Annotated in this window: 39 protein-coding genes (1 of these 39 running past the window's edge); 13 read left to right on the forward strand and 26 right to left on the reverse strand. The window is 67.6% G+C overall.

Annotated features, from left to right (window positions below):
- From ASE30_RS09030 to ASE30_RS09050, 5 genes are all read left to right on the forward strand, one after another.
- Positions 1-172 carry the 3' portion of a MarR family winged helix-turn-helix transcriptional regulator gene (locus ASE30_RS09030; protein ID WP_057283956.1) on the forward strand. Its footprint begins 281 nt before the window's first position, so only the last 172 of its 453 coding nucleotides appear in the window; its start codon lies beyond the left edge, outside the window; it ends in the stop codon at positions 170-172.
- Between the two features lie 132 nt (positions 173-304).
- Positions 305-1468, forward strand: a complete 1164-nt coding sequence (locus tag ASE30_RS09035; RefSeq protein WP_057283957.1) for an HPP family protein — start codon at positions 305-307, stop codon at positions 1466-1468.
- A 56-nt stretch (positions 1469-1524) separates the two neighbouring features.
- Positions 1525-2964, forward strand: coding sequence for a sensor histidine kinase (locus ASE30_RS09040; protein WP_057283958.1), 1440 nt, complete (start codon positions 1525-1527; stop codon positions 2962-2964).
- Positions 2961-3575: a response regulator transcription factor gene (locus ASE30_RS09045; protein ID WP_057283959.1), complete on the forward strand. Its 615-nt coding sequence runs from the start codon at positions 2961-2963 to the stop codon at positions 3573-3575. The genes ASE30_RS09040 and ASE30_RS09045 overlap by 4 nt, the downstream gene beginning before the upstream one ends.
- Before the next feature lie 113 nt (positions 3576-3688).
- On the forward strand, positions 3689-4177 hold the full coding sequence (locus ASE30_RS09050) for a heme-binding protein (protein WP_057284008.1): 489 nt from the start codon (positions 3689-3691) through the stop codon (positions 4175-4177).
- Between the two features lie 50 nt (positions 4178-4227).
- Here ASE30_RS09050 and ASE30_RS09055 read toward each other — a convergent pair whose 3' ends face one another.
- Entirely contained in the window at positions 4228-6732 is a 2505-nt protein-coding gene (locus ASE30_RS09055; protein WP_057283960.1) for an autotransporter outer membrane beta-barrel domain-containing protein, read from the reverse strand.
- A 585-nt stretch (positions 6733-7317) separates the two neighbouring features.
- On the opposite strand from ASE30_RS09055, the gene ASE30_RS29745 reads away from it, so the two are divergent.
- On the forward strand, positions 7318-7950 hold the full coding sequence (locus ASE30_RS29745) for a hypothetical protein (protein WP_156407592.1): 633 nt from the start codon (positions 7318-7320) through the stop codon (positions 7948-7950).
- 265 nt (positions 7951-8215) lie between these two features.
- Here ASE30_RS29745 and ASE30_RS09060 read toward each other — a convergent pair whose 3' ends face one another.
- Entirely contained in the window at positions 8216-9793 is a 1578-nt protein-coding gene (locus tag ASE30_RS09060) for a hypothetical protein (RefSeq protein WP_156407593.1), read from the reverse strand.
- A gap of 270 nt (positions 9794-10063) precedes the next feature.
- Between ASE30_RS09060 and ASE30_RS09065 the strand changes: the two genes are divergently transcribed.
- Positions 10064-10900: an alpha/beta fold hydrolase gene (locus tag ASE30_RS09065; protein WP_057283962.1), complete on the forward strand. Its 837-nt coding sequence runs from the start codon at positions 10064-10066 to the stop codon at positions 10898-10900.
- 72 nt (positions 10901-10972) lie between these two features.
- Here the strand turns inward: ASE30_RS09065 and ASE30_RS09070 are convergent, their stop codons facing one another.
- The 15 genes from ASE30_RS09070 to ASE30_RS09140 form a co-directional block, all read right to left on the reverse strand.
- Positions 10973-13180: a rhodanese-like domain-containing protein gene (locus tag ASE30_RS09070; protein WP_057283963.1), complete on the reverse strand. Its 2208-nt coding sequence runs from the start codon at positions 13178-13180 to the stop codon at positions 10973-10975.
- Between the two features lie 115 nt (positions 13181-13295).
- The gene (locus ASE30_RS09075) at positions 13296-14225 is read right to left on the reverse strand and encodes a CysB family HTH-type transcriptional regulator (protein ID WP_057283964.1); all 930 of its coding nucleotides are present in this window, start codon (positions 14223-14225) and stop codon (positions 13296-13298) included.
- Positions 14226-14233: 8 nt separating this feature from the next.
- The gene (locus ASE30_RS09080) at positions 14234-14584 is read right to left on the reverse strand and encodes a VOC family protein (RefSeq protein WP_057283965.1); all 351 of its coding nucleotides are present in this window, start codon (positions 14582-14584) and stop codon (positions 14234-14236) included.
- Between the two features lie 122 nt (positions 14585-14706).
- Positions 14707-15921 (reverse strand): cystathionine beta-lyase, encoded by a 1215-nt coding sequence (gene metC, locus ASE30_RS09085; RefSeq protein ID WP_057283966.1) that lies wholly within the window; start codon positions 15919-15921, stop codon positions 14707-14709.
- A gap of 67 nt (positions 15922-15988) precedes the next feature.
- Entirely contained in the window at positions 15989-16837 is an 849-nt protein-coding gene (locus tag ASE30_RS09090) for an amino acid ABC transporter ATP-binding protein (protein ID WP_057283967.1), read from the reverse strand.
- Positions 16824-17642 carry an amino acid ABC transporter permease gene (locus ASE30_RS09095; RefSeq protein WP_057283968.1) on the reverse strand — a complete coding sequence of 273 codons (819 nt, stop codon included), beginning with the start codon at positions 17640-17642 and terminating at the stop codon, positions 16824-16826. Before ASE30_RS09095 ends, ASE30_RS09090 begins: the two co-directional genes overlap by 14 nt.
- The gene (locus ASE30_RS09100; RefSeq protein ID WP_057283969.1) at positions 17632-18369 is read right to left on the reverse strand and encodes an amino acid ABC transporter permease; all 738 of its coding nucleotides are present in this window, start codon (positions 18367-18369) and stop codon (positions 17632-17634) included. Before ASE30_RS09100 ends, ASE30_RS09095 begins: the two co-directional genes overlap by 11 nt.
- Positions 18366-19613: an aminotransferase class I/II-fold pyridoxal phosphate-dependent enzyme gene (locus ASE30_RS09105; RefSeq protein ID WP_057283970.1), complete on the reverse strand. Its 1248-nt coding sequence runs from the start codon at positions 19611-19613 to the stop codon at positions 18366-18368. Before ASE30_RS09105 ends, ASE30_RS09100 begins: the two co-directional genes overlap by 4 nt.
- A 28-nt stretch (positions 19614-19641) precedes the next feature.
- Positions 19642-20505, reverse strand: a complete 864-nt coding sequence (locus ASE30_RS09110) for a transporter substrate-binding domain-containing protein (protein ID WP_057284009.1) — start codon at positions 20503-20505, stop codon at positions 19642-19644.
- A gap of 32 nt (positions 20506-20537) precedes the next feature.
- Positions 20538-21374, reverse strand: coding sequence for a transporter substrate-binding domain-containing protein (locus ASE30_RS09115; protein ID WP_057284010.1), 837 nt, complete (start codon positions 21372-21374; stop codon positions 20538-20540).
- 94 nt (positions 21375-21468) lie between these two features.
- Positions 21469-22503 carry a tripartite tricarboxylate transporter substrate binding protein gene (locus tag ASE30_RS09120; protein WP_057283971.1) on the reverse strand — a complete coding sequence of 345 codons (1035 nt, stop codon included), beginning with the start codon at positions 22501-22503 and terminating at the stop codon, positions 21469-21471.
- Positions 22500-23426 (reverse strand): TauD/TfdA family dioxygenase, encoded by a 927-nt coding sequence (locus ASE30_RS09125; RefSeq protein ID WP_057283972.1) that lies wholly within the window; start codon positions 23424-23426, stop codon positions 22500-22502. Before ASE30_RS09125 ends, ASE30_RS09120 begins: the two co-directional genes overlap by 4 nt.
- A gap of 144 nt (positions 23427-23570) precedes the next feature.
- Positions 23571-24248, reverse strand: coding sequence for a hypothetical protein (locus ASE30_RS09130; protein ID WP_057283973.1), 678 nt, complete (start codon positions 24246-24248; stop codon positions 23571-23573).
- Between the two features lies 1 nt (position 24249).
- A complete protein-coding gene (locus ASE30_RS09135; protein WP_235515232.1) occupies positions 24250-25170 on the reverse strand; it encodes a hypothetical protein in 921 nt (306 codons plus the stop codon).
- A 49-nt stretch (positions 25171-25219) separates the two neighbouring features.
- Positions 25220-26383: an alpha-hydroxy acid oxidase gene (locus ASE30_RS09140; RefSeq protein WP_057283974.1), complete on the reverse strand. Its 1164-nt coding sequence runs from the start codon at positions 26381-26383 to the stop codon at positions 25220-25222.
- Between the two features lie 164 nt (positions 26384-26547).
- Here ASE30_RS09140 and ASE30_RS09145 point away from each other — a divergent pair, with 164 nt between their 5' ends.
- The 4 genes from ASE30_RS09145 (at position 26548) to ASE30_RS09160 (ending at position 30320) form a co-directional block, all read left to right on the forward strand.
- Positions 26548-27447 carry a LysR family transcriptional regulator gene (locus ASE30_RS09145; RefSeq protein WP_057283975.1) on the forward strand — a complete coding sequence of 300 codons (900 nt, stop codon included), beginning with the start codon at positions 26548-26550 and terminating at the stop codon, positions 27445-27447.
- A 131-nt stretch (positions 27448-27578) separates the two neighbouring features.
- Entirely contained in the window at positions 27579-28247 is a 669-nt protein-coding gene (locus ASE30_RS09150) for an RraA family protein (RefSeq protein WP_057283976.1), read from the forward strand.
- A complete protein-coding gene (locus tag ASE30_RS09155) occupies positions 28247-29287 on the forward strand; it encodes a hydroxyacid dehydrogenase (RefSeq protein WP_057283977.1) in 1041 nt (346 codons plus the stop codon). The genes ASE30_RS09150 and ASE30_RS09155 overlap by 1 nt, the downstream gene beginning before the upstream one ends.
- Positions 29288-29330: 43 nt before the next feature.
- The gene (locus tag ASE30_RS09160; RefSeq protein WP_057283978.1) at positions 29331-30320 is read left to right on the forward strand and encodes a tripartite tricarboxylate transporter substrate binding protein; all 990 of its coding nucleotides are present in this window, start codon (positions 29331-29333) and stop codon (positions 30318-30320) included.
- Between the two features lie 78 nt (positions 30321-30398).
- On the opposite strand, the gene ASE30_RS09165 is transcribed toward ASE30_RS09160, so the two are convergent.
- Complete coding sequence (locus tag ASE30_RS09165; RefSeq protein WP_057283979.1) at positions 30399-31235, reverse strand: DUF4189 domain-containing protein; 837 nt, start codon at positions 31233-31235, stop codon at positions 30399-30401.
- Positions 31236-31552: 317 nt separating this feature from the next.
- On the opposite strand from ASE30_RS09165, the gene ASE30_RS09170 reads away from it, so the two are divergent.
- On the forward strand, positions 31553-32122 hold the full coding sequence (locus ASE30_RS09170; protein WP_057283980.1) for a hypothetical protein: 570 nt from the start codon (positions 31553-31555) through the stop codon (positions 32120-32122).
- 386 nt (positions 32123-32508) lie between these two features.
- Positions 32509-37680 carry a DUF6850 family outer membrane beta-barrel protein gene (locus ASE30_RS09175; RefSeq protein ID WP_057283981.1) on the forward strand — a complete coding sequence of 1724 codons (5172 nt, stop codon included), beginning with the start codon at positions 32509-32511 and terminating at the stop codon, positions 37678-37680.
- A 91-nt stretch (positions 37681-37771) separates the two neighbouring features.
- Here the strand turns inward: ASE30_RS09175 and ASE30_RS09180 are convergent, their stop codons facing one another.
- The 8 genes from ASE30_RS09180 to ASE30_RS09215 form a co-directional block, all read right to left on the reverse strand.
- Positions 37772-39397, reverse strand: a complete 1626-nt coding sequence (locus ASE30_RS09180; protein ID WP_057283982.1) for a PepSY domain-containing protein — start codon at positions 39395-39397, stop codon at positions 37772-37774.
- A 17-nt stretch (positions 39398-39414) separates the two neighbouring features.
- A complete protein-coding gene (locus ASE30_RS09185; RefSeq protein WP_057283983.1) occupies positions 39415-39714 on the reverse strand; it encodes a hypothetical protein in 300 nt (99 codons plus the stop codon).
- Entirely contained in the window at positions 39701-39988 is a 288-nt protein-coding gene (locus tag ASE30_RS09190; RefSeq protein ID WP_057284012.1) for a hypothetical protein, read from the reverse strand. Before ASE30_RS09190 ends, ASE30_RS09185 begins: the two co-directional genes overlap by 14 nt.
- A gap of 99 nt (positions 39989-40087) precedes the next feature.
- Complete coding sequence (locus ASE30_RS09195) at positions 40088-42190, reverse strand: TonB-dependent siderophore receptor (RefSeq protein ID WP_235515233.1); 2103 nt, start codon at positions 42188-42190, stop codon at positions 40088-40090.
- A gap of 211 nt (positions 42191-42401) precedes the next feature.
- Complete coding sequence (gene paoC / locus ASE30_RS09200; RefSeq protein ID WP_057283985.1) at positions 42402-44597, reverse strand: aldehyde oxidoreductase molybdenum-binding subunit PaoC; 2196 nt, start codon at positions 44595-44597, stop codon at positions 42402-42404.
- Positions 44598-44601: 4 nt separating this feature from the next.
- A complete protein-coding gene (locus tag ASE30_RS09205; RefSeq protein WP_057283986.1) occupies positions 44602-45552 on the reverse strand; it encodes a xanthine dehydrogenase family protein subunit M in 951 nt (316 codons plus the stop codon).
- Positions 45549-46112 (reverse strand): aldehyde dehydrogenase iron-sulfur subunit PaoA, encoded by a 564-nt coding sequence (paoA, locus tag ASE30_RS09210; protein ID WP_369819310.1) that lies wholly within the window; start codon positions 46110-46112, stop codon positions 45549-45551. Before paoA ends, ASE30_RS09205 begins: the two co-directional genes overlap by 4 nt.
- A 183-nt stretch (positions 46113-46295) precedes the next feature.
- Positions 46296-48209, reverse strand: a complete 1914-nt coding sequence (locus ASE30_RS09215; RefSeq protein ID WP_200964419.1) for a radical SAM protein — start codon at positions 48207-48209, stop codon at positions 46296-46298.
- Between the last annotated feature and the right edge of the window lie 295 nt (positions 48210-48504).

The raw sequence follows: 48504 nt of genomic DNA on the forward strand, positions 1-48504 counted from the left end.
CAGCCGCGAGCCCGATCCCGAAGACAGACGCCGGGTGGAAGTCGTGTTGACGCCCAAGGCCGAACGCATGCTGGAAGACCTGTCCGCCTCGCACCTTGAGGAACTGCACGCGATGCGTCCGTTGTTGACGCGCCTGTTGACGCGCCTGGACGGCGACGCTGACGGGGTCTGACCCTGGCGCCACGGATGGCCACGCCGGCGAGGCCTGACCTTCGCGCTATGGCATAAGCTCATACCTCAAAGCAATAAGCCTCGTGATAAATTGTCGTCCCGCGACATATTTCAGAAGCGCGAGGAGACCGTTTTGGGTGTTGCAATAAAGCGCTGGCTGGGGTCGTTCGCGCCAGCGCCGGTGGGCGTCAACGGACGCGAAAAAATCTACGGCGTGCTGGGCGCGCTGGTCGGGCTCTTCTGCACCGAGTGGGTCGGCCGCCATGCGCTGGGAAGCGCCAATCCCTGGTTCGTCGCGCCGATGGGCGCGTCCGCCGTGCTGCTGTTCGCCGCGCCGGCCAGTCCGCTCGCCCAGCCCTGGTCGCTGATGGCGGGCAACATCGTCTCCGCGCTGATCGGCGTTTTCTGCGCCCAGTTCATTCCCGTGCCCGGCGTTGCCGCGGCCGTGGCCGTGTCGCTGGCGATCGGCGCCATGTTTTCGTTGCGCTGCCTGCATCCGCCCAGCGGCGCGGTCGCGCTGACGGCGGTGCTGGGCGGCCCGTCCGTCGCCAGCCTGGGCTACGGCTTCGCGCTGTGGCCGGTGGCCCTGAACTCCCTCATCCTGCTGTGCATCGCCGTGGTGTTCAACGGCGCGCTCAAGCGCAATTACCCGCGCCGGCACGCCGAACCGGCAGCCGGCCACAGCACGCGCGACCCCGTTCCCAGCGCCCGGCTGGGCTTTTCCCGCGCCGACCTGGACGACGCCCTGAGCCAGCGCGGCGAGCTGCTGGACATCAGCAAGGAAGACCTGGAAGCCATCGTGCTGGACGCCGAGCTGCGCGCCAGCGTGCGCCGCTTTGGCGACGTGCGCTGCGCCGACATCATGTCGCGCGACGTGGTCTCGGTCATGGAAATGGATCCGCTGGACTATGCGGTCCGGCTCTTCGACAAGCACCGGCTGCAGGCGCTGCCCGTGCTGGATTCGGCCGGCCGCTATGCCGGCATGTTGGCCCAGGGCGACGTGCTGGCGCGCAAAAGCCGGCTGACGCCGGTGGCGGCCGGCGGCGAGCCCGCGCCGGACCTGCTGGTGGGCGACTGCATGCGCAGCGAGGTGCCCTTCGCCACGCCGGGCTTGCCCGTCATCGAATTGGCGCGCCCCATGTCGGACAGCCTGCATTGCGTGCCGGTGCTGGACGAGGCCCGCAACCTGCACGGCCTGGTGACGCAATCCGACCTGGTGGCGGCCCTGTACCAGATGGCGGTATCGGCCAATTCGCAGCCCGCGGGCGGCGCCCATCCGCACAAGCTGGCCGCCTGAGCCTCCGTAGCCTTACGGATTCCGGCGCGCGCTTGCCGCAAGGCATAATTTCAGGCGTGAATCCCCTATCGCGCACGCGCGCCCTATTCTGCTGGCTGGTCCTGTTCTTGCTTGGCGCCGTCTGGATCGGCCGGCAGGAATACGTGGACCAGCACGAGCGCTTCTTCCAAAGCACCAGCGTGGCGCAGCGCATGCTGAGCCAGAAGACGGTGCAGCACGAAGCCGTGCTGGCCACATTGGCCGCCCTGTCCCACCCCCCTTCGCCCGAACGCCTGTTCCCCAGTCTTCAGCCGGCGATGCCGCAACTGCTTGGGCTGGGCCATCTGCCCGGCGGCGTCTGGGCCGGCAACGTGGCTGAACCGCAAGGCCTGACAGCTGCCGTCGAGCGCGCGCGCCAGCTTGGCCGGCCCGTGACCCTGCCCCTGGACGCCGCGCACTACTGGCTGGTCGCGCCGTCCGGCTGGAGCCTGCTGCTGGATGCCCGCCAATTGGTGCCGGCCGCGGACTTTCCGCCGGGGCTGGCGAATCTGACCCTGACGGTGGACCGGTCGCCCCTGACGCTGCTGGAAAAGCAGCCCGGCGACGCCGTGCCCGGTTGGACGCTGGCGCTGCAAAAGCCGCTGGGCGCGGCAAGCCAGCCATTTCAAATGCGCAGCACCCGCAAGCTGACGCCGGACGCCTGGCCATGGATGGCGTGGCTGGCATGGGCGGCGGCCAGCGCCCTGCTGGTGGCGGGCGCCGCCGCCTGGCAGCGCTCGCGCGCCGAAGCGCGCCGCCAGCAGGAGCAGGTCCGCCTGGCGGCCATGGCGCGGCTGAGCACCCTGGGCGAAATGGCCGCCGGTATCGCCCATGAGCTCAATCAGCCCCTTACCGCCATCCTGGCCCACACCCGCGCCGCCGAACGGCTGCTGGACGACGACGAAGAGCGGCCCGCGGTGCGCCATGCGCTGCTGGCCAGCGCCGAACAGGCCAAGCGCGCCGCCGACATCATCAGCCGCATGCGGGCGCTGGTCCAACCCAGCTCGCCCGCGCTGCGCGAGGCCCTGGACCCCGACGCGCTGGTGGCGTCGCTGCGCTTCCTGCGCGAACCCGAACTGGCGCGGCAAGGCATACGCCTGTCCTGGCACAACGCCAGTCCCGGCGCGCGCCCGCTGGGCGACCGCGTCGCGCTGGAACAGATCCTGCACAACCTGGTGCAGAACGCGGCGGACGCGCTGGCCGGCGCAGGCGGGAACCGCCACATTTCGCTGGAAGGCCGGGCGGTCGACGGCAACTACCTGTTCAGCGTCAGCGACACCGGACCGGGCATTCCCGCCGATGCCATGCCGCGCCTGTTCGCGCCCTTCTACACCACGCGCGCCCAGGGCATGGGCCTGGGCCTGGCGCTGTGCGACACGCTGGCCGGGTCCATGGACGGCCGCATCGCGGCGCGCAATCTCAGCCCGGCGGGCGCCTGCTTCACCGTAAGCCTGCCCCGCGCCGGCGCCGCCGCATGAACGCGAACGATCATTCCCCGCTGGTCTACCTGGTGGACGACGACGACGCGGTCCGCGACGGCCTGGCGCTGCTGCTGCGCAGCGTCGGCCTGCGCAGCACGGGCTTTGGCGATCCCATGGCGTTCCTGGCGGCGCTGGCGCAACCCTCGATCGGCTGCGTGGTGCTGGACATCCGCATGCCCGGCATCAGCGGACTGGACGTGCTGGCCACGCTGGCCGAACAGTCCGACCTGCCGGTCGTGATGCTGACCGGCCACGCCAACGTCGACCTCTGCCGCCGCGCGTTCAAGGGCGGCGCCATGGAATTCCTGCAAAAGCCGGTGGACGACGATGTGTTCCTGGATGCGGTGCAGGCCGCGGTGCGCACGCACATCGCCAGCCGCGAACGGCTGGCCGTCACGCAGGCGGCGGCCGACCGCCTGGCGCGCCTGTCCGGACGCGAGCACGAGGTCCTGGAACGTATCGTCCAGGGCATGAGCAACAAGGAGATCGCGCGCGAATTCGATCTGTCTCCGCGCACCGTCGAAACCTATCGGGCGAATGTGTTCGCCAAACTGGAAGCCGAGTCGCTGGCGCAGCTCATCCGCCAATACGCGACCCTGCTGGACTGAACCGGCCTCCGTAACGCTACGGAGGCGCGCGCGTAGTCGGGCGTATACCGCGCGGCCGGCCCTTCGGCCACACTGTCTATTCCTATCGCACCATCTCAACAAGGATGCTGAACATGAACAAGATCACGCTCGCCGCCCTGATGTCCACGCTGGCCTTCGCCAGCGCCGCCCACGCCGCCGTGCTGAGCGAAAGCAATCTGTCGATGGCCGACGCGCAAAAGCTCGCCACCGCCACCGTCGCCGCCTGCCAGGCCAAGGGCTACAACGTCAGCGCATCGGTCGTGGACCGCGCCGGCCTGCTCAAGGCCTTCGCGCGGGCCGACAATGCCGGCCCGCACACCATCGAAGCCAGCCGCGCCAAGGCGTTCACCGCCGTGTCGGCCAAGACGCCCACGCTTGCCATGATGGAAAACTCGCAAAAGAATCCGGGCGCGGCCAACCTGACCGACATCCCCGGTTTCCTGCTGCTGGGCGGCGGGGTGCCCGTCAAGGCGGGCAACAGCGTGATCGGCGCCATCGGCGTGGCGGGCGCGCCCGGCGGCAACCTGGACGCCCAGTGCGCCGATGCCGTGCTGGAAGAGAACGCCGCGCTGTTCAAGTAAATCACGCGCGAGCGGCGGCCGGCGCGCGCATCGCGGGCGCCGGCCGTGGCCTAGAACAGCACCTTGATGCCGGCATTGATGTTGTAGCTGCTGGTCTTGGTGCTGCCGATGCCCTGTTCCACGCCGCTCTGGATATTGACGTAGGTGTTCTTCGCGACAAACCTGTCGTACCCGAGTTTCAGGCCGACGCGCGGGCCCGCGAGTTTGTTGTCGTACGTCACGTCTCCCTGCGTGGCCGTCGGGTAGATGCTGGATGAATTGCCTGCGGTGGCCAGAAGGTTCACCGTCGCCCATGCCGTGCTGGCCTGCGCGGTGTCGGGCTCCCAGGTCTTGGAAAGCCGTACGCCCAGTCTGCCGGTCACGCTGTTCACCGCGGGCAGCTTCACCGAGCTCACCGCGTCGTGGCTATCGGAATACTTGATGCGCTGATAGATCAGTTGCGCCTGCGGCTCGATCCGCAGATGGCTTGCATCATCGCCCACGGCGAACGCCTTGCCGGCTTCCGCCGACGCCAATCCGCCCCAACCCGAGGTCTTCAACGACAGGTCGGCCGTGGCGGCGCTGGTCTTGGCGTCATAGCGGCTGGCCTGGGTTACCAGATCCAGATAGCCGCCCTTTCCGTCCAGCACCGTGTAATAGCCGCCGACGCTATACGCCTGCTGCCGGGCGCGGCCCGCGAAGCGGGTGGTTTTCGCGCTTTCCGAATAGTGGTCCACATCGGAGGACATCGTCGCGGCGGACGCGAACACCCCCGCGCTGCGGCGCGACAGTCCCTTGAAGTTCACGTATACATCCGATCCAAGCTGAATACCGCCGAGCTTGGTCTTCGTAGCGATGTCTTCTTCCAGCAGGCCCATATCGTGCCCGCGGTTGCGGCCAAGCTCCGTCAGCGTGCGCGCCCAGGCGTAGGGATAGACCTTGCGCTCCAGTGCTTCGGTGGCGCCCATCCGGTCGTTCAGCGAGCCGGCGCTCAATTCGCCGTAGCGCGAAGCCTGATTGCCCAACTGCGAATAGATGGACACTTCCGGGCGCGCCTCGCTGCGCAGATACCAGTTATTGGGGTTTTGCTGAACGCCTCCGACGACGCGGCCGCCATGCTGCAATGCGTAGAGAAACGGGCCTCGTCGATTGCCGGACGACGACTGTTCCTGGACAAAGGCATTGTCGGTCAGGTCGCCCGCCTGGACCACCAGCAGGCCGTCGCCCTTCGAAGGATCTCCTCCCACGGACGTGTCCATGCGCAGCGCCAGTGTGGTCGTGCCCGTCGCGCCCTGCTTCAGCACCAGGTGATCGCTGACCCCGTCGTAGGTCGGAATGACGAACAAGGTCACCGCGCCGCCTTCGCCCACGAGACTATCGGCCGTGATGCTTCTGCCGATGGCCTCCCCACGGCCCACGTCGGGTTCCACGAAATTGATGCGGCCGGCAAGCGTCAGCGGACCGACGCTGCTGACGTTATTCCCAACCGAAGGATTCCTGGCATCCGTCATCACGCTCCAGGTGCTGGATGAGTCCACGCGCACGCTGCCTTCGCTGCTTATCCAGCCATGCAACTGCGCATTGCGCAGATCCAGGCTTTCATTGCGGCTGCGCACGATGACCGCCGCGCCCCCCGTGGACCTGGCGCCCAGCGAGGTGCCGTCGATGACGAGGGAACCGCCGTTCAGATAGGTCGTTCCCGTATAGCCCAGCGCTCCCGTCAGCGTGGTCCGGCCAGGCCCCTCCAGCCGAAGATCGCCCGTCCCGTTGATCGCGTTTGCTATCACGAGGTCGTCGGCGCGATTGAACGCCAGCACGCCGTTGTTGATGAAGGCCCCGGGCCCCATCGCGCCGTTGACGCCGCCATCGCCAAGCTGCAGCGTGCCTTCGTCCACCACCGTGACACCCTGGAAGCCGTTATCGCTCAAGATAGTCAGCAGCCCCGCACCGGCCTTCCTGAACACACCACCCGCACCCTCCACGGCCCCGCGGATTGTCGATTGCGCGTCTGCGTCGACGCGTACCCCGCCCGTGCTGGCCACCACCATGTTCCGAAGAATGGCCGCATTATCCAGGACGTGCAGTATCCCGCCGTCCAGCATCAACGCATCTTCCACGCGCCCCAGGCTCTGGTCGCTGCGTATCGCGAGCGCGCCACCCTTGATGGTCCACGGGGTGCTTACCTGCGTCGGCGTATTCACCAATTCCCAGGTGCCATCGGAGGTTTTTTCGAATGACGTGAAGCCCTGATAGAAATCCGTGGTTGCCACGCTGGTTCCGATGGCTCCCAACTTGGAAACGTCGAATGCGATTCTCGCGCCCGTGGCGGCATTGAGCGGGCCAGGCCCGTCCAGCGCCAGCTTGTTGTTGCTGGAACGGGTGGCATCCACCGCGCCCACGATTTCGCTGCCTGCCTGCAGGCGCAGGAGCGAGTGATGGGCGGTTTCCGCGTACATGATGGCCACGGCCTGCGCGGTGCCGACGCCGGGCGCGATTTTTCCCGCGTTGGTGATCTGGGTATAGGCGCCGAGGACGTGCACGCCATAGCCGCCGATGGAGGTGCCGCCCGCGCCCATGGCAGGACCTCCACGGGCTTCCCCGCCCTTGCCGCCCGATCCCCCCGGCGCGCCTCCACCGCCTCCGCCGCCGCCAGTGGCGTACACCTCCGTAGAGTCAGCGTCTGCGCCATTCAAATTGCCAGATGCGCCGACCCGCCCTGCCTGGGCCCCGGCACTGGTTCCTCCTCCTTGGCCGGCCCCGCCTCCGCAGCCATTATCGGCACCCGTTCCGGCAGTGCAACCAAAGGGATCATTGCTCCCACCAGCTCCCCCCGCCCCGCCCCCGTACGAATAGATGAAGGGAGTAGAGCTGCCGTTCTCACCGGCTTGTCCACCCATGCCTCCATCGCCTGCCGGCATTGGGGTTCGTGTGGGCGTAGTGGCAGTGCATGAAATAGTAGTGATGCCACTGTAGCAGTGGTCGATATCGCCGCCTCCACCGCCCCCGCCCCCGGCGCCGCCGACTCCATCGCCGCCACGCCCCCCCGGTGCAGCGTCTAGGCTGAACGCGCTGCCCCCTCCTCCTCCACCGCCTCCGCCCGCGCCGCCTTGCAGAAGCCCCAGGTTCGTCAGCACCGCGCCGTCCGCCTGCAGGCTGACACCATGTCCACCTTGACCGCCGTTTCCTCCCAGCCCGCCGTATCCGTCGAACACATTGGTGCCACTGCCACGCAAGCCATTACCGCCGCCCCCACCACCACCGCCGCCACCGCCACCGCCCGCCCCGCCGCTCAGGCGTTCCGTATTCACAAACGGCGTGGTGTCCCACACGACAACGGCGACCTCGCCATCGCCGCCGTCTCCACCGGCCATGCCGGGCGCGCCGCCCAGTCCGGCCGTGCCGCTGTTTCCGATAATGTCGCCCAGCGCCATGGCGGGCAGGAATATCATCAGTCCGGCAAGAAAAAACACCGTCGCCGGTGTTTTCGATTTACCCCGAAAATCGCATTTGGATCGCACGTAGCCACCTTACATAAATTCAGCGATATAGACGCCCGCGGACCCACGCGGCGCGAATCAATGGAATCGCGCGCTGCTTTATTCAGTGGGATACCGAGGCCTATGGACGCTCTCGTTAGCGTGGTTATGCTAGGTGGCCGCGTCGCCGGCGTATTGAGCAATAACACTCAAAATCGCGCGATGGATAATGCCGCGCAAAATCTGAACGAATCCAATGCAGGCGCACGCGGGCGGCTACCGGCGGCGGCATTGCTGGGAAATTTTCGCGTTTTCTGAAGGGGATCATTTCCCCGCGGAGCCGCAGGGCAAGCGCTGGAGATCTTGAATCTCGGCGGCGGAGATTGCCACGGAAGCGAGCGGAGCGGAACGCGTGACGGAATACCTGGCGGACTGCTGAGCGACACGCTTGGCGGCATGCGCAGCGGCATGCTCAGCGGCATGTGCACCGCAGACACCGCCCGCACGCGCGCGGGCCAGCAATTCAAAAACGCCTACTGCTGCCCGCGAAAAAAAACGGCGCGCCTGAGCGCGCCGTTCATGTTCAGACCTGGCGCTCCCGCGCCACCGAACGCGCAAGCAACAGATGCTTGCTTAGCAGCAGCGCATCCGCCTGCGCCGGATCGCGGCGCTGCAGCAGGTCTTCCTCGCGCGGCTCCAGGTCCGCGGCATGTACCAGCGACATCAGATTGCGCGTCTTCGTGTCCGACACCGGCGTGGTGTTGTCTTCGATCAGTTCGCCCTTCACGTACGCCTGCATCCGCATGGACAGCTTGCGGGTGTTGGTGAGGGTTGCCGACGCCAGCGCGCCTTCTTCGTAGCGGAGGTCGGTCTGGCTGCTGGTCTGGTCGTTGATCTGGAAGTAGCGGTAGTTCTGCGTGTCCTTGTCCTTGGTCAGGTCAAGCTGCATCTTGGGCGTGAGCGCGGTGTGGTAGCTGGCGGACAGGCTCGCGCGCTGTTCCTGTTTGACAGCCAGGTCGAACAAGGGCCGGCCGCTCACGCTGCTGCTCTGCGAAACCTGATAGGTGAACTGGTCGATTTCGCTGGTCTTGTACGGATTGCTGATCTGCATGGTCTGCGAGACCGACGCCGAGAAATCGGCCATGCCCGACAGCAGGCTGCGATACGTGTAGCCGGCCGCCACGCGCCGGGGCACCTGGCTCGACGGCGCGGCGCCGGGGTCGTAGCTTTGGTGCAATTCGGTGAAGGCGTCCTTGAACAGCGCCATCAGGTCCTTGTCGCCGCGGCCGCGGCTTTGCGCGCTGTCGAACTGCTGCAGGTAAACGCTGACCGCCGCGGCCCGCTGCTGCGCGTTGCCGTACACCAGGGGCTTGCTGATGTCGATGTCGACTTTCACCACGCCGGCCGCGCTCTTGATCGACAGCGACCGTTGCTTGCTGTCGGCCACGAAATCGACCGTCTGCGAGATCACGCCATTGGCGCTGGTGGTGGTTTGCAGCGACACCGACGACAGCACGCCCGTGCTGAACTTGGCCAGGCCCGCGAACGCCATGCGCGGAGGCACGGCGCTCAGCCCGTCGACCGTGTCCTGGAATGCCTTGGACAGGCCGGCGATGGCGTTGCGTTCGGTTTCGGTCAGTTCGCCTTCGGTCACTTCGATCTGGACCGCCAGGCCCTCGGCGCGATTGTCCAGCGTGACGGCAACCTTCACGCCGCTGGCGGTGGTGATGCGCAGCGTGTAGGCGTCGTTGGCCTGCGCGGGCGAACTGGCCTGCGTGGTGCCCGTCAGCCCGTCGAGCTGCTCGGCGCTGCGGGCCAGCATCGCGGATTGAGAGAAATTGCCGCCATCCGTCTTGAACCGGGCGAGCAGCGCGGACGCAACGCCTTCGAGGCGGCCTGCCAGCGTACGGGCCGAGATCGTGCTTGCGATCACGGTGGACACCGGATCCAAGGCCTCACGTTCCCAGACCAGGCCCCCGGCGGCAAGCGACGAGGCCGGCTGCGCCGTGTAGGTCAATGGGGTGTCGGCGCCCTGCCTCAGCGTCACCGAGGTGGACGACGCAAGCGCCACGTCAGGGGCGGCAACCGCGCGGTTAACGCCGGATGCGGGTAGCGTCGGCGCTACCGTGCTGACGGCGCCGAACGGGGCAACGGATGTCATGTCGTTCATCCTCCGGGGGGCCGTGGGCAGGGATTGCCCGGCCAAGCCCCCTGTTCTTGTCGAATATGTAACGGCAGGATGCGGCTGAACTTAAATCGCGCCTGTGACAAGCGGCCAACGCCAGGGCGCGGATGGAGCGCATTGGACACATCCGCCATGGCGAACCGCCTATACCTTTGTATGACGCGCCAAGCCCAGCGTACGATGTCCCCGTGGCGCACAAAGCCCTAGTCTATTACTGCGGTCCCCCTAACCCCGGAGAAACTGACAATGAGCACCATCACCACCCCCGACGGCGTTGACATCTACTACAAGGACTGGGGCCCCAAGACGGCCCAGCCCATCGTTTTCCACCATGGCTGGCCGCTATCCAGCGACGACTGGGACGCTCAGATGCTGTTCTTCGTCGCCCAGGGCTTTCGCGTCATCGCCCACGACCGGCGCGGCCATGGCCGCTCGAGCCAGGTCAGCGACGGCCACGACATGGACCACTACGCGGCCGATGCCGCCGCCGTGGCCAATCACCTGGACCTGCGCAACGCCGTGCACATCGGCCACTCGACGGGCGGCGGCGAAGTCGCCCGCTACGTTGCCCAGCATGGCGAACCCCAAGGCCGCGTCGCCAAGGCGATCCTGGTCAGCGCCGTCCCGCCCCTCATGGTCAAGACCGACGCCAACCCCGGCGGCACGCCCATCGAGGTGTTCGACGGCTTCCGCAAGGCGCTCGCCGATAACCGCGCCCAGTTCTTCCTGGACGTGGCCGCGGGCCCGTTCTACGGCTTCAACCGGGACGGCGCCAAGGTCTCGCAAGGCGTGATCGACAACTGGTGGCGCCAGGGCATGATCGGCAGTGCCAAGGCCCATTACGAGGGCATCAAGGCCTTCTCCGAAACCGACCAGACCGACGACCTGAAAGCCATCACCGTGCCGACGCTGGTGATGCATGGCGACGACGACCAGATCGTGCCGATCGACGACGCCTCGCGCCTGTCCGTGAAGCTGCTGAAGAACGGTACGCTGAAGGTGTACCCGGGCTTTCCCCACGGCATGCTCACGACCCACGCGGACGTGCTCAACGCGGATCTCCTCGCCTTCATCAAGGGCTGAACGCCCGGGAAAGCAGAAAGGAAGGCGATGTCCGCCTTCCTTTTTTCTTGCCCTGCCCCAACGACGCTGGCGCTAGCCCTGGCCGGCCGGGATCAGGCGGATGCCCGCGCTGCCGTCGCGCTCAAGCTGCGCCACCAGCCCCAGTTCCCAGTCCAGATACTCGCGAAAGCCCTGGTCGCGCGCGGACAGGTCTTCGAACAGATAGGGGCTGATGCTTTGATCGTCGTCGCCGGTCAGCACCCCTGCCGCACCCGTCGCCAGTTCCAGCCCCTGCGCCTTCCAGGCCTGGGTGCCGCCCAACAGATACTGCACCGGACGCTCGCCGCGCCAGGCCAGCTCGGCGGCCACCACGCTGGCCAGCACGCCATCCGAGGACACCAGCACGACCGCTCGCCCGTCGTCCGCCGGCAGGAATTCCGCCAGGCGGTCGGGGGTGGCGAAGCGCGCGCCCGGCACGTGGCCGCGTTCGTAGGCGGCGCGCGACTCCACCTCGAACACGACGGCCTGGTCCGCGTCCAGCGCGGCGCGCAACGCGGATGCACGCAGGCCGGCGGCATCGGGACGGTGGCGCAGCACGCGCCGCGGTTCGACGCCGCTTTGCAGCGGCGCAAGCGCCGGCGGCCGGTACAGGTAGACCTCGACCGCGCCCAATTGCGCCAGCCAGGCGCCGGTCGTCAGGGCGCGCACGCCGTCCCAGTCCGCCAGCACCACCCGGGCACGGCGCGTGGCCAGGTATTCGTCGGTGGCTTGCACGAGCTGGCCGCCGGGCGCCCAGCGCCAACCTTCCAGGTGTCCCGTCTCGTACTCTTCGCGGGTGCGCACGTCGAACCGGTAAAGGGTCCGCTGACTTTGTTCCGCGTCGAACGCCCGCAGCGTGGCCGCGTCGATGTAGCCGATGCCGGCGCGCTGCGCCACGTCGCGCGCCAGCTTGCGGGCGGCGTCCAGCGTTTGCGCATCGGGTTCCGGCAAGGCGGCGTGGCGGCCGTAGGCCAGTTCCCTGCCCGACAACAGCCACTCCATGGTGCCGTTGCGCAACGAGGCGACCCGGTTGGGAATCCCGGCGTCGATAAGCGTCTGCGCGCCCACGATGCTGCGCGTACGGCCGGCGCAGTTCACCACCACGAAGGTCTTGGGGTCGGGCGCCAGCTCGCGGATGCGGTAGACCAGCTCCGCGCCCGGCAGGCTGTGCGAGAACGGCAGCGTGAAATGGTGGAATTCCTCGGGCGTGCGGCTGTCGACCACCACGATGTCGTCGCCGCGCGTCACGCGCTCGTGCAATTCCTCCACGTCGATCCAGGGTGTGTGCTTCTCGTGTTCGATGATTTCGCCGAACGCCTTGCTGGGCACGTTGGTGCCCGAGAACAGCTCGCGCCCTTCGCGCTCCCACCCGTCCGTTCCGCCCGCCAGCACCGAGACGTCAGTCCAGCCCAGCCGGGCCAGCTTGGCCGCGGCTTGATGCGCCAGGCTCTCGTCGTCGTCCACCAGCACGATGCGCGTGCCGCGGCGCGGCACCAGCCGGTCGGCCAGCAGCTCCAGGCGCCACAGGGGCGCGGGCGCGGCATGCAGCAGGTGCCTGCGGGCATAGCGGCCCGCCTCACGCACATCCAGCACGGCGATCTCGCCCTCGCCGCGCAACGCGTCCTGCAATTCCTGGGCGGACAGGCGCGCATGGTAGATGGCGGCGGGCGGCGAAAACCGGCGGTAGGTGCCGCCCTCGGTGCTCTCGAACACCACCCTGCCGTGCAGGCGGTCCAGCGCCAGACCGTAAAAATGGAGATGCGCGCCAGGCTGGTCTCCGATCAGCTCGATGGTGTGGACGTCGTCCGGACCCAGCACGATCGAGCCGCCCGGCCCCACGTCCACCCGCTGCGTGTGGGTCAGCGTGTCGCGCAAGGGATCCGCGCTCTTTGTCCGCGCATAGACCTCGTTGCGCTCATCGCCCGACACGCCGGCGATGATGGCCCAGGTGGTGTGGTCGTGCGGAGGCTGGGCTTTGCCCGGTTCGCCCAGCGACAGATAGAGCGCGTAGGCGCCGTTGGCGTCCTCGGCCAGCCGGTAGATCGTGGAGGGCCGGCCCGGCGTCAGCGGAAAGGCGGCGGCCGGAAACAGGTCGCGGCGCAGGCCCAGCGCCTGCAGCCGCTGCGCGACCTCCTGCAATTGCGCGCGCGTGGCATTGGCCGCGTCGGGCGCCAGCCGTCTCGCGTCGGCGATGAAGCCGCGCACGGCCTGCGCGCGTTCGGTGTGCTTGCTGTGGGCGGGGGTTGGTGCGGTGGTGCTCATGAGGTGACCCGGGTATCCGTGGATGAAGAATGGGTCAGCCTACGTCGCGCGCCGCCAGCCGGACAACGTAGAAATGCGTCTATGAATATGCGGCAGGCGTTGGACGCGTGGAGATTCAGGCGTCGGCTTTCAGTTCGCGCTCCACGACCTCGCGCGTCAGCGTGGGCACGAACATCTCGACGAAATGAAAGGCGTAGCCGCGCAGCCAGGCCCCCCGGCGGATGGCCAGCCGCGTCAGGTTGATCTGGAACAGGTGGCGGGCATCGATGGCGCACAGGCGCGAGTCGCGCTCGGCGTCCCAGGCCACGGCCGCCACGATGCCCACGCCCAGCTCCAGCTCTACGTAGGTCTTGATGACGTCGGCATCCATGGCCGTCATGACGATGTCCGGCGTGATGCCGGCCCGCGCGAAGGCCTCGTCGATATGCGCCCGGCCCGTGTATCCGCGGCCATAGGTGATGATGGGATAGCGCGACAATTGCGACAGGCTGACGCCGTCCTGCTGGCGTTCCAGCGGATGGCCCCGGGGCACGATGATGCTGTGGCTCCAGCGATAGCACGGCAGGTTCACCAGCCCGGGATAGTCGGCCACGGCCTCGGTGGCCACGCCGATGTCGGCCTCGCCTTCCAGCAGCATCTCGGACACCTGCTTGGGCGAGCCCTGATGCAGGTGCAGCACCACGTCGGGATAGCGCTGGCGGAATTCCTTGATGACGGGCGGCAAGGCATAGCGCGCCTGCGAGTGCGTGGCGGCGATGGACAGGACGCCCTTGCGGCTGTCGGCGTACTCCGCGCCCGCATGGCGGATGTTGTCGGCGCATTGCAGGATCTGCTCGACCAGCGGCAGGATCAGCTCGCCGGGCGGGGTCAGGCCGATCAGGCGTTTGCCCGAACGCACGAAGATGTCCACGCCCACTTCTTCCTCCAGTTCGCGTATCTGCCGGCTGACGCCGGGTTGCGACGTATGGAGGCTTTCGGAGACGTCGGTCAGGTTGAAGTCCTGGCGCACGGCTTCGCGTACGGAACGGAGTTGCTGAAAATTCATCGCGCGCCTCAGCCAAGGATGGCCAATTGATTGCCGGAAGGATCTTTCACGTACATGACGCGCGGCTCGGCGTCGGGCAGCGAACAGACCGGATGATGGCCCGCCAGGCGCAGGCGGGCCAGGATGTCGTCGTAGGCGCGGGCCTTGATGGCCAGGTAGTCCGGCCTGACCGCGCGGTTCACCTCCGCTACTGGAGACAGCGACAGGGTCGCCTCGCCCAGCGCGAAGCGCAGGCGGCCGTCGCCGGCGCTGGCCACTTCGTCCAGGCCGATGACGCGCAGATAGAAGTCGCGGACCGCATCCTGCCGATGCGACAGGAACGGAAGCTGTACCGATTCGATCGAGAGGATAGAAGTCATGCCCTGCCGCCAGCCGTGGAACAGGGCAAATTCTAGTACCCGGAGGTACAACCGGACAAAGAGGTTGTAATTGCTTCTACATAGCCAGAAACCCTAAAGAGAACGGCTCATTTGCATATGCCTCAAGCCGTGCGGCGCAAGGCGTCGCGGGTGGCGCCAAAGGCGCGCTCCAGGTCGTCGATCAGGTCCTGGGAATTCTCCAGCCCGATGTGCAGGCGCACGACCGAACCGCCCTTGCCCGCGTCCCGCCACGCGCTGTGTTCGGCCAGGCGCTCGGGCGCGGCCTCCAGTGCCAGGCTCTCGTAGCCGCCCCAGGACGCGCCGATGGAAAAGTACGTGAGCGCATCGATGAACCGCGCCGCAGCCGCGGCCTCGGGATGCTTGAACGCGAACGACACCAGGCCGCTCGCGCCGCTGAAGTCGCGCTGCCACAGCGCATGGCCGGCGTCTCCCGGCAGCGCCGGATAGTAGACCTGTTCCACGTCCGCGTGGCGCGCCAGGTAGTCGGCCACGGTCAGCGCGTTCTGATGATGGCGCGCCAGCCGCACGTCCAGCGTGCGCAGGCCGCGCAGCGTCAGGTAGGCGTCGTCCGCGCCCACCGACAGGCCCAGCGCGTCATAGGCCACACCGATGCGCCGGGACAGTTCCGCGCTGTCCACCGTCACCACGCCCATCATCACGTCGGAATGGCCCGCCAGATATTTGGTGGCGGCCTGGATCGAGATATGCGCGCCCAACGCCAGCGGCTGGTAGTACAGGCCGCCGCTCCAGGTGTTGTCGGCCGCCACCAGCACGCCGTGGCGCCTGGCCACGGCCGCCAGCGCCGGCAGGTCCAGCACTTCATACAACAGCGAGCTGGGTGATTCCAGGTATAGCAGCCGTGTGTTCGGACGGATGCGCGATTCGAGATCGTCCCGCGCGGGCGAAAAATATTCCACTTCGATGCCATAGCGCTGCAGCAGCGACTTGTCGACCTTGCGCACGGGCGAATAGACGCTGTCGGACACCAGCGCGTGATCGCCGGGCGCCAGCGTGGCCAGCAGCACCAGCACAATGGCCGACAGGCCCGAGGGCGCCAGCACGCTGCGGTAGCCGCCCTCCAGCGACGCCACGGCCGCTTCCAGCGCCTGGTGCGTGTCCAGGCCGTGGCGGCCATACGTGGCAACGCGCTCGCCCGCGGCGCGTTGCCGGTTCAGCGCGGCGTGGGTGGCGGTATCGGCAAAGCGGACCGTGCTGGTGCGCACCACCGGCACGTTTACCGGACCCGATCCGCCCTTCGGTTCGGGCGATCCGGCATGCACCAGGCGGGTCTGCACATGGGCTTGGCCGAGGCTCATGCGCGCACCTGCGGGCAACGTTCAGCGGCAAGCGCGGGTTGGGTGGTCATGGTTGGCTCCAAAAGGTTCACACCGCCAGGCGCAGCGGATCGAAGGTCAGGTAATCCGCGATCGGATCGGGCTGGCCGGTACGTATGGGGGCGCCCGCGGAGCGCTGCAGAAACGCGCGCGTGCGCTCGCTTTGCGGCGAGTTGAAAATCCGCGGCGGCGGACCGGACTCCACGATGCGCCCGGCCTCGGTGAAGTACACGGTGTCGCTCACCTCCTGCGCGAAGCGCATCTCGTGCGTGACCAGCATGCAGGTCAGGCCGTCCTGCACCAGATCGCGGATGACGGTAAGCACCTCGCCCACCATCTCCGGGTCCAGCGCCGAGGTCACCTCGTCGAACAGGATCAGTTCGGGCCGCAGCGCCAGCGCGCGGGCGATCGCCACGCGCTGCTGCTGGCCGCCGGACAGCTCGCCGGGATAGGCGTTTTCCTTGTGGTCCATGCGCACCTTCGCCAGCAGTTCGCGCGCCCGCGCCTCGGCGCGGACTTTGGGCTGGCCGCCCACCTTGATGGGAGATATCACCAGGTTCTGGAGCACGCTCAGGTGGGGGAACAGGTTGTACTGCTGGAACACGAAGCCGACCCGCTTGCGCAGGCCGATCAGCTCGGCCTCGGTCTTCAGGCCGTCCACGCGCACGCCGTCCACCTCGATGGTCCCGCGCTGCGGACGCAGCAGGCCGGTGATGCAGCGCAGGATGGTCGACTTGCCCGAACCCGACGGACCGATGATGGACACCGCCTGCCCCTGCCTGACCTCGACGTCGATGCCCTTCAGGACCTCGGTCTCGCCAAAGGCCAGGTGCACGTCCCGCAGGCTGACCAGCGGCGCGGATGGGGCGGCGCGCGCCCCGATGTCAATGATGCTCATGGCGGCGCTCCAGGTATCGCGTCCAACGCGCGATGGGATAGCAATAGGCGAAGAAAAGCGCCAATAGCGTGAAATAGACAAGAATGGTGAAATCGCTGCGGGCGACGGTATTGCTGGCCACGGTGGCCGTGTCGACCAGGTCGTGCACGCCCACCAGCGAGGCGAGCGACGTGCTCATCGTGATGCTCGCGTACAGGTTCATCCACGACGGCAGCATGCGCCGCACGCACTGCGGCAGCACGATCATGCGGAAAATCTGCGTGCGCCGGAAAGCCAGGGACTGCGCGGCCTCCCATTGGGCGCTGGGAATCGACTGGATCGCGCCGCGGAAGATCTCCGCCACGTTGGCGCTGGCGGGCAGTCCCAGGCCGATGACCACCTTGATCCAGTCGGGAAACGGCAGGTTCCACGAGCCCAGGTTCAGTTCGAACGGAAACACATAGGTCGTGAAGTACACGAGCACCAGGATCGGCGCGTTGCGAAACAGCAGCACGTAGCCGCGCGCGAGCCGCCGCAGCAGCGGCGACGGCGACAGCGACAACGCGCCCACGACCAGCCCTGCCGCCGTCCCCAGCGCCATGGCCAGCACGCTGATCTGGATGTTCATGCCCAGGCCGCGCAGCAAGGCCGGCGACCAATGCCACAGCGACTTCACCGCCGGCGGCGTGGTTCCCGTCGCCGCCCAGGCGGCGCCCAGCGCAATCAGCGCCAGCAGCAGCACGAACCACGGATCGCGCAGCAGCACGGCCAGGACACGGCCGGGCGGATGCGCCGGCGCACCCTTCAACGCCAGTTCATTGGCCATAACCGGGCATCCTCAAACGGTCTTCCAGCCAGCGCCCGCCCACGCTGACCAGCCAGGTCAGCAGCCCGAAGTACAGCAGGATGAGCAGCAGCAGTTCCAGCACGTTGTCGCGGTGCGACCAGATCATGATGGACTCGTAGGTCACGTCGCCCACCGCGATGGCCGAGGCGATCGCGGTCATCTTCACCAGGTCCACCAGGTTGTTGACCAGCGCAGGCAAGGCAAAGCGCACCGCCAGCGGCAACTGCACCTGCGTGAGGATCTGCCGCCGCGAGAACGCCAGCGACCGCGCGGCCTCCATGGTCACGGACGGCACGGCCTCGATGCCGGCGCGCAGCGCCTCGGCGTGGAAGACGCCCTTGTGTAGCGCCACCACGATCACCACCCAGGCAAACGGCGTAATCGGGTTGCCGCCGCCCAGCTTCTGCGTGATCAGCATGTTCAGCACCAGAAAGGCGCAATACAGCTGCACCAGCGTGGGCGTGTTGCGGGTGACTTCCACGAAGGCCTGCAAGGGCCGCGCCAGCCAGGCGCGGCCGCTGGTCAGTCCCGCCGCGATCAGCACGCCGAACAGCAGGCTGACGGGTATGGTCCAGGCGCAAAGCTGCAAGGTGACCAGCAAGCCGTGGCCGAAGGCCGACAATTCGCCCGGATCCTGCACAAAGCTGTAGTTCAGGCCCAGCGGCTTGAAAAAACCCACCCAGGCCGGCAATACCGGATCGATCATGCCGCCGCCTCCAGCGCCCGGGCCGGCGACAGCGCCGCCACCGCCCTCCCGATGCGCTCGATGGCGGCGTCGATGTTCGCGTCGGACGCCGCGAACGACAGCCGCAGGTAAGGCGACAGCCCATAGGCCGCGCCGCGCACCACCGCCACCCCCTCGGCATCCAGCAGCCAGTCCGCCACGTCGCCGTCGTGTTCGATCGGCCTGCCGTCCGGACGCAGCGCGCCGATCAGGCCGGCCACGCCGATCCACGCAAAGAACGACCCTTGCGGCGCATGCACTTGCAGGCCGGGCACGGCGCCCAGCCCATCCACCACCCGCTGCGCACGTCGCGCATAGGCCTGCCTGGCGGTTTCCACGAACCCGTCCGCCGCGCCTTGCAGCGCGGCCAGCGCGGCGGCCTGTCCCAGCGAACTGGGGCCGGACGACACCTGCGACTGCACCGCCTCCAGCGCATGGATGAGCGCCCGCGGGCCCGTGCCCCAGCCGATGCGCCAGCCCGTCATCGCGTAGGTCTTGGATACGCCATTGACGACCAGCACGCGGCCGGCCAGGTCCGGCGCCACGCGCAGCAGGTGCGCGGGCGGCTGGCCGAACCAGATCTCTTCGTACATCTCGTCCCACAGCACCAGCACTTGCGGCGCGCCACGCAGCACCTCGGCCAGCGCCTGCAGTTCCTCGCTGCGGTAGACCGCCCCGGAGGGGTTGCCCGGCGAGTTCAGGATCAGCCATTTGGTGCGCGGCGTGATCGCATCACGCAATGCCCCGGGCGTCAGCTTGAAGCCGTCTTCGGCGGCCGTCCGCGGCACGACGGGCACGCCGCCGTTGATGCGCACGGCATCCGGGAAGGTGGGCCAGTACGGCGCGGGCACGATGACCTCGTCGCCGTCGTCCAGGGTTGCGTTCAGCGCCAGGTAGATCACCTGCTTGCCGCCGTTGGAGATGATGACGTTGGACGCGTCCACGTCCAGGCCGAGGCGCTGGCCTTGGCCTTGCGCCACCGCGCGGCGCAGCGCCGCGGTGCCCGCCGTGGGCGTGTATTTGGTCTTGCCCGCTTCCAGCGCGGCGCTGGCCGCGGCCTTGATGGCCGCCGGGGTATCGAAATCGGGTTCGCCCGACGTCAGCACGATGATCGAGCGGCCTTGCGCCGCCAGGCCCGCCGCGCGGGCCCCGGCGGCGGCAATGGGCGACAGCTCGGCGCCGCGGGCACGGCGCGACAACACGCCGGGAAACAGGGATGCAGTCATGACAGGACCTTTCCAGGATTCATCAGGTTCAGGGGGTCGCCGGCGCCTCGGGCGGCGCGTTTTCGAACTTGCCGGCTTGCGCCTGGATGCTGGCCTGCTTCAGGTAATCGGCCGGCACGCCGTAGCGCTCGGCCTGCTTCACCAGCAATCCGCTCTGGTGCCAATCTCGGATCACGCCGTCCACGAAAGCGCGCGTGTCCGCCTCGTTGCGGCGCGTCCAGATCACGGTGGGCGACGGAATCAGCTGGTCCGGGGTGGCCAGCTCGAAGTCGCTCCATTCCCGGCCATTCGGGCCGTTCAACGTTTCGTACAGCGCTGGCTGGATATGCACCGACGCGTCGCAACTGCCGCCCTTCAGCGCCAGCAGCGACTCGGGAATATTGCGCAGCCCCTTCACCACCGCGCCGTACGTGTCCTGCAGCGGCTTGGCGAAGTTGCTGCCTTGCGACACGCAGGCCACCTTGCCCTTCAGGTCTTCCCAACGCTTGATGCCGCTTTTCTTCGACACCATGGCGGCGCCGCCGACCAGGTTGTATGGCGTGGGCGCGTAGCTGAGGATTTCGCTGCGTTCCTGCGTCCACTGAATGTTGGCGATCAACAGGTCCACCTTGCCCGCCTGCAGGAACTGCACGCGGGTCGATGCGGTGACCGGCACGGTTTCCAGGGTGACGCCCAGCCGGCGCGCGATATCCGCGCCCAGTTCGGTCTGAAAGCCCCCCACCTTGCCGGTGGCGGGATCCAACAGACCGAACGGCGGGCTGGCGCCATCCACACCCACCACGATCTTGCCGCGCTGCTTGACCCTGTCCAGCGTCGCGTCGGCATGCGCGGCGCCGATGCCCAACGCCGCCAGCGCCAGGGCGGCGGCGGCTTTCACCCAATCTTGCTTCATCATGTTGTCTATCCGTCTAGGTGGGCGAGCGCTCAGCCGCCCTGCTTGTACCTGGCATTCAGTTCCTGCAGCAGCGGCTGCGGCGGCTCGATGCCCAGGCGCTTCTCGGTGGCGATCAGCCATCCGGTGCGATGCCAGTCCCGCACCACCTTGTCCACGGCGGCGATGGTGTCGGACTCGCCCTTGCGGGTCCAGACGACGGAGTTGGCGGGCAGCACCTCGGCGGCAATGGGCGCGTGGTAGCCGGCCCATTCCGGGTTGTTGCGCAACAGAGGATGGATCAGCGTGGCGTCATGCACGGCCGCCACGCATTGGCCGCCGCGCAGCGCCAGCAAGGAGTCCGAAGAGCTCTTGAAGCCCTTGACCACGGCCCCGTAATCGGCCGACAGCGGGCGCGCGAAGCTGCTGCCCTGGGACACGCATACGGGCTTGCCGCGCAGGTCTTCCCACTTGGCGATGCCGCTGGTCTTCAGCGTGGCGGCGGCGCCGCCCACGCGGAAGAACGGCGTGGGCGCATAGCCCAGGATCTCGGCGCGCTCGGGGTTCAATTCCATGGACGCGATCAGCAGGTCCACCTTGCCCGAGATCAGGAACTGCGTGCGGGTGGCGGTCTGCACCTGCACCAGCTCGGCCTTCACGCCCAGGCCCTTGGCCAGTTCACGCGCCAGTTCGGGGTTCCAGCCCACCAGTTGCTGGGTGGCAGGGTCCAGCGAACCGAACACGCCGCCGTTGACCAGCACGCCGATGGTGATGGTGCCGCGCTCCTTGACCTTGTCCAGCGTTGCGTCGGCCTGGGCTGCGCCGGCGGCAAGCGCCAGCGCCAGGGTGATTGCGGTCCGGGCCAAACCCGGTGTGTTGCGGATAGCCATATCGTGATTGATGAGCGTTGAACGGAAAGCCATACTGCGTGCCGCGCGGCGGCAAGACAAAGAAGACTTTCAGATATGAATATGCGGGGCGCCGCTACTTCAGCTTCACGTCCGCCGACGCGATGACCTTCCGGTAGGTGGCGATGTCGTCGCGCACCGTCTGGTCCACGGCCTCGGGCGGCGTGGCGGCGATGGTGAAGCCCAGGTTCTCCAGCAAGGCGGCTGTCTCGGGCTCGCGCAGCACCGCCACCACGTCGCGGTTGATGCGGTCCACGATGGCGCTGGGCGTGGATGCGGGCACCGAGAAACCCTGCCAGCTTTCCACCACATAATCCGGCAGGCCGGCCTCCTGGATGGTCGGCACGTCCGGCAAGGCCTTGGAGCGGTACGGCGTGGTGACGGCCAGCGCGACCAGCTTGCCGTTGCGCACGTTCTCGGTCGCGGCGGCCAGGGTGATCAGCATGGCATCCACATGGCCGCCCAGCACGTCCAGCGTGGCGGGCCCGCCGCCTGGATACGGTATCTGGTTGGTCTTGGCGCCGATGCGTTCGTTCAGCAGTTCCACCGCCAGGTGCTGCAGGCTGCCGGTGCCGCCGGGCAAGGCCATCGAGATCTCGCCGGGCCGCTGCCTGACCAGCGCCACGAACTCCTGGAAGGTCTTGATGCCCAGGCCGGGCCGCACCACCAGCAGTTGCGGATTGACGACCGCCTTGGTTACGCCCCGCAGGTCCCGCGTCGGGTCATAGGAGAGCTTGCCGGGCTGCAAGGCATTGAGCGACAGCGAGTCGCCGCCCAGCAGCAAGGTGTAGCCGTCGCCGCGCGCATGCGCCACGGCGGCATTACCGATGGCGCTGCTGGCGCCGGGCTGGTTTTCGACCACCACGCTTTGCCGCCATTTGTCGCCGAGCTTCTGCGCCACGGTGCGCGCCAGCTTGTCGGCGCTGCCGCCCGCCGACACGGGCACGACGATCTTGACAGGCCGGTTCGGATACCGGTTGGCGTCTTCGCCGGGCACGGGCGCCGAGCCCGCGAAGTTGCTCAATAGTCCCGCCCCCAGTACCACGCCCGCGATCACTCCCAGGCTGGCGCGGATGGCGGATTTGCGCTTGATGCTCGTGCCAATGCTCATGCCGCTGCTCCGGCCACGCCAAAGGCGCCGAAGGGCTTGCCCAGCACGGCGTTCGAATGCCGGCCATCCACGCCGACGGGCACATCGCCCTCCAGCGTGATGCGGTACAGCACCCGCTCATCGTCCAGATACGCGAAGTCGCCCGGCCCCTGGTGCGCCGTTGCCCGGTTGTCCCAGAAGGCGATGCTGCCGGGCTGCCAGCGAAAGCGCGCGGTGTATTCCGGCCGCGTGATCTCCTCGAAGAACAGGTTGAGCAGATGGCGGCTTTCCTCCTCGTTCACGTCCTTGATGCGGCGCGTGAAGCCGGGGTTGACGAACAAGGCACGCTCGCCGGTCTCTGGGATCACCCGCACCACGGGATGTTCGGACACCAGCGGACTGGCCTGCACGCGCTGCGCATAGACGGTCTGATTGTCGAAGTCGCCGTTGTAGCCGCCGAACTGGTGCCGCGCCCACAGCATGTCGGCCAACGCGCGCACCGCCGGAGACAGGTGCTCGTAGGCCGCCACCAGGTTGGTGAACACGGTGTCGCCGCCATAAGCGGGCACCTGGCGGCCGGCGCGCAGGATGGACCCGGCGGGCGGATTGACCACGCCGGTCACGTCGGTGTGCCAGCGCTCGCCACGGCGGCCGGTGGTGGACTTGGACGAAATGGTGCGGATCTGCGGATAGCCTTCGGGCGGGTTGGCGTCATACGGATGCGCCGAAGTCGGCCTGCCGAAATGCTGCGCGAATGCCAGATGCTGGACGTGGTCGATGTGCTGGTCGCGAAAGAACACGACCTTCCAGCGCAGCAGCGCGGCCTTGATCTGATCGACCTCCGAGGCGGTCAGGGCCTGCGTCAGATCCACGCCGTGGATCTCCGCGCCGGTGAAGACGGAAAGCGGCCGGATGTCCAGGCGCGTGCGTTCGAGTGTGGTCATGTGCTGCTCCTATCGCTGTTGTGTAAAAACAGAATAGGTGCGGCGCGCAAGCCCAACAAATACCGATACGCAATGTGAAAATAGCCGGCTGCGCGCGCGTTGCCACCGGAAACGCGCATGCGCCGGGCCTGCCACCGACTGCCGCTACAAGCCGGGCACCGTGGTGAATCCCGTGAAGAACGCGCAATGTCCGGGGTAGCCCGGCCGCGCGTCGCACGCTTTCAGGCAGCCCGGCTTGCCGCCGGGGAAACTCGCGGACACCGACATCGCGAACCCATAGGTGGGCGTCGTCACGTCGAAGCTGCTGTCGCACACCGCCTTGGTGCTGTAGGCGAACGTCATGCCCTCGCGCCGGCCATTGATGGCAAACGCCACCTGGAAGCTGTCCAGGCTATTCCATCCGGGCCTGGGCAGGACCAGAAAGCGATAGTGCCGCGCGTCCAGGCGCTGGCCGAAGATCTTGAGCTTGGCGGTGGACGAATCGGTCTTGGGCGACGGATACGGCAAGGCCAGCAGCGCCCGTGGATCACCCAGCACGCCCAGTTCGAAACCCAGGCCCTTCTGGTAGAACGGCACGTCGATGCTGGGGTAGCCCGAGAATTCGACACGCGGCGTGGCGCTGCCGTAGACCATCGACTTCGGATCGTGGTCGGGCGCCCGCGCAAACGCCACATCCAGCGTCAGAACGGCATCCGCCGGATTCGCGTCTTCGCTGCGGAGGTGTTTTTCGTAGACGTCCGCGCGGCCGGCGCAACCCGCCAGCAATGCGGCGAAGGCAAGAGGAAAGAGGCGTGCAAGGAGGAAAGCCGGCGTCCGCGTCATGTCACGGTTCCTTCCTGGCCGGGACGGCCAGCGGCGCGGACTTCAGGCCCTGGCCGTTGAATAGCCAGCCGTCCTTGCCTTCCTGCCAGCGAAAATTCCGATTGATCCATTCGGCCTTCAAATTGTTGTAGAGCCGGCGCTGGTCGATGCGCTTGCCTGCATCGAGCGCCGCTTTGGCCATCGTTGAACTCTGGTCCCACAACGGCTGGAAGGCTGTGCCTTGCATCGCCCGGGTGAACGGTACGCGCGCATAGGGCCCGTTGTCCGCCGCGCTCAGCCGGATCTCGTTGTCCAGCAGCAAGGCGCCGCTACGATTGTCCGGCGACACCGACACCAGCGTGGGTTCCGAGGGCAGGTATTCCTGGGGCAGCCGATGCTCGAACCAAAGCACCTGCCCCGTGGACGTCGCCAGCGCCCGCGAGCCGGCGATGAACAGCAGCAGGTCCTGCCGCCCCGGCTGCGCCAGGCCCAGATCCGGGTCCCGCGTATCCACGGTGGGGCTCAGCACCCGGGCCAGCGGCGTGTCGTTCTGCACCGCGATCAGTATCGTGCCCACGCCCATGAAATCGTTCGAGACCGCCAGCAGCACGGGCTGGCCGCCGATCGTCGGGCCCAGCGCCTTGACGTCGACGAACTCGTACGCGTTCAGGGGCCGGTAGGTCTGGCCGCGGTATTTGATCTGGCGCAGGCGGGAACCTGCATCGCCCACGATCTCGAACGCGCCGAGGCTCACGCTGACTTTGCCGCCGGCCAAGGCTGGCGCGGGTTGGGCGGGTTGGGCGGGTTGCGCCGCGGCGACGCCGGGCATCAGCAACGTCAAGGCCAGTGCGGTGCCGGCGCATGCCAGCGCGGCTTGCCCGCAGGGGAAGAAGGTGTGCGGCAGGAATCGCAAGACGAGGATGGCGGACGATGCCGCGTACATGAAGACCGCGCATTCTAAGCCATCGGCTGCCTAGGCCTGCCGCCATGCCCTAGACGTCGGATACGCGCAGCAGGCAGTCCGCATCGAGCTCGCTGAGCTCCACCACGCCCAGCAGGCCCATGTTGCGCCGGACCTCTTCGACGATCAGCGCGACGGCATGCGCCACGCCCCGCTGCCCGGCCACGGCCGCCGCATAGTTGAAAGGCCGGCCGACAAACACGCAGCGCGCGCCCAGCGCCATTGCCTTCAGCACATCCGACCCGCGCCGCACGCCGCTGTCGAGCATCACTTCCATGCCGCCCGCGGCGTCCATGATGGCGGGCAAGGCCTGCAGCGGCGAGATGCTGCCGTCCAGCTGCCGGCCGCCGTGGTTGGAAACGATGACGGCGTCCATGCCTTGGGCGCGCGCGGTGCGTGCATCGTCCGGATGCAGAATGCCCTTGATCACCATCTGCCCTTTCCATCGGCGGCGAATGGCCGCCACATGCTGCCAGTTCAGATGGCCGCGATCGGAGAAGTCCCGCAGCACGCTGGCGGAAAGAATGGGCGCGCCGCGCGTCGCGTAGTTGTTCTCGAAGTGCGGCATGCCGTGGCGCGCCAGCGTGCGCAGAAAGGTGCCGAACAGCCAGCGCGGATGCGTCAGCCCCTGCCAGGCCAGCGCCGGGCTGGGGCGCAGCGGCGTGGAAAAACCCGCGCGCACATTGTTCTCGCGGTTGGCGGCCACCGGCGTGTCCACCGTCAGCACCAGTGTCGACACGCCGGCCGCGGCCACGCGGTCGATCAGCGCGCCGATCTGCGCGTCGTCGCCCGGCAGATAGGCCTGGAACCAGGTGCCGGGCGCGGCCTCCATCACGGCCTCCAGGCGGATCAGGGACGATCCGCTCATGATGCAGGGCACGCCGGCCTCGTGGGCCGCGCGCGCCAACACGATATCGCCGCGATAGGCCGACAGCGCCGAGATGCCCATGGGCGCCACGCCCACGGGCGCCGCGTAGTCGCGCCCCAGCACCGTGATCCGGGTGCTGCGGCCCGACACGTCCACCAGCACCTTGGGCCGGAAGCCGTACGCGGCGAAGGCATGGCGGTTGCCGCGTTCGGACTCGCCGTCTTCCACCGCGCCGGATATGTAGGCGTAGATCGGCTTGGGCAGGCGCTTCCTGGCGGCCGCTTCGAAATCGTGCAGGCTGAGCAGGTGGCGCAGAGGGTCGGACATGCTGGTGCTCCTGGCGTTCGGCCCACGGCGGGGCCCCCGCCCTGTTGTCGTCGGTGACCGATGACTATAGGCGCGGCGCCTGTTTGAATAAAGTGACTTTATCGACCTCGGTCATTACACTTTTATTCGCCCTGAACCTGATTCGATCTCTGCCGCCTTCCGCCATGACCCTCAAGCAACTCGAAGCCTTTTACTGGGCCGCCACCTGCAGGAATTTCGCCATCGCGGCGAACCGGCTGAATATCTCGGTGTCATCGCTGTCCAAGCGCATCGGCGAACTGGAGGCCTCCATCGGCGCCGACCTGTTCAGCCGCAGCGCCCGCAGCGCCACGCTGACGGCGCTGGGCGAGCAGCTGGTGCCGCACGCCAAGGACCTGCTGCGCAATGCCGACCAGTTCATGCAGCAGGCCAGCAACAACCTTACTTTTTCCGGCCGCTGCCGCTTCGGCGCGGGCGAGCTCACGTCCCTGACCTGGATGCCGCGCCTGATCGAAACCATCCAGCAGGCCCACCCGAACCTGCTGGTCGATCCCTTCGTGGGGGTGGGCGAACTGGTGGAACGCGGCCTGGAGGAAGGCGAGCTGGACTTCGCGGTGATCGCCGGCCCGTCGTCGCGCGCGTCCATCGCGTCGCGCCTGATCGGCAGTGCGGAATTCGAATGGGTGGCGTCGGCCCGCGCCGTGGGCGACCCGGCCACGCTCACGCCGGCCGACCTGCCGGGCCTGACGCTCATCACCTTGCCGCAAAGCTCGGGCGCGATCCGCATCCTGGACGACTGGCTGACCGAACAGCATGTGTCACCCGGCCGCAACCAGTGTTGCAATAGCTGGGGCGGGATCGCCGGCATGCTCCGGCTGGGCCTGGGCCTGGGGTTTCTGCCAAGCGCGTGGGCCCGCATCCTGATCGCGCGCGGCGACGTGCAGCCGCTGCCGGGCTTTGCGCCGCTGCGCCCCCTGCCCTACACCTTCCAATGGCGCCGCGACGATACCCGGCCCATGCTGGACAGCCTGCGCGCGCTGGCCGAAGACTGCCTGGACTTCCACGCGCCGACCTTCCTGGTCTGACGCCGGCAAGCAGCGGCGGCCCCCCACACAGTTTCTCAAAAGCGATTTATCCGACCGAAAATTATTCGCTTTATCTCCAATTTAGCCACGGGTAGAGTCGCCTCCAAAGCACACCCACGGAGACGAAGCACATGCCGGATTCTGGTTTCACCCTGCAGGACTGCCCCGCCGGTCCCGACCGCGCCACCCTCGACGCCTACCGCAACCTGGCCGTGGCCAATATCAGCGACGCGATGAGCCGGACCACCGGCACGTCCGCGCTGCGCCCCATGCACCGCACCCGCCGCATCCTGGGACGCGCCTACACGGTGCGCACCCGCCCCGGCGACAACCTGATGGTGCACAAGGCCATCGACGCCGCCCAGCCCGGCGACGTCATCGTCGTGGACGCGGGCGGCGACATGAGCAATGCCATCATCGGCGAGATCATGGTCGGCTGGGCCGCCAAGCGCGGACTGGCCGGGTTCGTGATCGACGGCGCCATCCGCGACAGCGAAACGCTGGCCGCAGGCGACTTCCCCGTGTACGCGCGTGGCGTCGCGCACCGCGGCCCCTACAAGGACGGCCCCGGCGCCATCAATGTGCCCGTGACCGTGGACGGCATGGTCGTGCTGCCCGGCGATCTGCTGGTGGGCGACGCCGACGGCCTGTTGGCCATCCGCCCGGACGAAGCGCCGGGCATCGCGGCCCGCGTGCGCGCCATCGCCGAATCCGAGGCGAAGGTGTTGCAGGAGATCGAGCGCGGCACGCTGGACCGCGCCTGGGTCGACGCCGCGCTCAAGGCCAAGGGGGTGCTGTGATGGCGCAGGAGAAGGACACAACGGCCAGGCTGTGCCGGCTGGACCTGTGGCTGAACCCCGTGTTCGACGAGATGATCGGCGCTGCGCCCGGCATCGCGCTGTCGGTGCTGCCCGCGCGCGGCGACGACGCCCGCACGCTTGCCGGCCTGAAAACGGCGCACGCCTATCACGTGTCCGCCGCCAAGGACGAGCTTCCCCGCCAGTGGTTCGTGAACGCCGACCTGATTGCGCAATGCCCGGAGCTGGTGTGCGTGTCGTCCGGCGGCGCGGGCTACGACACGGTCGACGTGGCCGCCTGCACGGCGGCCGGCATCGCGGTCGTGAACCAGGCCGGCGGCAATGCCGCGTCGGTGGCGGAACATACCTATGCGCTGCTGCTGGCCGTGCAGCGCCGCGTGGTCGAATCGCACAACCGCCTGCGCCACGACACGGGATTCACCCGCGAAGACCTGATGGGCCATGAGATCCATGGCGGCGTCATCGGGCTGGTGGGCATCGGCCAGATCGGCACGCGCGTCGCCCGCATCGCGCAAGGCTTCGGCCTGCGCGTCATCGCGCATGACCCGCTGCTGGACGCCGAGGCCATCCGCGCCCGCGGGGCGGAACCCGTGACGCTCGACGAGCTGCTGGCGCAATCCGATGTCGTGTCGCTGCATTGCCCGCTGGACGCCTCCACGCGCGGCCTGTTCGGCGCGCGCGCCTTTGCGGCCATGAAGCCGGGCGCGGTATTCATTTCGACCGCGCGCGGCGGCATCCATGACGAAGCCGCGCTGTACGAGGCTTTGCGCGGCGGTCATCTGCGCGGCGCCGGCCTGGACGTCTGGCAACAGGAGCCGCCCCCGCGCGATGCCCCGCTGCTGGGCCTGGCCAATGTGGTCGCCACGTTTCACACGGCGGGCGTCACCCATGAAGCGCGGCGCAATGTCGCCCGCTCGTCGGCCACGCAACTGATCGCGATGCTGCGCGGCGAACGGCCGCCGCAGCTCGTCAACCCCGAGGTCTGGCCTGTCGCCGCCGCACGCATCGCCACCCTGAAATAACAGCGCGGCACCAAGCCGCCGATCCCCCCAACGGAGACAACCCATGCAACAACAATTCAAGCGCCGCACGCTGCGCACCCTGGCCGTCCTGCTGACCGGCGCCGCGCTTTACGGCGGCGCCGCCCAGGCGGCCGGCTATCCGGAACGCCCCATCAACCTGATCGTGTCCTACGGACCCGGCGGCGGCACCGACCTGGTGGCCCGGATGATGGCGCCCTTCCTGCAGAAATACCTGGGCGGCGACGCGCGCATCGTGGTGCTGAACCGTCCTGGCGCGGGCGGCGCCATCGGCTTCACCGAGCTGGCCCGCGCGCAACCCGACGGCTACACCATCGGCTTCATCAACACCCCCAACCTGCTGACCATCCCCATCGAACGCAAGTCCAACTTCACGTGGCAGAGCTACGACCTGCTGGGCAACCTGATCGACGATCCCGGCGCGTTCACCGTGCTGAACGACAACAAGCTGAAAACCCTGGCCGACCTGTCCGCCTACGCCAAGCAGAACCCCGGCAAGGTCACCGTGGGCACCACCGGCACCGGATCCGACGACCACCTGGCCATGCTGCGTTTCGAGCGGGCGTCGGGCACCAAGCTCAGCCACATCCCGTACAAGGGCGCGGGCGAGGTCCGCGGCGCGCTCGCGGGTGGCGAGATCACCATCGGCGCCATCAACGTGGGCGAAGCGCTGCAGTACCAGAAAGGCGGCACGCCGCTGCGCTTCCTGGGTCAGATGGGCAAGACGCGCTCGGCGTCGCTGCCGGACGTGCCCACGTTCAAGGAACAGGGATTCGACTTTGAACTGGCGTCGCTGCGCGGCCTGGCCGCGCCCAAGGGGCTGCCGGACGACGTGCGCGTGAAGCTGGTGGACGCCGTGAAGCGCACGGTGGACGATCCGGCGTTCCAGGCCAAGGCCAAGGAGATGTTCGCGCCGCTGCGCTACCTGCCGCCGGCGGACTACGCCAAGGAGCTGGCGGCCGGCGAAAAGGAATTCCAGCAGTTGTGGAAAGACGCGCCCTGGCTGGACAAATAAGACTGGACCAGCAAGGCTGGACCAGTAACGCAAAAACGGGCCCGAGGGCCCGTTTTTGCTGGCGACCGTTGCGCGATCCTAGTTCGGCTTTTCGTCCTCGCCCGCATAGCCATCCATGTAGGCACGGCCCGAGCAGCGCACCATGGCCACGCAGGCCGGATTGCCGGTCTTGGCTGTGCAGGCGGCGCGGGATTCGTCGCGTGCCGTCTTCGGGTCGGGGTTGAGCGCCGTGAAGCTGGTGCCGCGGCCCTTCGTGCCCTTGGCCCAGGCCAGGCCGACGCAACTGTCGGTGTAGGTCAGGACCTTCTTGCAGCCCTTGCAGTCGTCCCATTCCAGCAGTTGCGACAGCGCGTCTTTTTCGTTGGGATAGCCGTCCGAATACACCAGGTCGCCCGTGTCCTTTTCGGCGATGGCGCCCCAGTACTCGCGCTGGTTCAGCTTGGCGGACAGGGCTTCCAGTTCGGCGGGCTTGGCGCGCGCCGGCGCCTGCATGTCCGCGGCGCTGTAGCCCGGGCCCACGCACAGCGGCATGGTGGTCAGGCGGCATTTGCCGTCGGGGCTGGCGGCCGTGCAGCGGCGGATGGCCTTCTTGGCCGCCATCTCGGGCGACACGCTGTTGCCCGGGAACAGATCCTGCACCGAGTTGCGCGCATAGACCATGCAACTGTCGGAGAACCAGCTCAGCTTCTTGCAATCCTTGCCGCCGGCTTTGCGGCATTCGGCCACGGCCGCGGCCTCGGCTTCTTTTCCATCGGTCTCGGGCAACGCCCAATAGATCTTTGAATGCTTGCCGTCGGTGGCGATGCCCCCAAAGAGTTGTTCGGCGGCATGCGCAGCCGGAGCCGTCAGCCCGGACATCAGGGCCAGCGCGGCAAATGCGGCGCGAATCAGGGGAAGAAAACGGGCAGGCATCATCGTCGGTTACCGGATCGAGTGGATTTAGCGGGGACGATCTTAGCAAACCGCGTCCCGGCTCTGTCCCTCTATGCCCAGACCGCCCAGGCATATTGAGTAACAAATTTCACAAGCCGCAGATGCAAGCTGGCCCCGATTTCCGGTAAAAATGTCGGACTTTCTTAAGCATGACGTAAGCGGGAAGCGCGGTGTAGCCAGAACATCCCCTCACATCCCGCAACTCTACCGTCACGAAAAGACACAATAGCGTTCGGATCTTCAGGCTTGCCCTTCACGGGCTGCCCCGGTCCGGCCCGCCACGGAGCATGGATCGCGCAATGCAGTCGCCACAGCAAAAACCCCGCCTTTTCAAGCCATTCCTGCGCCCGGCTTGCCTGATCCTTGTCACCGCCGGCCTGGCCGGCTGCGCGCCCATGCCCACTGGCGGCAGTTCCACCATGCCGTCGCTGGGCCAGCTATTCAAGTCTGGCCTGTCGTTTTCCCCCAGCGTGAACGTGGCCAAGAACATGGAAGGCCGCTCCATCAACGACGCCATCGCGGCGTTGGGCGAACCGTCCAAGAAGCGCCCCATCGGCAACACGATGGAGCTGGAATGGTCGGACTTCCAGAGCGCCCCCTACACGGAATGGGTGGTCGACGGCAGCAGCCAGCAGGTCGTGGGCATGATCGCCGCCACCAACACCACGGCCGCCACCCCGGTGTTCCAGACGAACACCACCGGCCACTACGCCAACCGCAGCAGGGTCTACGAGTGCAAGGTGCTGATGCGCATGCAGGACAGCGTCATCGTCGACACCAGCGTCGACGGCAATGTGTGTCCTGAATTCATCGGCGCCCTGCGTAAATGGGCGGGCGAAGCCGAGGCCAAGAACTACGTCGTGAAGTGAAGAACGGGGCGCCGCGCGGGCGCCTTCTTCCGGCTTTCTCGATGCGGATACCGTCATCCAGACGCGATGGCGGTTTGGCTCGCGGCGCAAAATCAATGGAAAACAAAACGCCGCTTACGCGTGCCAACACGGAGTCTTTGCACGCCAATTTCTTCGATTGGCCCGCAATTCGACCCACATCCGCCCACTACCCGGGCTGACTGCGGGTTCCGGCGCCTGAACTTTTCCGGGCGTTCGGTTACTCACGCCGAGTCACGTCTCACCAATCAATACACACCGGCTCTCCCCGACCCGCTACTCATGGCGGTCGGCGCTGAGCGAGCCGCTGGCGCGGCCGGGTCCATTCCAGGAATGCCCGGCGCGGCCGCCCCCGAGAGGAGTTCGTCTTGAATCATGTCTATCGCCTGGTATGGAACCGCAAACTGCGCGTCTGGCAGGCCGCGTCGGAATTGGCCTCGCAATCGCGGGGCGGACGCTCAAGCGCGCCAGGCGGCGCGGCCGCGAAAGCGCCTCGCCAGGCGCTCTGCCTGGCGCTGACGATCGGCCTGTCGGTGCTGAGTTCGGCGGTTCATGCCGCATGCACCCAGACGGGCGTGCTGGTGACATGCACCGGAGGGCTGGACCCGCTTCAGCCTGACTATTCCAATCCCGCCGACGATCTCCTCGTCCGGGTGGAACAGAACGCTATCGTAGGGGCGCCGGAGAACGGTCCGGGCTGGGCGATGTCCCTTGACGGCAGCAATGTGCAGCTTACCAATAGCGGCATCATCGACGCCGGCGCGGGCGGCGTCCCCACTTATGTTTCGGGCGGCGCGCACATCGGCAATGCCGCCTCCCAGAGCATTTCCTTCGTCAACACGGCAACGGGCCGGCTGGGCGGAACCACGGGTTCCGGTGGCATCCTGCCCAACCTGCAAGGCATGGCCCTGGCCGTACAGAACGGAACCGGGGGAGTCAGCCTTCTGACCAATGCAGGCACGATCATGAGCCAGCCGATCGCGGACGTCTCGGTCCAGCAGCCGGACATTCCCGTTATCGCCGTGACAGGCGGCGGCCGCGCGGAGTTCGTCAATGAAGCCGGCGGCCTGATCACCGGCCGTATCGCGTTCGAGGCCTCGGGCACGGCCGGGACGGGACACAGTTTCGTCAATGCGGGAACCATCACGGGCGGCGTTTCCCTGGGCAAAGGCGGCGATAACACCTTTACCGCCGTGTCCGGGTCCCTGTTCCGCGCGGGCAACCATTACGCGACGCAGGACCTGGAAGTCACTGGAATGCCGAGGATAAGCTTTGCCCCGCCCGGGAAGGTGGACGGCGGCCTGGGCGGCAACAACACGCTGGTGCTGCAGAATGTCCTGCCCTCGCAGGGCACGGGCAGCGGCACCAGCGGCACGAGCACCGCAGTCTCGGGCGATACCTACATCAACTTCCAGAACCTGCGCATCAACAGCGGCACGTGGGACCTGACGGGCGCCCGGGTGGCCAATAACGGCACTGTCGAGTTGAATGGCGGCCTGGTGAACCTGGGCAACAGCGCCGTGATCGGCACGGGGCAGATCAAAGCCAATGGCGGCGCCCTCTCCGTGGCCAGCGGCATGACGCTCAGCAACGCGTGGGTGCTCGGCGCCGGAGGCCTCACGGTGACGGGCAACAGCCCCGTCACGCTTGCCGGCACGATGTCCGGTACGGGCGGCCTGACGCTGAACGGAACGGGCACCGTGACCCTGACCGGCGTCAACATCTATGCCGGCGCCACCAACGTCTCGGCGGGCACCCTCGCGCTCGGGGCGGCGGGCAGCCTGCCGGTGAGCCTGGTGAGCGTGGCATCCGGCGCCACGCTGGACCTGACGGCTGCCAGCAGCCAGACGCTGCGCGCGCTGGGTGGCACGGGCGGCAACGTTCGATTGGGCGTGAATCCGCTGACCTTGAACGGCACCACGGCCGGCACCTATTCCGGCGTCATTTCCGGGGTGGGTGGCCTTGTCAAGGCGGGTGCCGAAACGCAGATCCTGAACGGCGCCAACACGTTCACGGGCGGCCTCACGGTCAACGGCGGCACGCTGGCCCTGGGCTCGACCGGCAGCCTGGCGGCGAACTCGGCGGTCACCGTCAATACCGGCGGCACGTTCGACGTGTCCGCAGCCCCGGCCATGGCGCTGGGATCGCTGAGCGGCAGCGGCGGTAGGGTCGAACTCAGCAACCGTGTTCTGGGCGTCGGCAGCGGCACCTATGCGGGTGTGGTCGCAGGCACGGGCGGCATCAGCAAGTCCGGCGCCGGCACGCTGACGCTCAATGGCGCCAATACCTATACCGGCATCACCCTGGTAGCGGCGGGCGCGTTGCGCATCGGGGGCGACGCCTCCCATTCGGCGGCCAGCGTCAGCAGCAGCGAGATCATCGTGGGCAGCACGGCGTCGCTGGGCGGCTTTGGCCAAGTCAACGGCAATGTCACCATCCAGGCGGACGGCAGCCTTGCTCCAGGCGATCCCGGCGGCGTATTCACCATCAACGGCAACCTGACCATGGAGCAGAACAGCCGGGCCGACTTTGCTTTCGGCACGCCCGGGGCTGGCAATACCGCCGGGGCGGGCCATAGCGTGACGGTCAACGGCAACGTCATTTTGAGCGGCGCGGTATTGAACAGCGCCGACGCGGGCGGCTACGGGGTGGGCTTGTACCGGCTGTTCGACTACACGGGAACGCTGTCCCTTTTGAACGGCGGCATCGTGCCCGCCATGGGCCAGACAATCCAGGTCTTGTCCCTGTCCAAACAGGTCAACCTGATCAATACGGCAAGCCTGGAACTCAATATCTGGAACGCTAACGGCCTCGCCACCCCGACCCAGCTGGGCGGCGGGTCAGGCACTTGGTCGCGCACCAACGCCAACTGGACCGATGCCACGGGCAGCCTGACGGCGTCGCGCCAGCCCGCCGATGCTTTCGCCCTCTTCGGCGGCGCCGCCGGCACGGTCGACGTGGACGCGACCGCGGGCGCGATCACGGCCAAAGGCATCCAATTCGCCAGCGACGGCTACCATCTGACGGGCGACCCGCTGGAAGTGGCGGGAACCACGCCGGGCTTGCTGGGCGAAGTGCGCGTGGGCGACGGCAGCCTGGCCTCCGCATCGTGGACCGCGACCATCGACAACGTGCTTACGGGCGCGGGCATCAATAAGACGGGGCTGGGCACGCTGGTGCTGACGGGCGCGAATGTCCACACCCAGGCCACACGCCTGAGCGCGGGCACGCTGTCCGTATCCAGCGACGCCAGCCTGGGAACTCCTCTTGCCGCGCTGGACTTCCAGGGCGGCACGCTGCGGGTGACCGGCACGGGCTTCCAGAGTACCGCGCGGAGCATCAGCCTGGGCACCGCCGGCGGCGGATTCGACATCGCAGATGCCGGCAACACCTTCACCGTCGCGCAGTCGCTGTCCGGCGGCGGCAGCCTGGCCAAGCTGGGCACGGGCACGCTCGTGCTGACCGGCAGCAACACTTACGCGGGGGGCACCGCCGTCCGGGCCGGCACGCTGCAGGTGGGCGATGGCGCCCTTTCCGGCAGCATCGCCGGCAACGTCGCCATCGACAGCGGCGGCACGCTGGCCTTCAAGCGCAGCGACCGCGTGGTCTTCGGCGGCGACGTGAGCGGCGCGGGCGCATTGCGCCAGTCCGGCACGGGCACGCTGGTGCTGACTGGCCAGAGCACGTTTACCGGCGTCACGACCATTGATTCCGGCACGCTGCAGGTCGGCGACGGCGGAACATCGGGCGCCATCTCGGGCAACATCGTCAACAACACCAGTCTCGTCTTCAACCGCTCGGACGATGCCAACTACGCTGGCGCCCTTACAGGCGCGGGCGCGACGACCAAGCTGGGCGCGGGCTCGCTGGCATTCACGGGCGACAGCAGCGCCTACACCGGCGCTATGCAACTGTCGGGCGGCACGCTGCAGGTGGACGGCCAGCTCGGCGGCCAGGTTCTGGCCGAGGCCGGCACGACGCTGACCGGCACCGGCACGCTGAATAGCGCGACCATCGCTGCGGGCGCCACGCTGGCGCCGGGCAATGCGGCCTCGCCCTTTGGCCAGATGCGCCTGCTGGGCGACCTGAACTTCAAGCCGGGCGCCATCTACCGCGTCGCGACCGCCGCGGACGGCCAGCACAGCAGCGTGCACGTCGCCGGCACGGCCAATCTGGCCGGCACCGTCGTACAACTGGGTCAGAACGGCAATTACGCCCCCTCGACCACGTACGGCATCCTGACGGCGGACAATGGCGTGCAAGGGCGTTTCGACGCCGTCTCCAGCAATCTCGCGTTCCTGACGCCCTCGCTGTCCTACGGCACCAATAAGGTCGACCTGGTGGTCAACCTGAAAGACGTCGACAATGGCAATGGCGGCGGCACGCGGCCCATCGAATTCGCCGACGCGGCCTACACCGGCAACCAGCGCGCCGTCGCCCGGGCGCTGCAAAGCCTGCCCACCAACAGCGCGCTCTACCGGCACGTGCTTAACCTGCCCAACGACGCGCCGGCCGCGGCCTTCAACGCGCTGTCCGGCGAGTCCCACGCCAGCGCCGTGTCCGGCCTCCAAAGCGTATCCAACACCTTCACCCAGGCGCCCATGACGCGGCTGCGCGCCAATCTCAATGCGGGCTGGATGCCTGGCGTGCCGACCGCCCAATTGGGCCTCGGCGATGCCGCCGCCCTGCCCCGCTCGGCGGCGCAACCGCTCTGGACGCAGGTCTTCGGCAACTGGACCACCCTGGGCGGCGACAGCAACACCGCCAAGACGACCCAGTCGGACGCCGGCGTCACCATCGGCGGGGACCAGGCCATCGGCGGCGGGTGGCGCCTGGGCGGCGCCGTGGGCTACACCAACAGCCGCAGCCGCACCAGCGACCGCGCGTCCAGTTCCGAAGCGGACAACTACAGCGTGACGGTCTATGGCGGCAAGGCCTTCGAGGCCGGCGCCGGCAAGATCAACCTGAGCCTGGGCGCGGCCTATACCTGGCACGATCTGGACACTCAACGCAGCACGGCCGCCGCGGGACTCGATCAGACGCTGAAAGCCAGCTATGGCGCCAGCACCGGCCAGGTGTTCACCGAACTTGGCTATGCGGTGCCGCTGAACGACCGCGTCACGCTGGAACCCTTCATCGGCGCGAACTACAGCGACCTGCGCACGCGCGGTTTCTCCGAGACGGGCGGCGACGCGGCATTGCGCGGCGAAAGCGGCAGCAACAGCGTCACCACTACCACGCTGGGCCTGCACGCGCTGACCACCTTCGAAAGCGCCGGCGCGCGTGGCCATGTGCACGGCACGCTGGGCTGGCGCCATGCCTTCGGCGACCTGAACCCGGCAAGCACCCTGTCCTTCGTCCAGGGCAGCGAGTCATTCACGGCCACCGGCGCGCCGATCGCGCGCGACGCGGCGGTGATCGAACTGGGCGTCGGCATCGAGGTCAGCAAACGCACCACGGTGGGCGTGATCTACGGCGGCCAGTTCGGCCAGGGCAACCGCCAGAACGCCGGGACGCTGGATGTGCGCTACCGGTTCTGAACCTTGGGTTCGGGCCCGTGGCGCGATCGTGTCGGTTCTGAACCCGGGGTTCGGGCCCGAGGCGCGAGCGTACCGCTTCTGAACCCGGGGCTCAGGCCCCGGGCGCGAGCGTCCGCCGGGCCCAGGCGCTATCCGGGGCCCCGCGTGCCAGCCTGCGGCGGGTCGCGCTGGCCATCCAGGCGAAGGCCAGGCCGGCCGCCAGCGCGGTCGCATCCACGCCCAGCGTGGCGGGCGACGTGTGGGCCCACAGTCCGGTTGCGGGGATCAGCGCGCCCAGCAGCGATGTCGCGGGAATCGCCAGCGTCACGGCCGCCGCCAGCCAAAGCAGATGCACCCCGGCCGCCGCGCCGCCGCGCAGGAACGCACATGCGATGCTGGCGAAAAACGCCAGGTAATACAGCCCCTGCAGCCAGGCGTCCAGATCGCCGACGCGGCCGTTCAGCCACTTGGCGCCGATCATCATCAATGAAATGCCGCACACGGATCCCAGGCACACGCCGACGGTCGCCGACGCCATCAGCCGCGTATCCAGCCGTTGCGCCGGCGCCTCGCCGGTGCGCCGGTCCGCGCGCTTGCGCCGCGTTTCGATCCAGAGCAGGTTGCCGCTGTAGAACAGCCAGGCCCCGGCCAGCCCCAGCAGGAAGTAAAGCCACTGCACCGCCACGCCGCCAAAGGACGCCATGTGCAGGGCGAAGAAGCTGCTGACCCACAGATTGGCCGCGTCCTGCCTGCCCGGCATGTAATCGCTGTTCGGGACCTTGCCCGTGTACGGATCGATCGCCACGAAGCCGCCGCGCGCGCGCGGCGACACCGCCGCTGCATCCTTGCCCCAGACGCGCACCATGGCGCGCGGGCTGGTCACCTGCGTGTATTGCAACGCCGACGGCGCGAAATCAGGCGACAGGTCCCGCACGCGCGCCAGCAGTTCGTCCGGCGCCAGCATGGCCGAGGGATCGCGCGGCGCGGCATCCGGCGGCGCGCCCCCGGACCGCTGGAACACCGATTCCAGCTTGCCGCCGTACATCAGCCTGTCCTGCAGGTCGTAGATCCCGTCGTGAAAGGCAAAGACGACCGAACTGAGCGCCATGACGATGTGGAACGGCAGCGAAACAATGCCCACCACGTTGTGCGCGTCCAGCCACATGCGCTTGAGGTTCTTGCCGACGCGCAGCGCGAAGAAGTCCTTGACCAGCGATGGCAGCAGCACGATGACCCCGGACACCAGCGCGATGGCGTACAGCGATGCGACCACGCCCATGAACCAGCGGTTGGGGTCGCTGTCCGCGGGCAGGCCCACCACGCGATGCAGCACGTCGATGAAGGCGGCCAGGCCGCTGGGGTCGGCCTGCTCGATCCGCAACGCTCCCTCGGCATCCAGGCGCGCCAGGTAGTGCCGCACCGACGACTCGTCATGATCGTCGGCCTGCGGGTCGCGGACTTCCCAGCCCATGCGGGCCGGAACATTCTCGGTGTCCTGCAGAGGGATGCTGAATCCCTTGGCCACCTCCGGCCGCGCCGCCAGGGTCCGGGCGATCAGATGGGGCGCGGTTTCCAGCGGCGCCAGCGCCACGGCCGGCCCCGGCGAGGCCCAGCGGGCGATCGGCTCCTTGAACACCGTCAGCGCGCCTGCGTAAAAGGCGATGAAGAGCGCCATGCCGGTCAGGATGCCGGTCCAGGTGTGGACCGATTTGTAGATGCGTATGACGTCGGCTCGCATGGTCGCGGCCCTCCTGCTTAAAGCGCGCCGGCGGCGTACAGGCCGCCGTAGAGCGCCAGGCACACGCCGCCCAGCCAGCCCCAGGCGCGCCAGCCGCTGCCGAAGAAATACACGGTGGAAAGGATGCCCAGCCACACGGGCGGGATCAGCCACATGGCAAGCTGCGAACGCGTGGCCAACGGCACGCCGGACGTCGCCGCCGCCAGCAGCGCGCTGCATCCCAGCGCAATGGCGAACCCCAGCAAGGCACCCGCCAGGCTCTTGGAGACCCAGTCGCGCCGGATGGGCGCGGGCTTGGCGGGCTTAGCGGGCTTCATTGGCATCTCCCCCGCGCGGCCCCACGAGCACGCCGAGGTACGGGATGAGGCAGAAGAACAGCATCAGCGCCGTACAGAACACGAACACGGCCGCCACCGCCGTGAATCCGTGCAGGCAGCCCCAGCCGCCCAGCGCCAGCAGCGCCGCGCCCGCGATGCGGGCCGGCTCGGCCGGCCAGGGCGCGCTGCCCCAACGCTGGTTGGGAGAAGCGCGATACAGGCAGAAGCAGCCCGCGAACAGGGCGATCAGGCTGCCAAGGATCAGGACTTGCATGGACATCCGTCAGTGTTGTTCAAAGTTGGAAGCATCCCGGCCCGCCTCACGCCTGGATCGGCTATCCCGGCATGAAGCGGACGGAATGTGAACCGTCGGTCAGAAGGTGATCGTGGCGGACGCCATGACGCTGCGGGCCGGCCCCAGCGTTGCGATCGGGGTGGTGTCGCTGAAAATGCCGGCGTAGTAGTGCTTGTCGAACACGTTGTTGACGTTCAGGCGCAGCACCACGTCCTTGCCATTGATCTGCATGGCATAGCGCGCGCCCAGGTCAAGCTGGCCCCAGCCCGGGATCTCGATGTTGTTGGCCGAGTCCGCGTACTGGCTGGACGTTGCCTGCACGCGGCCGCTGAGGGTCAGGCCGGGCACCCAGGGGGTATCCCATTCCAGCCCGGTGTTGACCTGCCAGCGCGGCGCGCCGACGGCGGTATTGCCGTCGTAGCGGCCAAACGAGGTCTTGACCTGCGTGCCTTGCGTATAGGTCACGCCGCCCAGCACGCGCACGCCGCGCGCGAGTTCGCCGAACGTATTCCATTCCACGCCGCGCACGCGCTTTTCGCCGCCGTCCGCGTAGGTCGGACGGGCCGCCGCGCCTTCGGTGACCAGCATGGGTTTGTCGATCTCGAAGAGCGCCAGCGTGTTGGTGAAAGTGCCGGCGTTCCACTTCACGCCCAGCTCCTTCTGCTTGGTCTTGTACGGCGCGAAGACCTGGCCGAAGTTGGTCGCGGTGGTGTCGGTGACGCTGTCGCCCTTGCTCAGCCCTTCCACATAGTTGGCGTAGAACGACAGGTCCGGCCCCCACGGCTTGATCACCAGGGCCACCGCGGGCGTCACCGCGTCTTCGTCGTAGCGCGACGTCGTCTTGCCCGTCTTGTCGAAGTTGCTGGTCTTCACGCGCTGGTTGCGCAGCCCGCCGGTCAGCAGCAGCCTGTCATCCAGGAACGACATGGTGTCGACCAGGGCCAGGCTGGACAGCGTGTTCTCGCTGGTCTTGGGCGCGCTGCCCGGCACCGCCGGCATGACCGGCGTGATGGGGTTGTAGATGTTCGACCTGAAGGTCGACGCCGTGCCCGTGGCCGACCCGTCCTCCAGTTCCAGGATGGACGCCTGCAGCACCAGCTCGTGCCCGACGCTGCCGGTCTTGAAGCGCGAACGCAGGCCGGCCTCGGCAGAGGTCGCGTCGGTATAGGCGCGCTGGCCGATGATCGATCCCGTGAAGTTGCCGTTGGCGTCGATCTGTCTTGCGTGCGTCCCGTTGATCAGCCCGGACTGGTGGCTGTCGCGCCTGCCCACGCCCGCGAACGCCGACACGCTGTCGTTGAACCGGTATTCGGCCCGTCCCACCACGGCATTGCTTTGGATGCTGCCGTACCCCGTGCTGAACTGATTGATGCGGGGATCGGGTGCCACGGGAACAACCGGCCCGGCGAACCAGAACATGGCCGGGGTGCCTCCCGTGAAAGACTCCTGGCTGTGATACGCGTCAATGGACGCTGTCAGCGCGCTGCCGCGGTAATCCAGCCCGGCCGAAAAGAACTCGCGCTTCCGGGATTGGCCGTCCAGCGTGGTGGCGCCATCGCTGAACGATCCATTGACGCGCGCGCCCCATTCGTTGGCGGCGCCAAAGCGCCGGCCGGCGTCTATCGTCGTGCCCAGTTGCCCGTCGGACTGCCAATTCACCCCGTAGGTGGCGGTGGGCTCATCGCCCGCGCGCTTGGGCACCAGATTGACCGTGCCCCCCACCGCGCCGCTGGGCGCCATGCCGCTGAACAAGGCATTCGGCCCTTTCAGCACCTCGACCCGCTCGACGAACTCCACCGGCGTGCGGCCCATGGGCGCCAGGCCGAACATGCCATTGATGGCCACGTCGTTCTGGTTGACATCGAAACCGCGGATGCGGAAGTTTTCGTAGGCATGCCCGCTGGACGTCGTGAACCGGACGGACGGGTCGTTGGCCATCACGTCGGCAAGCGTGCGCGCCTGCTGGTTCTGTATGAGTTCGGACGTGTAGCTGGTGACGTTGAATGGCGTGTCCATCACGCTCTGATTGCCCATCAGGCCCAGCCGGGCGCCCTCCGCCACCTGCCCGCCCGCGTAAGGCGGGGGAAGTTCATTGCCGCCCAGCGATCCCGCGGTGACCGTCACCGGCTGCAGCGTGGTCGTCGTCGCCGCGTCCTGCGCCCAGGCAGCCGGCAGCGGCATCAATACGCCCAGCAAAATGCTGGGCGCAAGCCGCAGCGTTCGAGCATCCCTCGAAAAACCCCGTTCCTTAGACAATTCCCCACCCCGGAAATGTAAATGATAATGAGTGGCAATATTATTACATCAGTGTCAAGGATTGGGAACCGCGACGCGGCGGCGCATTGATCCAGCGCATATGCGCTATGAAAAAGTACCGCGCGCGGCGGAAGGATCAGGGGTCTTCGGGCAGGTAGCCCAGCAGCTTGTCCAGCGTGATGGGATAGTCGCGCACGCGCGCGCCGGTTGCGTTGTAGATCGCGTTGGCGATGGCGGCGCCGACACCGCACAGGCCCAGTTCACCCACGCCTTTGGCTTTCATGGGCGACGACACCGGATCTTCTTCGTCCAGGAAGATCACCTCCTGGCGCGGGATGTCGGCATGCACGGGGACCTCGTAGCCCGCCAGATCGTGATTGACGAAGAACCCGGCGCGCAGGTCCACCGCCAGTTCCTCCATCAACGCCGCGCCAACCCCCATCGTCATCGCGCCGATGACCTGGCTGCGGGCGGTCTTGGGATTCAGGATGCGTCCGGCGGCGCACACCGCCAGCATGCGGCGTATCCGGGTCTCGCCCGTCGCCGCATCCACGCCGACCTCCACGAAATGCGCACCGAAGGTCGACTGCTGGAACTTCTTGTCCAGATCGCCGAATTCAAGCACATCCTCCGCCACCAGTTCACCGTGTTCGGCGGCCTGCGCCAGTGGCGCGGAGCGCCCTTCGGCGTCCGTCACCGCGCCATCGGCGAACACCGCGCCTTGCGCGGCGTAGCCCAGCTTTTCCAGAACGGCGGCGCGCAGCTTCATGCAGGCGGCGTAGACGCCCGCCGTCGCGCTGTTGGCTCCCCACTGGCCACCCGAGCCGGCGGACACCGGAAAGGACGAATCCCCCAGGCGGACGGCCACCTTGGCCAGCGGCACCCCCAGCATCTCGGCGGCGGTCTGCGCGATGATGGTGTAGCTGCCGGTGCCGATGTCGGTCATGTCCGTCTCGACGATGATCCCGCCGTCTGTGTCCAGCCGCACCCGCGCCGCGGACTTCATCACCAGGTTGTTGCGGTAGGCGCAAGCCATGCCCATGCCGACCAGCCATTGCCCTTCCCTGCGCCCGCCCGGTTTGGCGTGGCGATCCGCCCAGCCGAACCGTTGCGCGCCAGTGCGCAGGCATTCGACCAGCCGCCGCTGGGAAAAGGGGCGATGCGGCGCGGAAGGATCCACCGGCGTGTCGTTGCACACCCGGAATTCGACGGGATCCATGCCCAGCGCCTCGGCCATCTCGTCCATGGCGATCTCCAGCGCCATCATGCCCGGCGCCTCTCCGGGCGCACGCATCGCGTTGCCCTCCGGCAGGTCCAGCGTCATCAGATTCAACGCCGACATGCGGTTGGCGCCGGCATAAAGGAACTGCGTCTGTTGAACCGCCTCTTCGGGCTGGCCGCCCGGCAGGTCGCCCGACCAGCTCTCGTGCCCGATGGCGGTCAGTTTTCCGTCCCGCTGCGCGCCCAGGCGTATCCGCTGAATGGTGGCGGGACGGTGCGTGGTGTTGTTGATCACCAAGGGACGCGGCAGCGCCACCTTGACGGGGCGCCCGGCCGCGCGCGCGCCCAGCGCCGCCAACAGCGCATCCGCGCGCACAAACAGCTTCGCGCCGAAGCCCCCGCCCACGTACGGCGAGATCAAGCGCACCTTTTCCTTGGGAATGCCCAGCGTCCTGGCGACCTCGCTTCGGCCCCAGGCGACCATCTGGCTGGACGTCCAGAGCGTCAGTTCATCTCCCTTCCAGACCGCCGTGGACGCGTGCGGCTCCATCATGGCGTGCGATTGGTCGGGCGTGGTGTAGGTGCGGTCCGTCTTCACGGGCGCGGACGCGAACGCGTCCTCGAAATCGCCCACCGACGTTTTGGGTATGTGCTTTCCCGGCGACGCCTTGCGCGCCGCCGCCAGATCGAAAGCGCCCTTTTCTCCCTTGTACGTCACGCGGATCAGCGCCGACGCGGCACGCGCCTGCTCGAACGTCTGCGCCACCACCACCGCGATCGCCTGGTGGTAATGCTCGACGTGCGGCCCGCCCAGCAGCGTGGCGGTGTTCATCTTGCCCTTGCCGAGCTTGCCGGCGTTCTGCGCGGTAACGACCGCCAGCACGCCGGGCGCGTTGCGGGCGGCGTCCACGTCCATCGCGCTGATCTTTCCCTTGGCGATGGCCGCTCCCAGCACGTAGCCCACGGCGGCGTCGGGCGCCTCATCGTGATGCTCATACGCGTATACCGCCCTGCCCGTGGTCTTCAGGGGGCCGTCGATGCGATCGAGCGCCTTGCCGACGACCGTGAGCCGATCGATGGGATTTTCGCTTGCCGGAGTATCGAATTTCATCGCGTCATGCCCTCGCCTGCGCCAGGATTGAACTGAGGATGCGCTGCGCCAGCGTCAGCTTGAACGCGTTCTCGGCCGTCGGCCGCGCATCGGCCAGAAGCCGGTCGGTGACGCGCGCGGCGCCCGCCGCCATTTCCGCTTCGGCCGCCTCGATCCGCCACGGCTGGTGCGCCACGCCGCCCAAGGCGACCCGTCCGCCGCCGTCCGGCTGCACAATGGCGCCGACCGACACCAGGGCGAAGGCGAAGGACGCCCGGTCGCGGACCTTGCGGTAGAAGTGCCTGCCGCCGATGGGCTTGGGCAGGGTCACGCCGGTGATGAGTTCACCCGGTTCCAGGTTGGTGTCGATATGCGGGGAATTGCCAGGCAAGCGGTAGAAATCCGCAATGGGAATGACGCGGGTCGTGCTGTCCGCCCGCAGCGTTTCCACCTTGGCGTCCAGCAGCCGCATGGCCACCGCCATGTCGCTGGGATGCGTTGCAATGCAGGTGTCGCTGCCGCCGATCACGGCGAGCTGGCGCGTGACGCCCCCGATTGCCGAACAGCCGCTGCCCGGCGCCCGCTTGTTGCAGGGCTGATTGGTGTCGTAGTAGTAGGGACAGCGCGTGCGCTGAAGCAGATTGCCGGCGGTCGTGGCGCGGTTGCGGATCTGCCCCGATGCGCCGGCAAGAATCGCCCGCGACAGCACCGCGTAGTCGCGCCGGACGCGCTCGTCGGACGCCAGATCGGTGTTGCGCACCAGCGCGCCGATCCGCAGGCCACCGTCGGCGGCGGGTTCGATCCGGTCCAGGCCCAATCCGTTCACGTCGATCAGGTGGGCCGGTGTTTCGACCTCGATCTTCATCAGGTCGACCAGATTGGTACCGCCCGCGATAAAGCGGGCATGCGGCGCGCGGCCCGCGCTGGCGGCGGCCGCTTCCGGCGTGCGGGCGCGCTCGTAGGTGAAGGATTTCATGCCTGGCCCTCCGCGACGTCCACGATGGCGTCGACGATGTTCGCGTAAGCGCCGCAGCGGCAGATGTTGCCGCTCATCCGTTCGCGGATCTCGTCCAGCGTCAAGAGCGGACGCTCGGCCAGATCGGCGGTGACGTGGCTGGGGACGCCCCGCGACACCTCTTCCAGCATCCCCACGGCGGAACAGATCTGCCCCGGCGTGCAGTAGCCGCATTGATATCCGTCGTGCCTGACGAACGCCGCCTGCAGGGGATGAAGCGCCTCCGGCGTGCCCAGGCCTTCCACCGTGGTGATCTCGGCGCCATCGTGCATCACCGCCAGCGCAAGACAGGCGTTGACGCGCCTGCCGTCCAGCATCACCGTACAGGCGCCGCATTGCCCGTGGTCGCAGCCCTTTTTCGTGCCGGTCAGGTGCAGGTGTTCGCGCAGCGCGTCCAGCAGGGTCGTGCGCATGTCCAGAGCCAGAGTGTGGGCGGCGCCGTTCACGCGCAGCGTCACCGTGGCCGGCATGGGTTGACCCGTGCCGCGCCCGGAAATCGTGGAATCTGAGGATTGTTCCAAAGCAGGGACTCCCTTGAATGTCGCCCGGACCCTCTGGCGATCCGCAACGCGGCCAGCAATCCGCATTCCCAAAGGGCCCATGCGGTCCAGATCAGGTCTTCCCCGGCGGTCCACGCGGCCGCGAGCAACGTTCAGGGAACGGGCATGCCGCTTGCTGGCGGCGTGCCTGCGCCCCGCCCCCGGTTAGCCGCGCTGGGTCAGCGCTCGGCTGATGCGATGGCGCGCCACCGTGGTGCGCGGCACTTTGAAGGGAAACCAGCTCCGCACGTCCTCGTCCAGGCCGATGCCGTGCATGTAGTTGTAGATAGCCTTTTTCAGCCCCTTGCCCAGCGCATCATGGTCCACCCCGGTGGGGTCATGAAAACCGATGTCGTTCTTGGCGAAGGTGACGGGCGGCAAGGGCTGCAGCGTCACCCCGTATTCCTCGGGGTTCTTCCCCACCGGCGAATGCACCGTACAGGCGAAACGGTGGAAGAAACCGCTCTGGATGCAGTCGTTTTCAAACAACTGGCGAACGTACTCCAGCGCGTCCACGGTGTCCTGCACGGTCTGCGTGGGAAAACCGTACATCAGATACGCATGCACCAGCACGCCGGCATCGGTGAAGGCGCGCGTCACCCGCGCCACCTGATCGATCGAGACGCCCTTCTTCATCAGGTTCAGCAGGCGGTCCGACGCCACCTCCAGGCCGCCCGACACGGCGATGCAGCCGCTATCGGCCAACAGCTCGCACAGGTCCGGGGTGAAGGTCTTTTCAAAACGGATGTTGCCCCACCACGAAATGCCGGCGTTGCGTTCGATCAGCTCGGCCGCCAGCGCCTTCAGCGATTTGGGCGGCGCGGCCTCGTCCACGAAATGAAAGCCGGTCTGCCCTGTTTCGCGCACGATGGCTTCGATGCGGTCGGCCAGCACGGCGGCCGATGCGCCCTCGTAGCGGCCGATGTAGTCCAGGCTGACATCGCAGAAACTGCATTTCTTCCAGTAGCAGCCATGCGCCACGGTCAGCTTGTTCCAGCGCCCGTCGCTCCACAGGCGGTGCATCGGGTTCAGCATGTCCAGCAGCGACAGGTAGCGATCCAGCGGCAGGCCGTCCCAGGTGGGGGTGCCCACTTCCGCGAACGCGACGTCCGGCTCGACCATGTTCACGTAACGCACCGCCCCGGTCTCGCCGTCCCGCAGGAACGTGCGCACCAGGCGCTGGCGCGAACGCTTGCCTTCCACATGTTCCAGCAGAGCCTGCAAGGGGCGCTCGCCGGCATCCAGGGTGACATAGTCGAAGTAATCGAACACGCGCGGGTCTTTCAGTTCGCGCAGTTCGGTATTGACGAAGCCGCCGCCCAGCACGGTGACGATGCCCGGGTCGTGCGCCTTGATCGCCTGCGCGATCCGGAACGCCGCGTAGACCGCTCCGGGAAACGGCACCGACAGCAGCACCATCGTCGGCGCGTGGCGGGCCAGCGCTTGCGCCGTCAGCTCGCGCAGCGTCTCGTCTACCAAGTTCAGCGGCGCCGCCAGCGCCTGCGCCAAGGGATCGAAGGTGGGCTGGCTGCCGGCCAGCGATTCGGCATAGCGCACGAACTCGAAACGCGAATCGACGGCGTCCCGCAGCACATCGGCCAGATCATTCAGATACAGGGTGGCCAGGTGCTTGGCGCGGTCATGCAGGCCCAGCGCGCCGAACGCCCACCCCAGGGGATCGCCCCCGTCCTCGTCCATGTACACGTCCAGCGTGCTGAAACGGGGTCCTTCGGGCAGGAAATTGCGGCCCACGATACGGTGGGCCAGGGTCGGATCGCGGCCTTGCAGGAAGGCGATCGCCGGGTCGATCGTGGCCAGGTAGCGCGGCTGCATGGCCACGAATGCCTGGATCGCGGGCGTGTGTTTTTCCAGCGGCAGCGCGGCCACCCTTTCCGACACCGCCCGCAGGCCGTCGGCGGACAGCAGCCGCAGCACCAGCGCCAGCGCCAGATCCTCCTGGAACGAGGTGACGCCGCGCGACCGCAAAAAGCCGGTCAGGTAGGCGGTGGACGGATAAGGGGTGTTCAGCTGCGTCATCGGGGGGATGACGGACAGCACGCGTAAAGGCAAGGTGGACATTGGGCACGGCAGGAATGCCGTCAGAAAAAGCGGGAATCGCCGTAATTATAGGCAGCACCGCCAGAAACGCCCTTCCACGCGCCCGCGGGGACGCCCTTTTTTGCAAGCCCGCGGGGACGCCCCTTTTTTGCAAGCCCGCCGGGGACGCCTTGTTACGCAAGCCCGCCGGGACGCCCTTACCGTCCGCCCGACCGCTATGTGGTGGTCAAGTTTTAGTGGACACCTGCATAGGTAGTTTTGGCGCTTGGCTGCGTTCATACGCAGCCGGTGCCCGATAGCCCAGCTTGGAGTGCAG

Origin of the sequence: Achromobacter sp. Root83, assembly GCF_001428845.1 — a bacterium.
Classification (GTDB): Bacteria; Pseudomonadota; Gammaproteobacteria; order Burkholderiales; family Burkholderiaceae_B; genus Achromobacter.

Coding starts and splice junctions, on each gene's coding strand:
- ASE30_RS09045 (WP_057283959.1), top strand. CDS start 2,961: ATGAACGCGAACGATCATTCCCCGCTGGTCTACCTGGTGGACGACGAC.
- ASE30_RS09050 (WP_057284008.1), top strand. CDS start 3,689: ATGAACAAGATCACGCTCGCCGCCCTGATGTCCACGCTGGCCTTCGCC.
- ASE30_RS09055 (WP_057283960.1), bottom strand. CDS start 6,732: ATGGGCGCGGGCGGCACCTCCATCGGCGGCTATGGCGTGCACGTCCTC.
- ASE30_RS29745 (WP_156407592.1), top strand. CDS start 7,318: ATGTCCACCTTGACCGCCGTTTCCTCCCAGCCCGCCGTATCCGTCGAA.
- ASE30_RS09060 (WP_156407593.1), bottom strand. CDS start 9,793: ATGACATCCGTTGCCCCGTTCGGCGCCGTCAGCACGGTAGCGCCGACG.
- ASE30_RS09065 (WP_057283962.1), top strand. CDS start 10,064: ATGAGCACCATCACCACCCCCGACGGCGTTGACATCTACTACAAGGAC.
- ASE30_RS09070 (WP_057283963.1), bottom strand. CDS start 13,180: ATGAGCACCACCGCACCAACCCCCGCCCACAGCAAGCACACCGAACGC.
- ASE30_RS09075 (WP_057283964.1), bottom strand. CDS start 14,225: ATGAATTTTCAGCAACTCCGTTCCGTACGCGAAGCCGTGCGCCAGGAC.
- ASE30_RS09080 (WP_057283965.1), bottom strand. CDS start 14,584: ATGACTTCTATCCTCTCGATCGAATCGGTACAGCTTCCGTTCCTGTCG.
- metC (WP_057283966.1), bottom strand. CDS start 15,921: ATGAGCCTCGGCCAAGCCCATGTGCAGACCCGCCTGGTGCATGCCGGA.
- ASE30_RS09090 (WP_057283967.1), bottom strand. CDS start 16,837: ATGAGCATCATTGACATCGGGGCGCGCGCCGCCCCATCCGCGCCGCTG.
- ASE30_RS09095 (WP_057283968.1), bottom strand. CDS start 17,642: ATGGCCAATGAACTGGCGTTGAAGGGTGCGCCGGCGCATCCGCCCGGC.
- ASE30_RS09100 (WP_057283969.1), bottom strand. CDS start 18,369: ATGATCGATCCGGTATTGCCGGCCTGGGTGGGTTTTTTCAAGCCGCTG.
- ASE30_RS09105 (WP_057283970.1), bottom strand. CDS start 19,613: ATGACTGCATCCCTGTTTCCCGGCGTGTTGTCGCGCCGTGCCCGCGGC.
- ASE30_RS09110 (WP_057284009.1), bottom strand. CDS start 20,505: ATGAAGCAAGATTGGGTGAAAGCCGCCGCCGCCCTGGCGCTGGCGGCG.
- ASE30_RS09115 (WP_057284010.1), bottom strand. CDS start 21,374: ATGGCTATCCGCAACACACCGGGTTTGGCCCGGACCGCAATCACCCTG.
- ASE30_RS09120 (WP_057283971.1), bottom strand. CDS start 22,503: ATGAGCATTGGCACGAGCATCAAGCGCAAATCCGCCATCCGCGCCAGC.
- ASE30_RS09125 (WP_057283972.1), bottom strand. CDS start 23,426: ATGACCACACTCGAACGCACGCGCCTGGACATCCGGCCGCTTTCCGTC.
- ASE30_RS09130 (WP_057283973.1), bottom strand. CDS start 24,248: ATGACGCGGACGCCGGCTTTCCTCCTTGCACGCCTCTTTCCTCTTGCC.
- ASE30_RS09135 (WP_235515232.1), bottom strand. CDS start 25,170: ATGTACGCGGCATCGTCCGCCATCCTCGTCTTGCGATTCCTGCCGCAC.
- ASE30_RS09140 (WP_057283974.1), bottom strand. CDS start 26,383: ATGTCCGACCCTCTGCGCCACCTGCTCAGCCTGCACGATTTCGAAGCG.
- ASE30_RS09145 (WP_057283975.1), top strand. CDS start 26,548: ATGACCCTCAAGCAACTCGAAGCCTTTTACTGGGCCGCCACCTGCAGG.
- ASE30_RS09150 (WP_057283976.1), top strand. CDS start 27,579: ATGCCGGATTCTGGTTTCACCCTGCAGGACTGCCCCGCCGGTCCCGAC.
- ASE30_RS09155 (WP_057283977.1), top strand. CDS start 28,247: ATGGCGCAGGAGAAGGACACAACGGCCAGGCTGTGCCGGCTGGACCTG.
- ASE30_RS09160 (WP_057283978.1), top strand. CDS start 29,331: ATGCAACAACAATTCAAGCGCCGCACGCTGCGCACCCTGGCCGTCCTG.
- ASE30_RS09165 (WP_057283979.1), bottom strand. CDS start 31,235: ATGATGCCTGCCCGTTTTCTTCCCCTGATTCGCGCCGCATTTGCCGCG.
- ASE30_RS09170 (WP_057283980.1), top strand. CDS start 31,553: ATGCAGTCGCCACAGCAAAAACCCCGCCTTTTCAAGCCATTCCTGCGC.
- ASE30_RS09180 (WP_057283982.1), bottom strand. CDS start 39,397: ATGCGAGCCGACGTCATACGCATCTACAAATCGGTCCACACCTGGACC.
- ASE30_RS09185 (WP_057283983.1), bottom strand. CDS start 39,714: ATGAAGCCCGCTAAGCCCGCCAAGCCCGCGCCCATCCGGCGCGACTGG.
- ASE30_RS09190 (WP_057284012.1), bottom strand. CDS start 39,988: ATGCAAGTCCTGATCCTTGGCAGCCTGATCGCCCTGTTCGCGGGCTGC.
- ASE30_RS09195 (WP_235515233.1), bottom strand. CDS start 42,190: ATGCCGCTGCCGGCTGCCTGGGCGCAGGACGCGGCGACGACGACCACG.
- paoC (WP_057283985.1), bottom strand. CDS start 44,597: ATGAAATTCGATACTCCGGCAAGCGAAAATCCCATCGATCGGCTCACG.
- ASE30_RS09205 (WP_057283986.1), bottom strand. CDS start 45,552: ATGAAATCCTTCACCTACGAGCGCGCCCGCACGCCGGAAGCGGCCGCC.
- ASE30_RS09215 (WP_200964419.1), bottom strand. CDS start 48,209: ATGTCCACCTTGCCTTTACGCGTGCTGTCCGTCATCCCCCCGATGACG.